This is a genomic window from Paracoccus sp. NIOT.M2S5SZ12 (assembly GCF_057748165.1).
The window spans coordinates 219,203-273,552 of record NZ_JBYLFR010000001.1 but is presented as its reverse complement, the minus strand read 5'-3'; the positions used below and the strand labels follow the sequence as shown (position 1 = coordinate 273,552).

Annotated in this window: 53 protein-coding genes and 2 pseudogenes (2 of these 55 running past the window's edge); 22 read left to right on the top strand and 33 right to left on the bottom strand. The window is 70.4% G+C overall.

The features are described from left to right. The 7 genes from AC2SGK_RS01370 to AC2SGK_RS01340 form a co-directional block, all read right to left on the bottom strand. Positions 1 to 558 carry the 5' portion of a tetratricopeptide repeat protein gene (locus AC2SGK_RS01370; protein WP_488321805.1) on the bottom strand. Its footprint begins 84 nt before the window's first position, so the window shows 558 of its 642 coding nt (coding positions 1–558); it begins with the start codon at positions 556 to 558; its stop codon lies off the left edge, out of view. A 133-nt stretch (positions 559 to 691) separates the two neighbouring features. Further along, complete coding sequence (locus AC2SGK_RS01365; RefSeq protein WP_488321804.1) at positions 692 to 1,291, bottom strand: superoxide dismutase; 600 nt, start codon at positions 1,289 to 1,291, stop codon at positions 692 to 694. A gap of 100 nt (positions 1,292 to 1,391) precedes the next feature. Then, positions 1,392 to 1,910, bottom strand: coding sequence for a sarcosine oxidase subunit gamma (locus AC2SGK_RS01360; RefSeq protein WP_488321803.1), 519 nt, complete (start codon positions 1,908 to 1,910; stop codon positions 1,392 to 1,394). After that, complete coding sequence (locus tag AC2SGK_RS01355; protein ID WP_488321802.1) at positions 1,903 to 4,833, bottom strand: sarcosine oxidase subunit alpha family protein; 2,931 nt, start codon at positions 4,831 to 4,833, stop codon at positions 1,903 to 1,905. Before AC2SGK_RS01355 ends, AC2SGK_RS01360 begins: the two co-directional genes overlap by 8 nt. Then, positions 4,830 to 5,180 carry a sarcosine oxidase subunit delta gene (locus tag AC2SGK_RS01350; protein WP_488321801.1) on the bottom strand — a complete coding sequence of 117 codons (351 nt, stop codon included), beginning with the start codon at positions 5,178 to 5,180 and terminating at the stop codon, positions 4,830 to 4,832. The genes AC2SGK_RS01355 and AC2SGK_RS01350 overlap by 4 nt, the downstream gene beginning before the upstream one ends. A 174-nt stretch (positions 5,181 to 5,354) precedes the next feature. Next, positions 5,355 to 5,621, bottom strand: coding sequence for a hypothetical protein (locus AC2SGK_RS01345; protein ID WP_488321800.1), 267 nt, complete (start codon positions 5,619 to 5,621; stop codon positions 5,355 to 5,357). Between the two features lie 90 nt (positions 5,622 to 5,711). After that, complete coding sequence (locus AC2SGK_RS01340) at positions 5,712 to 6,977, bottom strand: sarcosine oxidase subunit beta family protein (RefSeq protein ID WP_488321799.1); 1,266 nt, start codon at positions 6,975 to 6,977, stop codon at positions 5,712 to 5,714. A 169-nt stretch (positions 6,978 to 7,146) separates the two neighbouring features. On the opposite strand from AC2SGK_RS01340, the gene ccmI reads away from it, so the two are divergent. The 3 genes from ccmI to AC2SGK_RS01325 all read left to right on the top strand — a co-directional run bounded on the left by ccmI (position 7,147) and on the right by AC2SGK_RS01325 (position 9,155). After that, entirely contained in the window at positions 7,147 to 8,379 is a 1,233-nt protein-coding gene (gene ccmI, locus AC2SGK_RS01335) for a c-type cytochrome biogenesis protein CcmI (RefSeq protein WP_488321798.1), read from the top strand. After that, positions 8,376 to 8,852 carry a Holliday junction resolvase RuvX gene (gene ruvX / locus AC2SGK_RS01330; RefSeq protein ID WP_488321797.1) on the top strand — a complete coding sequence of 159 codons (477 nt, stop codon included), beginning with the start codon at positions 8,376 to 8,378 and terminating at the stop codon, positions 8,850 to 8,852. The genes ccmI and ruvX overlap by 4 nt, the downstream gene beginning before the upstream one ends. A gap of 111 nt (positions 8,853 to 8,963) precedes the next feature. After that, on the top strand, positions 8,964 to 9,155 hold the full coding sequence (locus AC2SGK_RS01325; RefSeq protein ID WP_488321796.1) for a DUF1289 domain-containing protein: 192 nt from the start codon (positions 8,964 to 8,966) through the stop codon (positions 9,153 to 9,155). On the opposite strand, the gene AC2SGK_RS01320 is transcribed toward AC2SGK_RS01325, so the two are convergent. Beyond that, on the bottom strand, positions 9,119 to 10,048 hold the full coding sequence (locus AC2SGK_RS01320) for a DnaJ C-terminal domain-containing protein (protein WP_488321795.1): 930 nt from the start codon (positions 10,046 to 10,048) through the stop codon (positions 9,119 to 9,121). The two genes, AC2SGK_RS01325 and AC2SGK_RS01320, sit on opposite strands and share 37 nt — an antisense overlap. A gap of 56 nt (positions 10,049 to 10,104) precedes the next feature. Continuing rightward, on the bottom strand, positions 10,105 to 11,163 hold the full coding sequence (locus AC2SGK_RS01315) for an aldo/keto reductase (RefSeq protein WP_488321794.1): 1,059 nt from the start codon (positions 11,161 to 11,163) through the stop codon (positions 10,105 to 10,107). A 368-nt stretch (positions 11,164 to 11,531) separates the two neighbouring features. Here AC2SGK_RS01315 and AC2SGK_RS01310 point away from each other — a divergent pair, with 368 nt between their 5' ends. After that, positions 11,532 to 12,197, top strand: coding sequence for a helix-turn-helix transcriptional regulator (locus AC2SGK_RS01310; protein WP_488321793.1), 666 nt, complete (start codon positions 11,532 to 11,534; stop codon positions 12,195 to 12,197). Positions 12,198 to 12,202: 5 nt separating this feature from the next. Here AC2SGK_RS01310 and AC2SGK_RS01305 read toward each other — a convergent pair whose 3' ends face one another. The 8 genes from AC2SGK_RS01305 to ltnD all read right to left on the bottom strand — a co-directional run bounded on the left by AC2SGK_RS01305 (position 12,203) and on the right by ltnD (position 20,568). Continuing rightward, positions 12,203 to 13,693 (bottom strand): phospholipase D-like domain-containing protein, encoded by a 1,491-nt coding sequence (locus AC2SGK_RS01305; RefSeq protein WP_488321792.1) that lies wholly within the window; start codon positions 13,691 to 13,693, stop codon positions 12,203 to 12,205. Between the two features lie 156 nt (positions 13,694 to 13,849). Further along, positions 13,850 to 15,247: a GntP family permease gene (locus AC2SGK_RS01300; protein ID WP_488321791.1), complete on the bottom strand. Its 1,398-nt coding sequence runs from the start codon at positions 15,245 to 15,247 to the stop codon at positions 13,850 to 13,852. A 50-nt stretch (positions 15,248 to 15,297) separates the two neighbouring features. Continuing rightward, entirely contained in the window at positions 15,298 to 16,227 is a 930-nt protein-coding gene (gene denD, locus AC2SGK_RS01295; protein WP_488321790.1) for a D-erythronate dehydrogenase, read from the bottom strand. Continuing rightward, entirely contained in the window at positions 16,224 to 17,006 is a 783-nt protein-coding gene (locus tag AC2SGK_RS01290) for a DeoR family transcriptional regulator (protein WP_488321789.1), read from the bottom strand. Before AC2SGK_RS01290 ends, denD begins: the two co-directional genes overlap by 4 nt. Then, positions 17,003 to 17,791 (bottom strand): 2-oxo-tetronate isomerase, encoded by a 789-nt coding sequence (gene otnI / locus AC2SGK_RS01285; RefSeq protein ID WP_488321788.1) that lies wholly within the window; start codon positions 17,789 to 17,791, stop codon positions 17,003 to 17,005. Before otnI ends, AC2SGK_RS01290 begins: the two co-directional genes overlap by 4 nt. Before the next feature lies 1 nt (position 17,792). Continuing rightward, entirely contained in the window at positions 17,793 to 18,419 is a 627-nt protein-coding gene (otnC, locus tag AC2SGK_RS01280) for a 3-oxo-tetronate 4-phosphate decarboxylase (RefSeq protein WP_488321787.1), read from the bottom strand. Then, positions 18,416 to 19,663: a 3-oxo-tetronate kinase gene (gene otnK / locus AC2SGK_RS01275; RefSeq protein WP_488321786.1), complete on the bottom strand. Its 1,248-nt coding sequence runs from the start codon at positions 19,661 to 19,663 to the stop codon at positions 18,416 to 18,418. The genes otnC and otnK overlap by 4 nt, the downstream gene beginning before the upstream one ends. Beyond that, on the bottom strand, positions 19,660 to 20,568 hold the full coding sequence (gene ltnD / locus AC2SGK_RS01270) for an L-threonate dehydrogenase (protein WP_488321785.1): 909 nt from the start codon (positions 20,566 to 20,568) through the stop codon (positions 19,660 to 19,662). Before ltnD ends, otnK begins: the two co-directional genes overlap by 4 nt. A gap of 141 nt (positions 20,569 to 20,709) precedes the next feature. On the opposite strand from ltnD, the gene AC2SGK_RS01265 reads away from it, so the two are divergent. From AC2SGK_RS01265 to AC2SGK_RS01225, 9 genes and pseudogenes are all read left to right on the top strand, one after another. Continuing rightward, on the top strand, positions 20,710 to 21,075 hold the full coding sequence (locus tag AC2SGK_RS01265) for a hypothetical protein (RefSeq protein WP_488321784.1): 366 nt from the start codon (positions 20,710 to 20,712) through the stop codon (positions 21,073 to 21,075). 250 nt (positions 21,076 to 21,325) lie between these two features. After that, a complete protein-coding gene (locus AC2SGK_RS01260; protein WP_488321783.1) occupies positions 21,326 to 21,511 on the top strand; it encodes a hypothetical protein in 186 nt (61 codons plus the stop codon). A gap of 133 nt (positions 21,512 to 21,644) precedes the next feature. After that, positions 21,645 to 24,551 carry a monovalent cation/H+ antiporter subunit A gene (locus AC2SGK_RS01255; protein WP_488321782.1) on the top strand — a complete coding sequence of 969 codons (2,907 nt, stop codon included), beginning with the start codon at positions 21,645 to 21,647 and terminating at the stop codon, positions 24,549 to 24,551. Then, positions 24,542 to 24,889: a Na+/H+ antiporter subunit C gene (locus AC2SGK_RS01250; protein ID WP_488321781.1), complete on the top strand. Its 348-nt coding sequence runs from the start codon at positions 24,542 to 24,544 to the stop codon at positions 24,887 to 24,889. The genes AC2SGK_RS01255 and AC2SGK_RS01250 overlap by 10 nt, the downstream gene beginning before the upstream one ends. Further along, on the top strand, positions 24,886 to 26,487 hold the full coding sequence (locus AC2SGK_RS01245) for a monovalent cation/H+ antiporter subunit D (protein WP_488321780.1): 1,602 nt from the start codon (positions 24,886 to 24,888) through the stop codon (positions 26,485 to 26,487). The genes AC2SGK_RS01250 and AC2SGK_RS01245 overlap by 4 nt, the downstream gene beginning before the upstream one ends. Further along, complete coding sequence (locus tag AC2SGK_RS01240) at positions 26,484 to 26,969, top strand: Na+/H+ antiporter subunit E (protein ID WP_488321779.1); 486 nt, start codon at positions 26,484 to 26,486, stop codon at positions 26,967 to 26,969. Before AC2SGK_RS01245 ends, AC2SGK_RS01240 begins: the two co-directional genes overlap by 4 nt. Next, complete coding sequence (locus AC2SGK_RS01235) at positions 26,966 to 27,247, top strand: K+/H+ antiporter subunit F (protein ID WP_488321778.1); 282 nt, start codon at positions 26,966 to 26,968, stop codon at positions 27,245 to 27,247. The genes AC2SGK_RS01240 and AC2SGK_RS01235 overlap by 4 nt, the downstream gene beginning before the upstream one ends. After that, entirely contained in the window at positions 27,244 to 27,627 is a 384-nt protein-coding gene (gene mnhG, locus AC2SGK_RS01230; protein WP_488321777.1) for a monovalent cation/H(+) antiporter subunit G, read from the top strand. The genes AC2SGK_RS01235 and mnhG overlap by 4 nt, the downstream gene beginning before the upstream one ends. Beyond that, positions 27,624 to 28,697 (top strand): annotated as a pseudogene (locus AC2SGK_RS01225) (AI-2E family transporter); the annotation flags it as partial. The gene mnhG and the pseudogene AC2SGK_RS01225, both read left to right, overlap by 4 nt. Before the next feature lie 21 nt (positions 28,698 to 28,718). Here the strand turns inward: AC2SGK_RS01225 and AC2SGK_RS01220 are convergent. From AC2SGK_RS01220 to gltX, 3 genes and pseudogenes are all read right to left on the bottom strand, one after another. After that, a pseudogene (locus AC2SGK_RS01220) lies at positions 28,719 to 30,422 on the bottom strand (SulP family inorganic anion transporter); the annotation flags it as partial. Positions 30,423 to 30,444: 22 nt separating this feature from the next. Further along, positions 30,445 to 31,329 (bottom strand): MBL fold metallo-hydrolase, encoded by an 885-nt coding sequence (locus AC2SGK_RS01215; RefSeq protein WP_488321776.1) that lies wholly within the window; start codon positions 31,327 to 31,329, stop codon positions 30,445 to 30,447. Positions 31,330 to 31,501: 172 nt separating this feature from the next. Next, positions 31,502 to 32,824: a glutamate--tRNA ligase gene (gene gltX, locus AC2SGK_RS01210; protein WP_488321775.1), complete on the bottom strand. Its 1,323-nt coding sequence runs from the start codon at positions 32,822 to 32,824 to the stop codon at positions 31,502 to 31,504. 81 nt (positions 32,825 to 32,905) lie between these two features. On the opposite strand from gltX, the gene AC2SGK_RS01205 reads away from it, so the two are divergent. After that, on the top strand, positions 32,906 to 33,313 hold the full coding sequence (locus AC2SGK_RS01205; protein WP_488321774.1) for a metallopeptidase family protein: 408 nt from the start codon (positions 32,906 to 32,908) through the stop codon (positions 33,311 to 33,313). A gap of 1 nt (position 33,314) precedes the next feature. Continuing rightward, positions 33,315 to 34,268, top strand: a complete 954-nt coding sequence (locus AC2SGK_RS01200) for a 1-phosphofructokinase family hexose kinase (protein WP_488321773.1) — start codon at positions 33,315 to 33,317, stop codon at positions 34,266 to 34,268. A 57-nt stretch (positions 34,269 to 34,325) separates the two neighbouring features. Here the strand turns inward: AC2SGK_RS01200 and AC2SGK_RS01195 are convergent, their stop codons facing one another. Then, a complete protein-coding gene (locus AC2SGK_RS01195) occupies positions 34,326 to 34,652 on the bottom strand; it encodes a DUF6280 family protein (protein WP_042251710.1) in 327 nt (108 codons plus the stop codon). 369 nt (positions 34,653 to 35,021) lie between these two features. Between AC2SGK_RS01195 and efp the strand changes: the two genes are divergently transcribed. Together efp and AC2SGK_RS01185 are read left to right on the top strand one after the other, a co-directional pair. Further along, the gene (efp, locus tag AC2SGK_RS01190) at positions 35,022 to 35,585 is read left to right on the top strand and encodes an elongation factor P (RefSeq protein ID WP_488321772.1); all 564 of its coding nucleotides are present in this window, start codon (positions 35,022 to 35,024) and stop codon (positions 35,583 to 35,585) included. Positions 35,586 to 35,705: 120 nt separating this feature from the next. After that, positions 35,706 to 36,902, top strand: coding sequence for a polysaccharide pyruvyl transferase family protein (locus tag AC2SGK_RS01185; protein WP_488321771.1), 1,197 nt, complete (start codon positions 35,706 to 35,708; stop codon positions 36,900 to 36,902). A gap of 7 nt (positions 36,903 to 36,909) precedes the next feature. Here the strand turns inward: AC2SGK_RS01185 and dinB are convergent, their stop codons facing one another. Genes dinB through AC2SGK_RS01170 form a run of 3 tightly spaced genes read right to left on the bottom strand, consistent with a single transcriptional unit; the run spans position 36,910 to position 40,384 of the window. Next, a complete protein-coding gene (gene dinB / locus AC2SGK_RS01180; RefSeq protein ID WP_488321770.1) occupies positions 36,910 to 38,001 on the bottom strand; it encodes a DNA polymerase IV in 1,092 nt (363 codons plus the stop codon). Further along, on the bottom strand, positions 37,998 to 38,717 hold the full coding sequence (gene ygfZ / locus AC2SGK_RS01175; RefSeq protein ID WP_488321769.1) for a CAF17-like 4Fe-4S cluster assembly/insertion protein YgfZ: 720 nt from the start codon (positions 38,715 to 38,717) through the stop codon (positions 37,998 to 38,000). Before ygfZ ends, dinB begins: the two co-directional genes overlap by 4 nt. Beyond that, positions 38,714 to 40,384, bottom strand: coding sequence for an ABC transporter ATP-binding protein (locus AC2SGK_RS01170; protein WP_488321892.1), 1,671 nt, complete (start codon positions 40,382 to 40,384; stop codon positions 38,714 to 38,716). Before AC2SGK_RS01170 ends, ygfZ begins: the two co-directional genes overlap by 4 nt. Positions 40,385 to 40,710: 326 nt before the next feature. Here AC2SGK_RS01170 and AC2SGK_RS01165 point away from each other — a divergent pair, with 326 nt between their 5' ends. Next, positions 40,711 to 41,880, top strand: a complete 1,170-nt coding sequence (locus AC2SGK_RS01165; protein WP_488321768.1) for a pyridoxal-phosphate-dependent aminotransferase family protein — start codon at positions 40,711 to 40,713, stop codon at positions 41,878 to 41,880. Positions 41,881 to 41,887: 7 nt separating this feature from the next. Here AC2SGK_RS01165 and rsmD read toward each other — a convergent pair whose 3' ends face one another. Continuing rightward, on the bottom strand, positions 41,888 to 42,451 hold the full coding sequence (gene rsmD, locus AC2SGK_RS01160; RefSeq protein WP_488321767.1) for a 16S rRNA (guanine(966)-N(2))-methyltransferase RsmD: 564 nt from the start codon (positions 42,449 to 42,451) through the stop codon (positions 41,888 to 41,890). Between the two features lie 76 nt (positions 42,452 to 42,527). Further along, positions 42,528 to 43,730, bottom strand: a complete 1,203-nt coding sequence (locus AC2SGK_RS01155) for an NAD(P)/FAD-dependent oxidoreductase (RefSeq protein ID WP_488321766.1) — start codon at positions 43,728 to 43,730, stop codon at positions 42,528 to 42,530. A 76-nt stretch (positions 43,731 to 43,806) separates the two neighbouring features. On the opposite strand from AC2SGK_RS01155, the gene AC2SGK_RS01150 reads away from it, so the two are divergent. After that, positions 43,807 to 44,292, top strand: a complete 486-nt coding sequence (locus AC2SGK_RS01150; RefSeq protein ID WP_488321765.1) for a redoxin family protein — start codon at positions 43,807 to 43,809, stop codon at positions 44,290 to 44,292. 75 nt (positions 44,293 to 44,367) lie between these two features. On the opposite strand, the gene AC2SGK_RS01145 is transcribed toward AC2SGK_RS01150, so the two are convergent. The 4 genes from AC2SGK_RS01145 to AC2SGK_RS01130 all read right to left on the bottom strand — a co-directional run bounded on the left by AC2SGK_RS01145 (position 44,368) and on the right by AC2SGK_RS01130 (position 50,317). Next, complete coding sequence (locus tag AC2SGK_RS01145) at positions 44,368 to 45,510, bottom strand: GNAT family N-acetyltransferase (RefSeq protein ID WP_488321764.1); 1,143 nt, start codon at positions 45,508 to 45,510, stop codon at positions 44,368 to 44,370. Positions 45,511 to 45,617: 107 nt separating this feature from the next. Continuing rightward, the gene (locus tag AC2SGK_RS01140; protein WP_488321763.1) at positions 45,618 to 46,367 is read right to left on the bottom strand and encodes a glycerophosphodiester phosphodiesterase family protein; all 750 of its coding nucleotides are present in this window, start codon (positions 46,365 to 46,367) and stop codon (positions 45,618 to 45,620) included. Further along, a complete protein-coding gene (locus AC2SGK_RS01135) occupies positions 46,367 to 46,822 on the bottom strand; it encodes a RidA family protein (protein WP_488321762.1) in 456 nt (151 codons plus the stop codon). Before AC2SGK_RS01135 ends, AC2SGK_RS01140 begins: the two co-directional genes overlap by 1 nt. 45 nt (positions 46,823 to 46,867) lie before the next feature. Then, on the bottom strand, positions 46,868 to 50,317 hold the full coding sequence (locus AC2SGK_RS01130) for a chromosome segregation SMC family protein (protein WP_488321761.1): 3,450 nt from the start codon (positions 50,315 to 50,317) through the stop codon (positions 46,868 to 46,870). Positions 50,318 to 50,480: 163 nt separating this feature from the next. Here AC2SGK_RS01130 and AC2SGK_RS01125 point away from each other — a divergent pair, with 163 nt between their 5' ends. Further along, positions 50,481 to 50,852, top strand: coding sequence for a CidA/LrgA family protein (locus tag AC2SGK_RS01125; protein ID WP_488321760.1), 372 nt, complete (start codon positions 50,481 to 50,483; stop codon positions 50,850 to 50,852). Further along, positions 50,845 to 51,564, top strand: coding sequence for an LrgB family protein (locus tag AC2SGK_RS01120; protein ID WP_488321759.1), 720 nt, complete (start codon positions 50,845 to 50,847; stop codon positions 51,562 to 51,564). Before AC2SGK_RS01125 ends, AC2SGK_RS01120 begins: the two co-directional genes overlap by 8 nt. Before the next feature lie 176 nt (positions 51,565 to 51,740). On the opposite strand, the gene AC2SGK_RS01115 is transcribed toward AC2SGK_RS01120, so the two are convergent. The 3 genes from AC2SGK_RS01115 to AC2SGK_RS01105 all read right to left on the bottom strand — a co-directional run bounded on the left by AC2SGK_RS01115 (position 51,741) and on the right by AC2SGK_RS01105 (position 54,070). Next, positions 51,741 to 52,106, bottom strand: a complete 366-nt coding sequence (locus AC2SGK_RS01115) for a uracil-DNA glycosylase (RefSeq protein ID WP_488321758.1) — start codon at positions 52,104 to 52,106, stop codon at positions 51,741 to 51,743. A 165-nt stretch (positions 52,107 to 52,271) separates the two neighbouring features. Then, a complete protein-coding gene (gene mog, locus AC2SGK_RS01110) occupies positions 52,272 to 52,817 on the bottom strand; it encodes a molybdopterin adenylyltransferase (RefSeq protein WP_488321757.1) in 546 nt (181 codons plus the stop codon). Then, positions 52,814 to 54,070: an argininosuccinate synthase gene (locus AC2SGK_RS01105; RefSeq protein ID WP_488321891.1), complete on the bottom strand. Its 1,257-nt coding sequence runs from the start codon at positions 54,068 to 54,070 to the stop codon at positions 52,814 to 52,816. Before AC2SGK_RS01105 ends, mog begins: the two co-directional genes overlap by 4 nt. 156 nt (positions 54,071 to 54,226) lie before the next feature. On the opposite strand from AC2SGK_RS01105, the gene AC2SGK_RS01100 reads away from it, so the two are divergent. Continuing rightward, positions 54,227 to 54,350, top strand: partial view of a hypothetical protein gene (locus tag AC2SGK_RS01100; protein ID WP_488321756.1) — the beginning only. It continues 527 nt past the right edge of the window; only the first 124 of its 651 coding nucleotides appear in the window; it begins with the start codon at positions 54,227 to 54,229; the stop codon falls past the right edge of the window.

Sequence of the window (54,350 nt, the reverse complement as noted above, 5' to 3'; positions counted from 1 at the left end):
GTCCTGGATCTGGCGGATCAGGGTGATCGCATCCTCGGAGCGGCCGGCCCCGATCAGCGCCACCGCCTTCTGCTCCAGCGCCAGAAGCTCGAAGGGCGCGCCCGCGCGCGACAGGCGCGTCAGGATGTCGTCGCGTTCGGCCGCATCCATCTGCGCGCCCTCCAGCATGACCAGCTTCAGCTGCGCCAGCTCTCCCAGGACGCCTTGGGGCTGGGTGCGGGCGACCTCGCGCAGGGCCTCGGCACGGGCCGCGGGGTCGTCGTCCGTGCCCGCCGCCAGCAGCCCCGCCAGCGCCTGACGCTCTGCCGAGCCCTGCGCATCGACGCCCAGGATCGCCGCGGCGTCGCCCTCGGCCTCGGCCGCCAGCACCGCATCGCCCCAGTCCTGCGCCGCCGCCCGGTCCCGCGCCGCGGCATATTCACGCCACGCGGTATAACCGACCGCCGCGACGATCAGCAGCACCACGATCCAGCCATAGCGGCGCATCACGCCATACAGCCGGTCGCGCCGCAGCTCGTCCGTGACCTCGTCGATGAAGCTGTCGTTCTGGTTGGCCATGCCTGCGCGCCCCGCCCGATCCGTCCTGTGTTTCCGTGGTCTTATACCGGCACGGGCGGAAATGCCAATGCCGGCGCGGCCCATGCAAAAGGCCCGCCCAGAGGGGCGGGCCTTTCCGGTGCCGGGAGGCGCCTCACATGCGCGAGGCGACGTTCTCCCAGTTCACCAGCTTGTCCAGGAAGTTCTCCAGATACTTCGGACGCGCGTTGCGGAAGTCGATGTAGTAGCTGTGCTCCCACACGTCGCAGCCCAGAAGCGCGGTCTGGCCGGTGACCAACGGGTTCACGCCGTTCTCGGTCTTGGTGACCTCCAGCGAGCCGTCGGCGTTCTTGACCAGCCAGACCCAGCCCGAGCCGAACTGGCCGACGCCGGCCTCGGAGAACTTCTTCTTGAAGGCCTCGACCGAGCCGAAGCTGTCGGTGATGGCCTTCTCCAGTTCGGCAGGCATGGCGCCGGGGTTCGGGCCCATCATCTCCCAGAACTGGGCGTGGTTCCAATGCTGGCTGGCATTGTTGAAGATGCCGTTCTGCGCCACGGCGCCCTTCTGATAGGTGCCGGTGACGATGTCCTCCAGCGACTTGCCTTCCCATTCGGTGCCGGCGACCAGCTCGTTCAGCTTGTCCACATAGGCCTTGTGGTGCTTGTCGTGGTGGTATTCCAGCGTCTCGCGGGACATGCCGCCGGCTTCCAGCGCGTCGTGGGAATAGGGAAGATCGGGAAGGGTGAAGGCCATGTCGCGGTCCTTTCGAAAGGGTTGCTCGGTTCGGCGCGGACGGTCGCGCATTCCGCGGACCAACGCAAGGGGCGGACCGGGGTTCCGGTCCGCGCCCGCGTCAGCGCGGGGCCAGATGGCTGCCGGGCAGCGCCGCGTTGGTCAGGATCAGCCCCAGGTAATCGGCGGTGGAGCGGAACCCGATGACGCGGAACCCCCCGTCGATGCGCCAGAGCGCGGCCGCCGTCTGCGCCATGCGGGTGCGGCGCAGATGGCCTTCGGGAAAGCGCGCGGCATCGACCGGGGCCAGCTTGGCCACCACATCGGCCGCCCCCGGCCCGGTCACGTCGAAGACCGCGCGGGCATCCGACATGTCGACCGCCATCCCGTGCGTGCCGGTCAACGCCTGCTCCAGATCGCGCAGCGCGGCGGCGGTCTCCGCGGCGGGCAGGACCAGCAGCAGCTCGTCCGGGGACATCCAGGCCAGGCTGCGGCTGCCGTCGGTCACGATGCCGGTGCGCTCGGGGACGGCCAGGCCCGCGGCCTCGGCCAGCGCGTCGCCGGCCTCCTCCAGATCGGCGCGGACGGCGATCATGCCCAGGTCGGTGACCCGCGTGACGGTTGCAAGTGCCTCAGCCATTCAGGCGGCTCCCTTCCTTGTCGTAGAAGACCGGATCAACGATCCGCGCCTGCATCACCGTGCCGTCGGGCATGGGGAAATCCAGCACCTGCCCCATGCGCGCCGGGCCGTGCCGCACCAGCCCCATGGCGATGGGCCTGCCCAGGGTCGGGGAGTGATAGCTGGACGTCACGCGCCCCTGCGTCCGGCGCTGGCCGTTGGGGTTGGTGCCCTCGTCCACGGCATAGGCGCCGTCGGGCAGGACCTTGCCGGTCAGGCTCTCCAGCCCGACCAACTTCCAGCGGTTGCCGTCGGTCATGTGCAGGCGGCGATGCGCGCGCTTGCCGATATAGTCGGCCTTCTTCTTGGAGATCGCCCAGTCCAGCCCCAGATCCTGCGGGATGATGGTGCCGTCGGTCTCGTCCCCGATCATGATGAAGCCCTTTTCGGCCCGCATCACATGCATGGCTTCGGTGCCATAGGGGGTTAGCCCCAGATCGCGCCCGGCCTCGTGCAGACGCTCCCACAGCTCGAGCCCGCGATTGGCGGGCACGGCGATCTCGTAGCTCAGCTCGCCCGAGAAGCTGATGCGGAAGATGCGCGCCGGGATGCCCGCAATGTCGCCTTCGGCCCATTGCATGAAGGGCAGCGCCTCGGCCGACAGGGCGATGCTGCCCGGCAGGCGTTCCAGCAGGGCGCGGGCCTTGGGGCCGGCCACGGCGATCTGGGCGAACTGTTCGGTCAGGTTGGCGGTGTGGACCTTCCAGTCCCACCATTCGCATTGCAGCCAGTCCTCCATGTGCCCATGGATGCGGTCCGCGCCGCCGGTGGTGGTGTGGCACAGCCAGCTGTCGTCGGACAGGCGCGCCACGACGCCGTCATCCATCAAGAACCCGTTCTCGTTGCACATCAGGCCATAGCGGCATTTCCCGACCGGCAGCGTGGACATCATGTTGGTATAGAGCATGTCCAGGAAGCGCCCAGCATCCGGCCCCTTGACCAGGATCTTGCCCAGGGTCGAGGCGTCTAGCGTGCCGACGCCCGCCCGCACCGCCCGGATCTCGCGGGCGACGGCGGCATGGCGGTCCTCCCCGGCGCGGGGATAGGCATAGGGGCGGCGCCATTGGCCCACCGGCTCCCAGCTGGCGCCGTGGGTCTCGTGCCAGGCATGGATCGGCGTCTTGCGCAGCGGCTGGAAGGCGTCGCCCTTGGCCTCGGCCGCGATGGTGGCCAGGGTCAGCGGCGTGTAGGGCGGCCGGAAGGTCGTGGTGCCGGTCGCCTGGATCGGCTGGTTCAGCGCGCTGGACAGGACCGCCAGACCGTTGATGTTGGAAAGCTTGCCCTGATCGGTCGCCATGCCGAGCGTGGTGTAGCGTTTGGTGTGCTCGACGCTGGCATAGCCCTCGCGGGCGGCCAGTTCGACATCGGTGACCTTCACGTCGTTCTGGAAATCCAGCCACATCTTGGCGCGCAGCCTGTAGGGCGCGCGGGCGGGCATGACCCAGACGGGCATGGTGGCACCCTCGGCGCGTTCCAGATCGCCCGCGCAGGCCAGATCGCCATTGGCGGCCCCGGCCACGGTGACATTGCCCTGCCCGTCCGCACCCAGAGGCGGGCGGTCGGGATCGGGGCGGAACATGGCGGCGGCCTCGTCCCAGGTCAGCTTGCCGCCGCAATGGGACCACAGATGCACGACCGGCGACCAGCCGCCCGACATCGCGACCACGTCGCAGTCGATGGCGCGGGTCGGCCGGCCCTCGGACTGCTGGTCGCAGAGCGTGACCCCCTCGACATGGCGGCCGCCCTTGACCTTTGCGACGGCGCTGCCGGTCAGGACGGTGATGCCCGCGGCCCGGGCGGCCTGCGGCAGCGCGCCGTTGGCCTCGGGGCGCGCGTCGACGATGGCGGGCACCTCCAGCCCCGCGGCATGGGCGGTCAGCGCGGTGCGATAGGCGTCGTCGTTGTTGGTGACCACGACGATGCGCCGGCCCGGCGCCACGCCGTAATCGGCGATGAAGTCGCGCACCGCGCTGGCCAGCATCACGCCGGGCACGTCGTTGCAGGCGAAGGACAGCGGACGCTCGAGCGCGCCGGTCGCGGTGATGACGCGGCCCGCGCGGATGCGCCACAGGCGCTGGCGGGGCAGGCCCTGGTTCGGGTCGTGATCGGCCAGCGATTCCCGCGCGATCAGATAGCCGTGGTCATAGAGGCCGGTGGCCATTGTGTTGCGGCGCAGGGTCACGCCGTCGCGGCCCCGCAGGTCGGACAGAAGCGCGTCGATGGCGGCCTGCCCGCCCTCATGATCGGTCGGCGTGCGCCCGCCCCAATGGCCGTCCTGCTCCAGCACCAGGACCGTGCCGCCCGCCTCAGCCGCCTCGCGCGCGGCGGTCAGGCCCGCGATGCCGCCGCCCACCACGACCGTGTCGGCAAAGCCGTAGGCCTGCTCATACCGGTCCGGATCGGGATCGGTCGGCGCCCGGCCCAGCCCCGCGCTGCGCCGGATGACGGGTTCGAAGAGATGCTTCCAGAAGGGGCGCGGATGGATGAAGGTCTTGTAGTAGAAACCCGCCGGGAAGACCGGCGACAGCCAGTTGTTGATCGCGCCCACATCGGCATCCAGGCTGGGCCAGCAGTTCTGGCTGCGCGTGACCATGCCATGCACCAGCGGCGTGACGGTGGCGCGCTGGTTGGGTTCGAACCGACCGCCCTGGCCCAGGCCCAAGAGCGCGTTCGGCTCCTCCGCGCCGGAGGCCACGGGGCCGCGCGGGCGGTGATACTTGAAGGACCGGCCCATCAGCATCTGGCCATTGGCCAGAAGCGCCGAGGCCAGCGTGTCGCCGGACAGCCCGCGCAGGTGCCGGCCGTCGAAGCGGAAGGACAGCTGATGCGCCCGGTCGATGCGGCGGCCGCCGGAGGGCAGGCGGAAGGGAGGCGTGTGGGTCATTCGGCGTGGCCTTCGGCGGGGGTGGTCCAGTCGGGGGTCCAGTCGGGGCGGGCCTTGCGGATCGCGGCGACGATCTCGGCGGGCGGATGCGGGGTCTGCGCGCGGTAGGTGCCGAAAACCTGCAGCGTCGCGGTGCAGCGCGCGGCCAGGAACCACTTGCCGCAGCCATAGGCATGGCGCCAGCGTTCGAAATGCACGCCCTTGGCGTTCTTGCGGGCAAACAGATAGGCCTCGAAATCGGCATCGCTGCCCTCGGGGCCGACGCGGGTCAGATGGGCCTCTCCGCCGGGATGCAGTTCGGTCTCCTCGGCCGTCACGCCGCAATAGGGGCAGGTCAGGATCAGCATGAGGGCTCCGTTGCGGCTGAGAGGGGGATGGGGTGCACATGCGAAAGGGCACCGCAGCGGCCAAGGCCGGCGGTGCCCGTCATCCGACATCCTGTCGGAGGAAGGCCGGGGGCTGACTGCCCCCGGACCCCCGTTGCGGCGCGCGGCCCGAGGGCGCGCGCGGAATGTGCGGTATCAGTTCGCCGGAGCGGGTGCCGGGGCGGCAGGCTCGGCCGGAGCGTCAGTCGCAGGCGGGCTGTCGGTCTCGACGGTGACGGCAGGGGCGTCAGTCGCCGGCGCGGCATCGGGGGTCTCGACGGTGACATTGGTGGTGTCGCCCGCGACCGGATCGGTCGTGGCCACGCCGGTCTCGCCGCCCGACATGAAGAAGAACAGCAGCGCCACGACGACGACGATGCCGCCGACGATGAAGTAGAGGCCGTTGTTGTTGCGGTCAGCCATGGTGAACCCTTTCGGTCAGTTCTGTCATGCCCGATAAATCCGCAGCACCGTCCCAAGGTTCCGTTCCCGCTCGACATTCCGCGCCCCCAGTCAGTGCGCCACGCCGGCGGCGACGGATTCGTCGATGAACCGCCCCTCGCGGAAGCGGTTCAGCCCGAAATCGGCGGCCAGCGGTCCGGGCGTGCCCTTGGCGACCAGTTCCGCCATGGCCCAGCCCGATCCGGGGATCGCCTTGAACCCGCCGGTGCCCCATCCGCAATTGACCAAGATGCCGCCCACCGGCGTGGCCGACAGGATCGGCGAGCGGTCGCCGGTCATGTCCACGATGCCGCCCCATTGCCGCAGCATCTTGAGGCGCGAGATCATCGGGAAGGTCTCGATCAGGGCGCGCACGGTCTCCTCGACATGCTGCCACGACCCGCGCTGCGTGAAGTTGTTGAACCCGTCGGTGCCGCCGCCGATCACCATCTCGCCCTTGTCGGATTGCGACATGTAGCCGTGGACGGTGTTGGCCATCACCACGACATCCATGCAGGGCTTGATCGGCTCGCTGACCAGCGCCTGGAGCGCGACGCTCTCGATGGGCAGGCGGAAGCCCGCCATGGCGGCCAGCTGGCTGGAATGGCCCGCCACCACGATGGCCAGCTTCTCGCAGCCGATGCGGCCCTTGGAGGTGTTGACCGCGCGGACCTGGCCGCCCTCGGTCTCGACCCCGGTGACCTCGCAGTTCTGGATGATGTGCATGCCCATGTCGGAACAGGCCCGCGCATAGCCCCAGGCCACCGCGTCATGGCGCGCCGTGCCGCCGCGCGCCTGATAGAGCCCGCCCAGCACCGGATAGCGCGGCCCGTCCAGATTGATGATCGGCACCTTGGCCTTCAGCTGCTGGGGGTCCAGCCATTCCGTCTGAACGCCCTGGAGGTTGTTGGCATAGACGGTGCGCTTGTAGCCGCGGATCTCGTGCTCGGTCTGCGCCAGCATGATCAGGCCGCGGGGGCTGAACATGATGTTGTAGTTCAGGTCCTGCGACAGGGTCTCATAGAGGCTGCGCGCCTTCTCGTAGATCGCGGCCGAGGGGTCCTGGAGATAGTTGGACCGGATGATCGTCGTGTTGCGACCCGTGTTGCCGCCGCCCAGCCAGCCCTTCTCGATCACCGCAACGTCGGTGATGCCGAAGTTCCGGCCCAGGTAATAGGCCGTGGCCAGCCCGTGCCCGCCCGCACCGACCACGATCACCTTGTAGCGCGATTTCGGTTCCGGGCTGGCCCAGGCCCGCGTCCAGCCCTTGTGCTGACGCAGCGCCTCGCGGGCGATGGCAAAGACGGAATAGCGGCGGGCGGGGTGGTTCTCGGGCATGGTGCCTCTCGGGATGGGTCGGGTGCACCATGGCGGGGGGCGGGCCGGGCCTCAAGGCGCCTTGCGGCAGATCGCGGCGAAATGCGACATGCGACATTCGTGTGGGCAGGATGCTGCCGCCTTCCGGTTCGCGGCCATCCGCGCTAGGAACGCGGCAATGGAGGTGCCGATGTTCTGGATCCTGGCCGCGGGCATGACCCTGCTGAGCGCGTTTGCCATCCTGTCGCCCCTGCGCCGGGGCCGGGGCGACGCCGTGCCCGCCGCGGCCTTCGACCTGCGCGTCTATCGCGACCAGCTGGCCGAGGTCGATCGCGACCTGGCCCGCGGCGTCATCGCCCCCGACGAGGCCGGGCGCCTGCGCGCCGAGATCGGCCGCAAGGTGCTGGACGCCGACCGCCGCCTGCGCGAGGCCGCGCCCGCCGCATCGCGCGGCGCGGGGATGGGTGCGGCGGCCGTGCTGGTCGCGGCGCTGGCCGGGGGTCTGGCGCTCTACTGGCGCGAGGGGGTGCCCGGCGCGCCCGACATGCCGCTGTCGGCGCGCATCGCCGCCGCCGATGCGGCCTATCGCGACCGCCCCTCCCAGGCCGAGGCCGAGGCCCGCGCCCCCGCGCGTCCCGCCCCGGACCTGTCCGGCGTCGATCCCGAATACCTGTCCATGATCGAGCAGCTGCGCGCCACGGTGGCGCGCAATCCCGACGACCCGGAGGGGCTGGCGCTGCTGGCCACGCATGAGATGCGGCTTGGCAACCTGCCCGCCGCCCGCGAGGCGCAGGCGCGGCTGGTCGAGCTGTCCGGCGACGCGGCCCAGCCCACCGCCCTGATGCAGCTGGCCACGCTGATGATCGAGGCCGCGGGCGGCGTCATCACCGCCGAGGCCGAGGCGCTTCTGGACCGCGCGCTGGCGCGCGACGCGACCCTGCCCCAGGCCCGCTATCTGCGCGGCGTCCTGTTCATCCAGAACGGCCGCCCGGACCTGGCCTTCCCGATCTGGCGGCGCCTGCTGGAGGAGGGTCCCGAGAGCGCGCCCTGGATCCCCTCGATCCGCGAGGCGATCGAGGAGCTGGCCTGGCTGGCGGGCGACGACGAATACCGCGCGCCCCCCGCCCCCGAAGCCTCGCCCCTGCCCGGCCCCGACGCGGAGGCCTTGGCGGCCGCCGGCGCCATGTCCGCCGAGGATCAGCAGCAGATGGCCCGCGACATGGTCGCCCGCCTTCAGGGCCGCCTGGCCGAACGGGGCGGCTCGCCCGAGGAATGGGCGCGGCTGATCGCGGGCCTTGCCGTGCTGGGCGAGGCCGAGCAGGCCCACGCCATCCTGACCGAGGCCCGGCAGCGGTTCGGCCAGATCCCCGAGGCCATCGCCCCCATAGACCGGGCCGCGACCGAGGCGGGGTTGGAGCGATGATCCACGAGGAGATGACCGATTTCGCCGCGGCCCTGCCCCGCTTCGGCGCGCTGGCCGGGCTGGATCTGGGGACCAAGACCATCGGCGTGGCCGTCAGCGACGGGATGCGCGGCGTGGCCTCGCCCCTGACCACGATCCGCCGGACCAAGTTCACGCAGGACGCGCAGGCGCTGCTGGCGCTGATCGCGGAACGGGGGCTGGCCGGGCTGGTCCTCGGCCTGCCGCGCAACATGGACGGGTCCGAAGGCCCGCGCGCCCAGGCCACGCGCGCCTTTGCCCGCAACATGACGCGGCTGACCGACCTGCCCATCGCCTATTGGGACGAACGCCTGTCCACGGTCGCCGCCGAACGCGCGCTGCTGGAGGGCGACACCTCGCGCAGGCGCCGGGCCGAGGTCATCGACCAGGTCGCCGCGGGCTACATCCTGCAGGGCGCGCTGGACCGTCTGCGCCATATCGAAGCCCATGGCTAGGGGCGCGCCCGCCGCGCGCCAGCGCGGCCTACGGCCAAGCGGCAGCGTTCGGGCCGGGCTTCGCACGGCCCGTCCCCCCTCTCCCGCGCTCCGGCCCGCGGGGCCGCGCCCGTGACCGCCATCGAAAGCCCCTGCGTCAGGCTCTGCCGCATCGACGCGGAGAGCGACCTCTGCCTCGGCTGCCACCGCACCCTGGCCGAGATCGCGGCTTGGGGCCGCATGTCGCCGCAGGCCCGCGCCGCCGTCATGGCCGAACTGCCCGCGCGTCAGCCGGCCTCGGACAGGCCCCGGCGCGGGTCATAGGCGTTCTCGCGCCGCCACTCCTCGAAGAAGGCCGCCAGCTTCGCGTCCACCTTGGGCGGCATGGCGATGCGCAGCTCGACATGCTGATCGCCCCCGTTCACGCCCCGCCCCCGCAGCCGCAGCCGCTGGCCCGAGGTCGCGCCCCGCGGAATGGTCAGGTTCACCGGCCCGTCGATGGTCGGCGCGGCGACCTTGCCGCCCAGCACCGCCTCATCCAGGCTGATCGGCAGAACCAGGTGGATGTCGTCGCCCTCGCGGCGGAACTGCGGATGCTCGGCCACCCGCACCTCCAGATAGGCATCGCCCGGCTCGCCGCGGCCCATGCCCGGCTCGCCCTTGCCGCGCAGGCGGATCACCTGCCCCTCGCGCACGCCCTTGGGGATGGTCACCTCCAGCGTGCCGCCCTGGGGCAGGGTCACGCGGCTGCGCCCGCCGCGCGCGGCGGTCAGGAAATCAACCTGCAGCATCAGCCGCAGGTCCTGCCCGCGCATGTCCGCACGCCCGCCGCCAAAGCCGCCAAAGCCCCCGAACCCGCCAAATCCCCCGCGCGGCCCCGCGCGCTGGCCGAACAGGTCGGCGAAGACGTCCGACAGGTCGGGGTCGCCGCCATGGCCCGGCGCCTCGCCGAAGGGATGGCCGCCCGGCCGCCCCTGCCAGCGCGGCGCCTGCTCCTGCCCCTGGGCGTTGATCTCGCCCGCGTCGAAGCGGCGGCGCTGCTCGGAGTCCTTCAGCAGGTCATAGGCCGCCGACGCCTCCGCGAAGCGGCGCGCCGCCGCCGGGTCCGGGTTCAGGTCCGGATGATCGGTCTTGGCGATGCGCCGATAGGCCTTCTTGATCTCGTCCGCGCTGGCGCCGCGCGCGACGCCCAGAGCCGCATATGGATCACCAGCCATGCCGAACCCCCAGCTTTCATCGTGTCGTCAGGAAGATAGAGGCGAAATGCCGCGCATCAATAGGGCAGAGGATGGGCCTTGTGCAGCCGCTCGATGCCGCGACGCAGCTCGTCGGGCAGATCGCGGCCCAGACCGGCGATCAGGTGGCGCAGCTGCTCCAGGCTGGTCGCCCCGATGATCGGCACCACCTTGAAGGGCCGAGTCAGCTGCCAGGCGATGACCATGTGGATCACGTCCCAGCCATGCTCGCGCGCCAGCGCGCCATAGGCCGCGGCCGCCTTGACCCCGCGCCCCGTCTTGCGCCCGCCCAGGTTGCCCTGACCGCCGGTCGCCTTGTCCACCGCCGCGCGGCTGCCCTCGGGCAGGGCGCCGTCGGCGTATTTCCCGGTCAGCAGCCCCGCCGCCAGCGGCGAATAGGACAGAAGCGTCACGTCCTCGTTCACCGCGGCCTCCGCCAGATCGGTGTCGTAGAGACGATAGAGCGGCGAATATTCGTTCTGGATCGCGGCCATGCGCGGCCCGCCGATGCGGTCGGCCACGTCGCACCACCGCGTCAGCCCCCAGGCCGATTCGTTGGACAGGCCCGCCGCGCGGATCTTGCCCGCCGCGACCGCATCCTTGAGGGCGCCCAGCACGTCCTCCATATGGGCCAGCGTCGCGGCCTTGTCCTGCCCCGAAGGATCGAACCCCCAGTTCTGCCGGAACCCGTAGGAGCCGCGCACCGGCCAGTGCAGCTGATAGAGGTCGATCCGGTCGGTCTGCAGCCGGCGCAGCGAGGCGTCGATGCAGGCCCGCACCGTCGCCCCGTCGAAGGGCGCGCCGTCGCGGACCATCTGGCTGGGCCCGGTGATCTTGGTGGCGACCTCGACGCGGTCGCGGTTGCCGTCCCGCGCCAGCCAGCGGCCCAGGATCTCCTCGGACACGCCGATCGTCTCGCGGCGGACGGGGTTCACGGGATACATCTCGGCGCAGTCCATGAAGGTCATCCCGACCTCGACCGCGGCATCCATCTGCGCATGGGCGTCGGCCTCGGCGGTCTGGTTGCCGAAGGTCATCGTGCCCAGACAGATCCGGCTGACCTCGACCGCGCTGCCGCCCAGTTTCACACGTTCCATCCGACCACTCCTGCTTGCGATGTCGCGCGCAGGCTAGCGATCGCGGCGGCGGGCGCAACCCGCGCGCATGCCGCATGGGGCGCGATCTCGGCAGCTACGGCAAAAAAGGGCGCCACGAGGGCGCCCTTGATCGACTGAAATGCGGGCAAGACGCCCAAACCGAAAATACGCGCAACAGGCGCTTGTTAGCGTTTACACCCGGCAGGCCGTGACGGGTATAGCCCCAGAAGGCTATGTTGCCCCCACGCCACGCCTTCCCGAGACCCCCACCTTGCCCGCCCCGCCCGCCGCCCCTATCTGGTCCGAACATCTCCGTTCACCCTGAAGAGCCCCGCCATCGCCATGCCCCGCCACCCGATGTCCTGCCCATGTCCCTGAACACGCTGCCCCAGATCGAGGAGACGCTGGCGACGCTGGCGCCGCGCGGCTTCACGATCGGGCTGCACATCCGCTATTCGCGGCCGGTCCGGCGGGTCTCGACCTATCCGTCACGCTGGATCCAGACCTACACCCGCGCCAATCTGGGGGTGGGCGATCCGATGATGATCTGGTGCGTGATGCACGAGGGCACGATCCGCTGGTCCGAGCTGCCCGCACTGCTGCCTGACCCGCTGGACGTGCTGGGGCAGGCCAGAGCCCACGGGCTGCCCTACGGCGCGGCGATCTCGGTCGGACCGGCCGAATCGCGGTCCTACATCGGCGCGGCGCATGCCACGCGCGAGTTTACCGACGCCGAGATCGCACAGATGGCCGCGCTGCTGCACCAGGCCCATGACATCGTGGGTCAGGGGACGGCGCTGCGCCCCATCCTGATCGACGCGCTGGAGGCCATCGCCTGCGGGATGACCTATGACCAGGCCTGCGAGGCCCTGGGCATCTCGCGCACCGCGCTGCGTTATCGGCTGAGGACGGCACGGGCTGCCCTGGGCGCCGAGGATACGCCGCAGGCGATCCGCAAGGCCATCGACGCGGGGCTGCTGAACGGGATCAGCATCTCAGGGCTGGCCAAGGGGTTCCCGGTCGGGCCGGAGTGACGCCCTCAGGCGCGCCTGCGTCGCCAGCGCAACCGGGGCCAGTGCCAGTGCCGGATCAGACCCTTGCGCTTGCCCAAGGGCTCGAAGATCTTGTCGGGGCCTTCGGGGTCCAGGATCTCGTTGTCGGCCAGCCAGGCCTGGAAATCGGTCAGCTCGGGGATCTCGTAGGGGATCAGCGTGCGCCCCTCGCCCTGCGGACCGCGATGCGCCTCGATGGCCGCGATCAGGCCGCCATGCGCCGCGATGGCCTCGGACACCGCTTCGCGGGAGAGGGCCAGATGCTCGGCCAGCATGTCGTCGCGCAGTGCGGTGATGCGCGCGCGCGTGACATCGGCGCCGGGGCGGTCGGCGGCCAGCATCACGTCGCATTCCGTGTCCAGCCGCATCGAGCGGTTGTTGAAGTTCGACGATCCGACCCGAAGATACAGGTCGTCCACGATCATCACCTTGGCATGGACATAGATCTCGGCCCCCTTGGCGGTGACCGGGTGATAGATGCGCAGCCGACCGCGGTGATCCAGCCGCCGCAGCGCCTCGACCAGCTGCGCGCGGGCGGTGTCCATCGCCAGAGGTTCCAGCCAACCCTGCGCGCCGACCGGGTTGATGATGACGATCTCGGGCGGGTCCTCCTCGACCAGGCGGCGGGCGATGGCCTGCGCGATCCGGCGCGAGGCGAAATACTGGCTCTCGGCATAGATCACCCGCTGCGCGCGGGCGATCAGGTCCAGATACATCTGCTCGATCTCGAAGGCGGGATGCACGTCGGGGATCTCGGGGCGGGTCCGCGCGATGGCCAGCGGCACGTCGCGGAAGGTCGGCGCCAGCCCGTCCGGCCAGCAGCGCGAGCTGTCGCTGATCGGGGACAGCTCCTCGCCGCAGGCGATGCGCCACCGGTCGCGCGCCAGATCGCCCAGGGCCCGCGCGGCCGGTCCGTCGAAGGCGGTCGTCGCGTCGTGCCAGGGCTTCAGCGGCTTGCCCGAGGCGCTGACCCGGCGCGGGTCGTCGTCGACATGCTCGCGCGTGTCCCACCGCCCCTCGGTCATGTCGATGCCGCCGCAGAAGGCCAGGCAGTCGTCGATGACCACGATCTTCTGGTGGTGGCTGCTGGCCAGGGGATGCTTGCCGTCCAGGCGCAGCGTGATACGCGGATGCATCTTCCAGCGCAGGATCGTCAGCAGGGTCGATCCGCGGAACAGCGATTTGAGCGCGCCCGTATCCCATCGCAGCAACCGCACGTGTAGCGTGGGCGTGCGCCGCGCCAGCCACATGACGAAATCGCCCAGGGCCGCCGGGCCGCCGTCGGAATTGTCGCCCAGATGGATGCGGGCGTCGAAATCCCACCCGATCATCAGGATCGAATGGCGCGCCTGGAGCATCGCCTGACGGACGGTGCGGAAATAGTCGTCGGCATCGGTGATGACGGCGAAGCGGCCGGACTGCTCGACCCGCCAGCAATTCCACCCCGGGCGTGCCAGCCGATCCGTTGATCCATCCATTCTGTTCCGCCGACCTTTCCAGACTGTCGCTCCGCGGGCGCGCGGCCGGCAGAGGTCTCGCGCAGCATCCGACGCGTGAGCCCGAACGCGCGCGGCGGGTGCCGGTTCCCGCCGCGCGCAGATTTTTTCGGGCGCCGTCGCGCAGCGCCCGTCTGGTCAGCCGAACAGGGCGTTGCAGATCAGCAGCATGACCAGCGACGAGGCCCAGGCCAGCGTGGTCGGGACCGACCACAGCAGCATCTGGTGCTTGGCCTGCTTGACCCCCAGGATGCGGTTGATCACCCAGAAGTAGCTGTCGTTGAAATAGCCGAAGACCATCGACCCGATCGCCGCGGCCTGGGCGGCGAAGACCATGTTCACGTCGCCCATGCCGACCAGGATCGGCGCCGAGATCGACGCGCCGGTGATCATCGCGACCGTGCCCGAGCCTTGGATCAGGCGCACCAGCGAGCTGATGACAAAAGGGATCAGCACGGCGGGGATGGCCAGGCCCGCGACGGCCTGGCCGATCACGTCGCCCGCGCCGCTGTCGCGCAGCACCGAGCCCAAGGCCCCGCCCGCGCCGGTGACCAGCAGGATGATGCCGGCGCTTTCGACGCCCTTCTCCATCTCGGTCAGGACCTCGTCGCGCGGCCGGCCGGGCACCAGCGTGTAGATCGACACCAGAAGGCCGAGCGCCACGGCGATGACCGGGTTGCCGAAGAAGGCCATGGCCTGGACCAGCAGGGTCGCCTCCAGCGCCTCGTTCCCCGAGGCCCGCACCACGGTCGTGGCGATGGTGTTCAGGAAGATCAGCACGATGGGCAGCAGCAGCGGCAGGACCGACAGGCCCAGGGAGGGCAGGACCTTCTGGCGCTCATCGGCGGCGGTCTCAAACTGGCGATAGGCGGCGGCGATGTCCTCGCCGGTATCGGCCTGGATCATCCGCTCCAGCCGGGGGCCCATCGCGCGGGCATAGAAGACGATGACCGCCATGCCGGGAATGGTGAAGACGATGCCCCAGAGGATCATCAGCCCCAGGTCGATGTCGAAGATGCCCGCGACGCCCAGGGGGCCGGGGGTCGGCGGCACGGCATGGTGGGTCAGCATCAGCCCGCCCGCCAGCGCGATGCCAAGCGTCAGCACCGACTTGCCCGAGGACCGCGCCAGCGCCTTGACCAGCGGCGACAGGATCACGAAGGCGCTGTCGCAGAAGATCGGGATCGACACGATATAGCCCGTCAGGACCATCGCCCAATCCTCGCGCTTTTTCCCGACCCAGCGGATCAGCGAATAGGCCATCTGCTCGGCCGCGCCCGAGATCTCCAGGATGCGGCCCATCATCACGCCGAAGCCGATCACCAGGCCGATGGTGGACAGCGTGCGGCCGAACCCGGTGGTGATCGAGTTGATCACGTCGGCGGGCATCATGCCGCCGATCAGGCCCGACACGGATGCCGCAATGACCAGCGCGATGATCGCGTGGACCTTGGTCTTCACAACCAGGAAGATCAACAGGAAGATGGCAAAGCCAAGTCCCGCGATCAGCTGGAACTCCATTCCGGGTTCAGCCATGGGTTAGTCCTCCACTGCGCCCGCCACGGGGCGCCTCCAGTTGAAAAGTCTCAGCGATCCGCCAGGAACTGCGTCAGGATCGCGTCGAAATCGGTATCCGCGCCAAAGCCCAAGGCGCGCGCGCGCGTCACGTCGAAGGCGCCGGGCCAGCTGCAGACGATGTCGATGACGCGCTGGTCGCGGGTCAGGGTCACGCGGGCGCGGGCGTCCGCACCCACCAGCCGCTCCAGGCTGTCCAGCATCTCGGCCGGGGTCGCGGTGATGCCGGGCAGGTCCATGACGCGGTTGATGCCCAGATCGGCCGCCGGGATGCGGCCCGCGCGGACCAGGTTCGCGACCGCCACGCCCGGAGAGCTGATCCACAGCCGCGTGTCCAGCGGCACGGGGCATTCCGACGCCTCCCCCGCCACCGGTTCGCGGATGATGCCGGAGACAAAGCTGGAGGCCGCGGAATTGGGCGCGCCGGGGCGCACGCAGATCGTGGGCAGGCGCACCGTCAGCCCGTCGACGAAGCCCTTGCGGCTGTATTCGCTGACCAGCAGTTCGCCGATGGCCTTGCCGCAGCCATAGGAGGACTGGGGCATCAGCGCCATGGTCGGCGGCACCACCTCGGGCATCGCGCCGCCGAACACGGCCAGCGAGCTGGTGAAGACGAAGCGCGGCGCGCGGTCCAGCCTGCGGCAGGCCTCCAGCAGCAGGCGGGTGGCGTCGACGTTGATGTATAGGCCGGTGTCGAAGTCCTCTTCGGACTGGCCCGAAAGCACCGCAGCCAGGTGATAGACGGTGTCCGCGCCGCCCGACAGCGCGCGGGCCACGGCATCCGCGTCGTCGATGGAGCCGACCAGGCTCTCCACCCGCGCGTCGTCGACCGGGCAGGCCACGCGGTCCAGCGACACGATGCGCTCCGCGCCGTCCTCCAGCAGGGCCGCGATCAGGCGCGCGCCCAGGAACCCGGCGCCGCCGGTCACGATAATGGTCATTGGCTCTCTCCCTTCAGGTCGGGGGCCAGGATCACCTGCAACCCCATCTCGCGCAGCGCGTCCGCCGCGCCTGCGTCGATGCCCGCATCGGTCACGACCGTGTCGAAGACCGAGACGGGCAGGATGTTCATCGCCGCCACCGCGCCGTATTTCGTCGAATCCGACACCAGCACGGCGCGGCGCGCGCGATCGACCGCGACGCGCTTGACCGGGCCCTTGGCCTCGGAGGGCGAACTCAGCCCCGCCACCGTCCAGGACGAGGTCGAGATGAAGGCGATGTCATAGTTGAACCGCGCCAGCGCCTCGGACGCGGCACCGCCCACGCAGGACTGGTTCGCGCGTTCGACCAGTCCGCCGCTGTGATAAAGCGTGCAGTCGGAATGCGTGGAGAGCCAGGCGCAGATGACGAAGTCGTTCGTGACCACCGTCAGCCCCCGCCGCCCGGCGATCTGGCGCGCCAGCTCCAGCATCGTCGTGCCCGCGTCCAGATAGATCACCATGCCGTCGCGGACCAGCTCGGCCGCCGCCTGCCCCATCGCGCGCTTGGCCGCGGTGTTGATCGCGGCCTTCTGCAGATGCGGCAGCTCCTGCGCCAGGCGGCGTGACAGGCGCACGCCGCCGGTGACGGAGGAGACGCGCCCCGCCTCCTCCAGCGCCTGGATGTCGCGGCGCACGGTCATGTGCGACACGCCGAGACGCTCCACCAGATCGGCGATGCTGACGATGTCGCGTTCGGCCAGGCAGGACAGGATGAACTGCTGGCGCTCGGCCGGGATCATGACACCGCGCGCAGATAGGGCGCGGCCCAGCCCAGACCGTCCTCGGTCCGGCCGCGCGGGTTGTATTCGCAGCCCATCGGCCCGTCGAACCCAGTGCGATCGAAGGCCGCGAAGATCTCGGCATAGTTCAGCTCGCCCGTGTCGGGTTCGTGGCGGTCTGGGACGCCCGCGATCTGGACATGGCCATAGGCGCCCTTCAACCGCTCGATCCGGCGGATGATGTCGCCGTCCATGATCTGCGTGTGATAGACGTCGAACTGCAGCAGCACGTTGCGGCGATCCAGGCGTTCGATCAGGGCCAGCGTCTGGTCCTGATGGGCGATGAAGTATCCCGGCACGTCGCGGCTGTTCAGCGGCTCGATGCTGATGAACAGGCCGGCGGTGGCGGCCATGTCGGCGGCCTCGCGCAGGTTTTCGGTCCAGACCGCCTCGCAGGCGGCGCGGTCGGGTTCATCGGCGGTGATCCCGGACATGACGTGGATGCGCGGGCAGCCCAGGCCCGTGGCATAGGTGATCGCCTGCTCGACGCTGGCGCGGAACTCGGCGCGCTTGCCCGGACGCGCGGCAAAGCCCCGCTCGCCCGCCGCCCAATCGCCCGCGGGCGCGTTGATCAGCGACAGGCGCAGCCCGTTGCGGTCCAGCCGGGTCTTCACCACCTCGATGGGATGGTCATAGGGGAACAGGAACTCGACCGTGTCAAAACCCGCGGCACCCGCCCGGTCGAACCGGTCCAGAAAGGGCGCGTCGTTGAACAGCATCGAAAGGTTCGCGGCAATGCGGGTCATGTCAGTATCCTCCGCCCAGTTGGGCGATCTCGGCCTCGGTCAGGTAGTGCAGCTTCTCGCCGCGCAGGATGAACTGCAGCTTGGCGGTCTCCTCCAGCTCCTCGGCGTTGTTCACGGCATCGTCGATGTCGCGGCCCAGCACCACGACCCCGTGGGAGGCCAGCAGGAAGGCCTGCGCGCTGCTGCCCTGCGCGGCGGCGGCCAAGTCCAACCCGATCTGCGGCGATCCGGGGCGGGAATAGGGGATGACCGGCATGTGGCCGATGCGCATGACGTAATAGGGCGTCAAGGGCCGGATCGCATTGTCGCGCGGCAGCCCCTCCAGGCAGGACAGCGCCGTCAGATAGGTCGAATGCAGATGCACGATCGCCCCCGCCTGCGGCCGCACGTCATAGAGCGCGCGGTGAAAGGCGAACTCCTTGGAGGGCTTCGGACCCGGCAGCGGCTCGCCATCCGCGCCGATCACCGACAGCGCATCGGCCGACAGGCGGCCCAAGCTGCTGCCCGTGGGGGTCACGGTGAAGCCGCCATCGGGATTGCGGACCGACACATTGCCCGCGCCGCCCACGGAATAGCCACGCTCGAACAGGCTGCGGCACAGCATCACCATGCGGTCGGCGGCGCTCATGCGGGGACCTCCTGCGCGTCGGTGAAGAAGGTCTCGGCCCCGAAATTGCCGGATTTCAGCGCCAGCGACAAAGGCTTGTCCAGCGCGCGGACCCACGGCACGCCGGGCGCGATCTGCGGCCCGATGGCGAAACCCGTGACCTTCAGCGCCTGCGTGACCGAGCCCGAGGTCTCTCCCCCCGCGACGATGAAGCGGGTGATGCCGCCTTGGGCCAGACGCGCGGCGGCGGCGGCGAAGGTGCGCTCGACCGCCTCGGATGCGGCGGCGCCGTGGGTGCCTTGGATCTCGCGCAGGCGCGCCGGATCGGCGGTCGCGGTGACCATCGGCGCGCGTCCCTGCGGCTGCGCCAGCACCCATTCGGCCAGCGCGGCGCCATAGGCGTCGGCATCGGCCAGGCAGCGGTCCACATCCACGTCCAGCGTCGGCGCCAGCGCGCGATAGGCCGCGACCTGCCGGTTGGTCATCACCGAGCACGACCCCGAGATCACCACCGCCGGCCCCGCCAGCGGCGCGCCCGCGTCCTGGGCCTGGGCATCGGCCCCGCCCGACACCGCCCGCGCGATGCCGTAGCCCAGCCCCGACCCGCCGGTGACCAGCGCCATGTCCGACACGGCCTGCCCCAAGGTCGCCAGATGCGCGTCGCTGATCGCGTCCAGCACCACGTAGCGGACCCCGTCCGCCCGCAGCGCGGCGATGCGGTCGCGCACCGCCTGCGGCCCCTGGTCCACGGTCGCGGCATCGACCAGCCCGCAGCGGCCCTGCGCCTGCCCCTCCATCAGCCGGATCAGGCTGCTGTCGCGCATGGGCGTGATCGGGTGATCACGCATTCCCGAATCCTGCAGGAGGTCCTGGCCCACGAACAGATGGCCCAGATAGACCGACCGCCCGTTCACCGGCAGCGCCGGGCAGATCACCGTGATGTCGGTGCCCAAGGCCGCCATCAGCGCATCGGCCACCGGGCCGATATTGCCCTCGGCCGTCGAATCGAAGGTCGAGCAGTATTTCTGATATATCTGCGCACAGCCCCGCGCGCGCAGCCAGTCCAGCGCGGCCAGACTGTCGGCCACGGCCTCCGCCGCCGGGTTCGAGCGGCTTTTGAGCGAGATCACCACCGCATCGGCATCGACCTGCGCATCGGCGTCCGGCACGCCGATCATCTGCGTGGTGGTCAGCCCGCCCGCGACCAGGAACCCGGCGATGTCGGTCGCGCCGGTGAAATCATCCGCGATGACGCCGATCTTCATGCCTTGCCCTCCGGCAGGGTGATGCCCGAGAAGGTCTTGATCACCGCGCTGTCATCCTCGCGCCCGTGGCCCATGTTCGAGGCCTGCTGGAACATCGCGAAGGCGGTCGAGGCCAGGGGCAGCGGAAAGCCCAGGGCGCGCCCGGTTTCCGTCACCAGCCCCAGATCCTTGACGAAGATGTCCACGGCCGAGGTGGGCGTGTAGTCGCCATCGACCACATGCTTCATCCGGTTCTCGAACATCCAGGAATTGCCGGCGGCGTTGGTCACCACGTCATACATCATGTCCAGCGGGATGCCCGCACGGGCGGCCAGGGCCATCGCCTCGGCGCCCACCGCGATATGCACGCCCGCCAGCAGCTGGTGGATGACCTTGACCGTGGCGCCCTGCCCGATGTCGGGCCCGATGCGATAGGTCTTGGCGGCCACCGCCTCCAGCACCGGGGCCAGCGCGTCGAAGGCCGCGTCCGGCCCCGAGGCCATCACCGTCATCGCCCCCTGCGCGGCCTTGGCCGCCCCGCCCGAGACCGGCGCGTCCAGCATCAGCACGCCCCGCGCCGCCAGATCGGCGCCCAGGGCGCGCGCATCCTCGGCCGATTGCGTGCAGCTGACCATGATCGCCCCGCCCGGACGGATGCGCCCGGCCACGCCGCCCTCACCCAGGATGACCTGGCGGGCCTGCGCGCCGTTCACGACCAGCACGATCACCGCGTCGAAATCGCCCGGCAGGCCGGCCATGCTGTCGGCCACCGCTTCGGCGCCCTCATTGGCAAAGGCCGCGCGGCGGGCGGGGTCCAAGTCGATCCCGCTGGTCGCCAGGCCCGCACGCAGGCAGGACTGCGCCGCCCCCATGCCCATCGAACCCAGTCCCACGACACAGACCCGGTAATCGGACGCGATCGGCATTGGCAGCTCCTTACTTGAGTTTGCACAAATATTCACAAATATGACCAGATTGCAACAATATTGGTCACGGCAGCGTCAGGGGGCCGCATCGGGCCGCATCGCCCCTTGTCCTCGGTCGGCCCAACCGTCAGAAATGCGCGCATGGCCAGACCGCTTCTCCAGCTGACGCAGTTCCTGCGCGCCGCGATCCTTGCGGTCGGGCTGCTGCAGGTCGCGGGTTTCGCCTCGGCCCCGCATGCCGGAGGCTGGCTGCCGGGCCACCCGCTCGACACCGCGCAGCTGCAGGACGCGCGCCCCGCCATGGCCGCCATCCTGGTGGCCAAGCTGACGGCCGCCGCGCCGACCGCGCCCGGCGGCGACGCGACCCCGCCGGGGGTGAGCCGCGACGCGACGGCCCTGCCCGCGCCCGTGGCTCTCGCGCATCGTCAGCCCTTCGCGCCGGCCCGCGTCCTGTCGGAACAGGACCGCTCGGACCATCCGCGCGTCCGGGGTCCGCCCGTGCTGTAAGCCCCTCGGCGGCGCGGACGCGGCGCGGGACCCGGGCCCCTTGCGGGGCGCGGACCGCGGCATCGCGCCCTGCGCCGCCCGCTTACACCCCCCTCCCGGAACGCCCGTCGCGACAGCGGCCTCAGGCCACGCGCGGGCCCATGAGAAAGCACGAGCCATGACCTCGAAACGCGTGAAAATCACCGTCATGTCGCTTCTGACCTGCGCCATGCTGGCCGGAGCGATCATCTCCGGACTGCACGGCTGAGCCATGAGCGACACCCCGAACGACCCCGTCCGGCGCTTCGGCTGCCCGGCCTGCGGGCACATGCTGACCTTCAACGAGCGACGTTGCGGCAATTGCGCCGAGGACGCGCCCGTCTATAATAGGACCGGCTTCTGGATTGGCCTTGCCCTGACGGTTTTGGCCGCGGTGGTCTTGGCCATCATCGCCTGAACGTCACAGGTCCTCAGATATCATCCTGTCCGGGGCGGCCAGCCGCCCCGGAGCCTGCCTGTCCCAACCCGAACACCCGTCCGAAGGACCCCGCCCGCCCGTCCCGAAAGCCCCGCGAAAGCCCCCGACACCGATGGATTCCAGCGCCGTTCCGACGCCACAGACCCTCCTGACCCTTCTGGCGCTGCTGCCCTTCGCAGCCGCCGCGATCATCCCCCTTGTGCACCGCACCCTGGCGGCCTGGGCCGCCGGCCTGTCGATGATCCTGTCGCTGGCGGTGCTGGCCGGGCTGTCCGGGGTCGTGCGGGACGGCGGCGTGCTGCGCGCCAGCATGGACTGGGTGCCGTCGGCGGGGCTGTCGGTGACGCTGCGGCTGGACGGTTTCTCGTGGCTGTTCGCGACGCTGGTCGCGGGGATCGGCCTGCTGGTCGTCGTCTATGCCGGGGTCTACATGGCGGGCAAGGCCGGCCTGCCGCGGTTCTTCGCCCTGCTGATGGGGTTCGCCGGGGCGATGCAGGGCGTGCTGATGTCGGGCAACATCCTGATGCTGGTCGCCTTCTGGGAGGCGACCTCGATCCTGTCCTTCCTGCTGATCGGCTTCTGGCACCAGGGCCAGCCCGCGCGCGACGGGGCGCGCACCGCGCTGCTGCTGACGGCGACGGGCGGGCTGTGCCTGCTCTTGGCCATGGTCATGCTGGGCATGGTCGCGGGCAGCTTCGATCTGGACGCCGTGCTGGCGGCCGGGCCGCAGGTGACCGCCCATCCGTGGTACGCGCTGATCCTGGGCCTGTTCCTGATCGGTGCCTTCACGAAATCGGCGCAGTTCCCGTTCCATTTCTGGCTGCCCGGCGCGATGGCCGCGCCCACGCCGGTCTCGGCCTTCCTGCACAGCGCCACCATGGTCAAGGCCGGCGTGTTCCTGCTGGTCCGCTTCACCCCCGTCCTGGGCGGGACCGAGGCGTGGTTCTATGCCGTGACCGGCACCGGCATGGCGACGCTGCTGATCGGGTCGGTGATCGCGCTGTTCCGCCACGACCTCAAGGGGCTGCTGGCCTATTCCACCATCAGCCATCTGGGCCTGATCACCGCGCTGGCGGGCATCGGCAGCCAGGGCGCGATCGTCGCGGCGATCTTCCACATCTGCAACCACGCCATCTTCAAGGCCTCGCTGTTCATGTCCGCGGGCATCATCGACCAGCAGACCGGCACCCGCGACATGCGCAGGCTGGGCGGGCTTTGGCGGGTCATGCCCATCACGGCGACGCTGGCCATCGTGGCCTCGGGCGCGATGGCGGGGGTGCCGCTGCTGAACGGCTTCCTCTCCAAGGAGATGTTCCTGGCCGAGGCCGTCGCCTGGCACAACGGCAGCCTGCTGGACGACAGCCTGCCCTATCTGGCGGTGGTGGCCAGCGCCTTCTCGGTCGCCTATTCGATGCGCTTCATCCTGTCGGTGTTCTTCGGGGCCCTGCCCACGGACCTGCCGCGCGAACCCGCCGAACCCGGCCCGGGGATGCGGGGCCCGGTGGCCGTGCTGGTCGTGCTGTGCCTGATCGTGGGCATCCTGCCCGCGCTGGCCATCGGCCCGGCGATCCAGACGGCGGCGGATGCCGTGCTGGGCACGGACACGCCGCCGGTCCACATCGCGGTCTGGCACGGGGTGAACGCGGCGCTGATGCTGTCGCTGGCGGCCTTCGGCACCGGCGCATTGATCTATCTGTGGCTGGCCGCGCGCCTGCCCCACGGCCCCGAGGGCCCGGCCCTGCTGCATCACCTGCGCGCGCAGCGCATCTATGACCGGCTGCTGCTGAAGCTGGGCTGGGTCATCCCGCGCCGGCTGCTGGGCTGGCTGGCCACGGAACGGCTGCAGCCGCAGATGCGCGTGCTGGTCGCGGCGGCGGTGATCGCGGCGGCGGCGGCCTCCTGGGGCGGCTTCGTGCTGGCCGACAGCCCGCGCACGAACGCCCCGAACCTCAGCTTTGCGCTGATGTGGGCCATCGGCGCGGCCTGCGCGGTGGGCGCCGCGTGGCAGGCCAAGTATCACCGCTTCGCCGCGCTGGTCATGCTGGGCGGCGCGGGCATCGTAACCTGCGTGACCTTCGCCTGGATGTCGGCCCCCGACCTCGCGGTGACGCAGCTGCTGGTCGAGGTGGTGACCACGACGCTGCTGCTTCTGGGCCTGCGCTGGCTGCCGCAGCGGCGCGCGGACCTGGCGGCGGACAACCGCCCCGCCGCGCGGCGGCGCCGGATGCAGGACCTGGTGATCGCCGTCGCGGGCGGCGCGGGCATCGCCGCCACCGCCTATGCGGTGATGACGCGGCCGCTGATCCCGAATGTCGGCGACTGGTTCCTGGCCAACGCCTATTACGAGGGCGGGGGCACCAACGTGGTGAACGTCATCCTGGTCGATTTCCGCGCCTTCGACACCTTCGGAGAGATCGCGGTCCTGGCCATCGTCGCGCTGACGGTCTTTGCGCTGCTGCGCCGCTTCCGCCCCGCGCCCGAGAGCGTGGACCCGCCCGATCAGCAATCCGCCACCAGCCGGCAGATGCTGGACGACACGCTGCTGGTGCCGTCGGTCATCATGACCTGGATGTTCCCGGTGCTGGTGATGATCGCGGCCTATTTCTTCTTCCGCGGGCACGACCTGCCGGGCGGGGGCTTCGCGGCGGGGGTGACCATGGCGATCGCCTTCCTGCTGCAATACCTGGCCACCAACGTGCGGTGGGTCGAGACGCGGCTGACCGTCATGCCGATCCGCTGGATGGGCATCGGGCTCCTGGTCGCGGTGGCGACCGGGGCGGGGTCGTGGATCTTCGGCTATCCCTTCCTGACCGCGCATGCGCGATACGTGGACATCCCCCTGGTCGGAGAGGTCCCGGCCGCCACGGCGATGCTGTTCGACCTGGGCGTCTTTGCCCTGGTCATGGGCGCCACCATCCTGATGCTGATCGCCATCGCGCACCAGTCCCTGCGGGCGGCGCGGATGCGCGCAGCCGATGACGAGGACGACGACGCAAGCGAGGTCCGCCCATGGAGCTGATCCTGTCCCTGGCCATCGGCATACTGTCGGCATCGGGCATCTGGCTGCTGCTGCGGCCGCGCAGCTTCCAGGTCATCATCGGGCTGTGCCTGCTGTCCTATGCGGTGAACCTGTTCATCTTCTCCATGGGGCGGCTGACGCTCGGCGCGCCGGCGATCATGCCCAAGGGCGGCTTCGTCGACCCCTCGCGCTATGCCGATCCGCTGCCGCAGGCGCTGGTGCTGACGGCCATCGTCATCAGCTTCGCCACCACGGCGCTGTTCCTGGTGGTGATGATCGCCGCGCGCGGCTTCACCGGAACCGACCATGTCGACGGCAAGGAAGGAGGCGCGCAATGAACCAGCATCTGCTGATCGCCCCGATCCTCATTCCCTTCGTCGCGGGTGCGGTGATGCTGCTGTCGGACGACCGGCGGCGGGTCGCGCGCTTCTGGCTCAGCCTGGCCTCGGTGCTGGCGCTGCTGGGCATCGCGGTGCGCCTGCTGGTCCAGGCCAAGGGCGACGTGCCGGGCTCCGAGGCGGTCTATCGCCTCGGGGACTGGGCCGCGCCCATGGCCATCATGCTGGTCCTCGACCACCTGTCGGCGATGATGCTGCTGCTGACGGCGGTGCTGGCGCTGGCCTCGCTGATCTATGCCAAGGCGTCGTGGGACCGGCAGGGGCAGCATTTCTTCCCGCTGTTCCAGTTCCTGCTGATGGGGCTGAACGGGGCCTTCCTGACCGGCGACCTGTTCAACCTGTTCGTGTTCTTCGAGGTGATGCTGGCCGCCTCCTACGGGCTGCTGCTGCACGGGTCGGGGCGCGGCCGGGTGCGGTCGGGGCTGCATTACATCGCCATCAACCTGGCGGCGTCGCTGCTGTTCCTGCTGGGCGTCAGCCTGATCTACGGGGTGACGGGCACGCTGAACATGGCGCATCTGGCCTCGATCATCGCCGATGTCGCGCCGACCGACCGGCCGCTCCTGCATCTGAACCTGTCGCTTCTGGGGGTCGCCTTCCTGATCAAGGCGGGCTGCTGGCCGCTGTCCTTCTGGCTGCCGCCGGCCTACACGGCCGCGGCGGCGCCGGTGGGCGCGATCTTCGCGATCATGACCAAGGTCGGGGTCTATGTCATCCTGCGCCTGTCGATGCTGTTCTTCGGCGCGACGGCCGGGGCGTCGGCAGGCTTCGGCGGGACGGTGCTGATCGGGCTGGGGCTGGCCACGACGGCCTTCGCCATCCTGGGCGTGCTGGGGTCCCAGGGCATGGGGCGCATCACCGCCCATTCGATCATCCTCTCCTCGGGGACGGTGCTGGCCGTGGTGGGCTTTGCGGTGACCGGGGGGCATGAATGGATGCTGGCCGGGGCGCTTTACTATCTCGTGGGCTCGACGCTGGCGACGGCGATCCTGTTCATGCTGGTCGAACCCGCCAGCCGCGACGACGGCGGCAGCGCCGCCATCCTGGCCCTGACGGCCGAGATCTATGGCGCCGACGCCGTGCGCAACCTGGACGAGACGCCCGACCGCCTGGTCATCCCGGCGGGCCTGGCGGTGCTGGGCTGCTGCTTCGGGCTGGGCGTGCTGGCGCTGGCGGGCCTGCCGCCGCTGCCGGGCTTCGTGGGCAAGATGGTGATGATCCAGGGCGCGCTGGCCGATGCCAGCCTGTCGCCGGTGCTGACCTGGTCGTTCATCGGGCTGCTGCTGGCCTCGGGGCTGGCCACGCTGATCGCGCTGTCGCGGATCGGCATCCAGACCTTCTGGGCCTCCGAGGGCGACGCGCCCCCGGTCATGGCGCTGGAGATCGCGCCGGTCATCCTGCTGATCGCGATGCTGGGCGCGCTGAGCCTGCATTCCGAGGCGGTGCTGCGCTATACCGACCGGACGGCCGAACGGCTGCTGGACGCGCCGCGCTATGGCCCCAGACCCCTGCCCGCCGCGACCGAGGTGACGCCATGAGCCGGCTTCTTCCCCATCCCGTCCTGTGGCTGGTCCTGTGGGTCATGTGGATGATGCTGACGCGGTTCTCGCTCGGCCATGCGATCCTGGGCGGCACGATCGCCGTGGTCGCGGGCCGCGCCATGGCCGCGCTGCAGCCGCAATCGGTGCCGCTGCGCGGCTGGCGGGTGCTGCCGCGGCTGCTGTGGACGGTGTTTCTCGACGTGATCCGCTCGAACGCGGCAGTGACGCGGCTGATCCTGACCGAAGGCCGCTCGGGACGGTGCGCCGCCTTCCTGGAGATCCCCCTGGCCCTGAAGAGCCAATCGGGCCTGGCCGCGCTGGCCGTCATCCTGACCGCCACGCCCGGCACGGCCTGGGTCGAGTACCGGTCCGAGGACGGGGTCCTGATGCTGCATGTCTTCGACGCGCGCGAGACCGAGCAGTACCGTCACGTCATATCCTCGGTCTATGAACCCATGCTGCAGGAGCTGTTCGAATGAGCCAGATGATCCTGAACGCCGCCCTGATCTATGCGCAGGTGGCCCTGGGCGCCGCGGCCTGCCTTGCGGGGCTGCGCATCGTGCAGGGCCCGCGCGCCCAGGACCGGGTCCTGGCGCTGGACACGCTTTACATCGTCGCGATGCTGCTGTTCCTGGTGACGGGGATGCGGCTCGGCTCGCTGTTCCTGTTCGAGGCGGCGATGGTGGTCGCGATGATGGGCTTCGTCGCCTCGGTCGCGCTGGCCAAGTTCCTGTTCCGTGGCGAGGTGATCGAATGACCGACTTTCCCGTCTGGCTGTCGCTGCTGATCGCGGCCTTCCTGGTCCTGGGCTCCACGCTGGCGCTGATCGGGGCCTGGGGCTTCCTGCGGCTGCGCAGCTTCTACGACCGCCTGCACGCGCCGACGCTGGCGACCAGCTGGGGCACCGGCGGGATCGTGATCGCCTCGATGCTGCTGGCCAGCTGGACCCAGGACCGCATCGTCATGCACGAGATCGTCGTGGGCGCCGCGCTGCTGGCGACGGTGCCGGTCACGCTGATGCTCCTGGGGCGCGCCGCGCTGCACCGCGACCGCGCCGAAGGCTCGACCGAGGTGCCGGCCGCGCGCATCCCCGACGGCGCCACCCCCTCCGACACCACCCTGAAGGAGACGCGATGACCCGTCCGCAACCGGCCCCCCGGACGCATCTGCGCCCCCTGGTTGCCGACATCTCGGCCGCACGCTGGCTGCTTTTGGGCATCCTGGCGGCGTCGCTCTACTTCTTTCATGGCTTCCTGATCCCGGTCCTGGCCGCGACGATCATCGCGGTGGCCAGCTGGGGCATCCGCGACCGGCTGGCCTATCGGATGGGACGCACCGGCGCGGCCAGCCTGATGGTGGTGGCGATCCTGGGCATCCTGATCGTGCCACTGGCCCTGGCGCTCAGCTATGCCGCGGCCGAGATCCGCATCTGGGTCCTCTGGGCGATCGAGGTCAATCAGCAGGGCGCGGCCACCCCCGCCTGGATCGCCACGATCCCGGCCGCGGGCGACTGGCTGGACCGGCAGTGGCTGACCTATATCGGCCGCCCCGGCGCCATCGGAGAGATCGTGCAGGCCGTCAGCGGCTCGAACATCGGCACCGTCTATCGCGGCGTGCTGACGGTCGGCTCGCATGCCTTTCACTTGGCCTTGAACACGCTCTTCACGCTGGTGACGCTGTTCGTCTTCTATCGCGACGGCGAACGCATCGTGGCGCAGCTGGACCGGGTCGGCGGGCGCATCCTGCCGGGGCGTTGGTCGCACATGTCGCGCGTCGTGCCCGCCACGATCAGCGCCACCGTCACCGGCATGACGCTGATCGCCATCGGCGAGGGCGTCATCCTGGGCATCGCCTATTGGCTGGCCGGCGTGCCCTCGCCCGTGGTCTTCGGGGTCATCACCGGCTTCATGGCGCTGATCCCCGGCGGCGCGCCGCTGTCCTTCACGCTGATCTCGGCCTATCTGGTCTTCAGCGGATCGGCCTTCGCGGGGGCGGCGCTGTTCGTCTGGGGCTCGGTCGAGCTGTTCATCGTGGACAAGACCATCCGCCCGGTGCTGGTCGGCGGCCCGGTCAAGCTGCCCTTCCTGACGACGTTCTTCGGGCTGATCGGGGGCGTCAAGACGATGGGCCTCATCGGGCTGTTCATCGGGCCGGTGCTGATGGCGCTGCTGATGGCGATCTGGCGCGAATGGCAGCGCGACGCCGACGACCTGCCCCCCGCGCGGCCCCGACAACGCGACCCAGGCATCGTATTGCGACAGGAACACCCGCCCCGACAGATGCGCCAGAAAGTCGGTGGCCTTCAGGCGGTCCATGACGGGACCCTTGACCTCCGACAGGTGCAGCGCGATGCCCATGCTGTCCAGCCGGTGGGCGATGGCCTCCAGGCTCTCCAGCGCGCTGAGGTCGATCTCGTTCACGGCCGAGCACATCAGCACCACGTGGCGCAGCGCACAGTCGGGCGTCACGCGCTCGGCCAGCAGGTCCTCCAGGAAGCGGGCATTGGCGAAATAGAGGCTCTCGTCGATGCGCAGCGTCAGGATGGCGGGGTCGGTCCGCACGTCATGGCGCAGGATGTTGCGGAAATGCTGGGTGCCGGGGACCAGCCCCATCTCGGCCACATGCGGGCGCGAGGTCTTGTAGAGATGCAGCGCGATGGACAGCGCCACGCCCGAGGACACGCCCGCCTCCACCCCCATCGTCAGCGTGGCCAGGATCGTCGCCGCCACGGCCAGGAAATCGGTGCGCGAATAGGCCCAGGCCCGGCGCAGGATGCCCAGATCGACCAGCGACAGCACCGCCACGATGATCGTCGCGGCCAAGGTGGCAATGGGCAGATGAAAGATCAGCGGCGTCAGCGCCACGGCCGCGACGGCCAGCCCCACGGAGGTGAAGGCCCCCGCCGCCGCCGTCGCGGCACCCGCGTCGAAATTGACCACCGACCGCGCGAAGCCCCCCGTGACCGGCATCCCCCCGGTGAAGGCCGCGCCCAGATTGGCCGCGCCCAGGCCGATCAGCTCCTGGTCGGGGTCGATGCGCTGGCGGCGCTTGGCTGCCAGGGTCTGCGCGACCGAGACCGATTCGACGAAGCCGATGACCGAGATCAGGGCCGCCGGCACGATCAGCGCCCCGACCAGATCCGCGCTCAGCGGCGGCATGGTCAGCGGCGGCAGCCCCTGCGGCACCGCGCCCACGACGCGCACGCCCTGCGTTTCCAGGTCCAGGCCCCAGACCGCCAGCGTGCTGGCCACGACCGCCAGGACCGGTCCGGCCTTGGTCACGATATCCGCGGCCCGCGCGCCCAGGCCCGCACGCCGCAGAAGCGGCTTCAGCCCGCGCCGGACCCAGAACAGGAAGGCGGTGGCGCTCAGCCCGATGGCCAGCGTCACCCCATTCGTCTGCGGCAGGGCGCGGATCAGCGATGACAGCATCTCGGGCAGGGTATGGCCGCCGGCGCCGACGCCCAGGATGTGGCCCGCCTGGCTGGTCGCGATCAGAATGCCCGATGCGGTGATGAAGCCCGCGATGACCGGATGCGACAGGAAGTTGGCCGCGAAACCCAGGCGCAACAGCCCCATCAGGACCAGGATCGCCCCCGACAGGAAGGCCAGCGTCAGCGCGGCCGCCGCGTAACCCATGCTGCCCTGTTCGGCGACGGTGCCGATGGCGGCGGCCGTCATCAGCGACACCACCGCCACCGGCCCCACGGCCAGCGCCCGGCTGGTCCCGAAGACCGCATAGAGCATGATCGGCACGATGGAGGCATAGAGCCCCGCCTGCGCCGGCAGCCCCGCCAGAAGCGCATAGGCCAGCGACTGCGGGATCAGCATGATCGTCACGATCACCGCCGCCAGCAGATCGTCCGACAGCGCCGCCCGGTCATAGCGGCGGCCCCAGTCCAGGATCGGGAAATAGTCGCGCAGGGTCTTCATCGCCGACGGTCGCCCTGCCCGGTCACAGCCCGTTCACCGGAACCTTGAGCATCGGGCGCCCTTCCCCGTCCACGGGCATCTCTCCGGCGCGCATGTTCACCTGAAGCGACGGCAGGATCAGCCGCGGCACGGGCAGCGTCGCATCGCGTTCAGTGCGAAAGCGGATGAAGTCATCGCGGCTGCGGCCGCCGCCGACATGGATGTTGTGCGCCCGCTCCTCGGCGACGGTGGTCTCCCACCGGATCTCGCGGCCGTTCGGGCCGTAATCGTGGCACATGAACAGCCGCATGCGGTCCGGCAGGGCCAGCACGCGCTGGATGCTGTCATAGAGCACCCCGGCATCGCCCCCCGGAAAATCGGCCCGCGCCGAGCCGCCGTCCGGCATGAACAGCGTGTCGCCCACGAAGGCCGCATCGCCCATGACATGGGTCATGCAGGCGGGCGTGTGCCCCGGCGTGGCCATCGCCAGGACCGGCATGGTCCCCACGTGATAGACGTCGCCATCCGCGAACAGCGCGTCGAACTGGCTGCCGTCGCGCTGGAACGCGGTGCCTTCGTTGAAGATCCGGCCGAAGGTGTCCTGCACCTCGCGGATGCGCGCGCCGATGCCGATGCGCCCGCCCAGGGTGTCCTGGAGATAGGGCGCGGCGGACAGGTGGTCGGCATGGACATGGGTCTCGATGATCCAGTCCAGGCGCAGCCCGTGCGCGCGGATATGGGCGATGATGCGGTCGGCGCCCTCATGGGTGATGCGTCCCGCCGCATAGTCCAGGTCCATCACCGAATCGACCACCGCGCAGGCGTCCGACGCCGGGTCGCGGACGACATAGCTGATCGTGTTCGTCGCATCGTCCAGAAACGCCGCGACTTCGGGGTGGATGGCCATGTCGATGGGGTGTCCGGTCATGCTGATCCTCCCTCCCGGCGGTCCTGTCGCACCGGGCCTGCATGCGCGAGCCTAGCAGGCCCTGCCGCGCGATGCAGCGGGCATCTGCCCCCGACCCCATGCGACCGCCTTCGATTGTCGCGCGGGCGGGGGGTGCGGGGGGCGGCCAGCCCCCCGCCGTCGCGGGACGCAATCAGGCGCGCGCCTTGACCACGCGCAGCAGCGGCATCACGTCCGACATGTCCGGCCCGTGCGCCTGGCCGGTCACGGCCTTGCGCAGCGGCATGAACAGGCCCTTGCCCTTGCGGCCGGTCGCCTCCTTGACGGCCGCGGTCCACTCGCCCCAGGTCGCGTCGGTGAACGGCCCCTCGGGCAGCAGGGTCATGGCCCGGGCCACGAAATCGGCATCTTCGGGGTCGATCTGCGGCTCGGCGCCCTCGCTGAAGATGCGCCACCAGTCGGCCAGGTCGTCCAGCCGGGTGATGTTCTGGGACGCCACGCGCCAGAACCGCTCGGCCTGGTCGTCAGGCACGCCCAGGGCCGCGATGCGCCCGGCCACCGCCGCGAAGGGCAGCGCCTGGTTGCGCTCGCGCGTCAGCGGCCACAGGTCCTCGGCATCGAACTTGGTGGGCGAGGCGCCGAACTGCCCCAGATCGAAGCTCTCGGCCAGCTCGTCCAGCGAGGCCAGCCCCACCGGCACCCCCGACCCCAACCGCGCCATCAGGCTGATCAGCGCCTCGGGCGCCACGCCGCCCTCGCGCAGATCCTTCAGCGACAGCGCGCCGATCCGCTTGGACAGCTCCTCGCCCTTGGCGCCGGTCAGCAGCGAATGGTGCGCAAAGGCCGGGGGCATGCCGCCGATGGCCTGGATGATCTGGATCTGGGTCGCGGTGTTGGTCACGTGGTCCGAGCCGCGCACGATATGGGTCACGCCCATGTCGGTATCGTCCACGCTGCTGGCGAAGGTGTACAGCACCTGCCCATCCGCGCGGATCAGCACCGGGTCGCTGACCGATGCCGCGTCGATCGAGATGTCGCCCAGGATGCCGTCGGTCCATTCGATCCGGTTCTGGTCCAGCAGAAAGCGCCAGTATCCCTCGCGCCCCTCGGCCCGCAGGCGGTCCTTGTCCGCGTCCGACAGCGACAGGCCGGTGCGGTCATAGACCGGCGGGCGGCCCATGTTCAGCAGCTTCTTGCGCTTCAGGTCCAGCTCGACCGGGGTCTCGAACACCTCGTAGAGGCGCCCCGAGGCGCGCAGCGCATCCGCCTCGGCGCGATAGCGGTCCAGCCGCAGCGACTGACGCTCGACCCGGTCCCAATGCAGGCCCAGCCAGTCCAGGTCGCGCTGGATGCCGTCGACATATTCCTGCTTGCTGCGCTCCTGGTCGGTGTCGTCCAGGCGCAGGATGAAGGTGCCGCCGGACTTGCGGGCGATCAGATAGTTGAACAGCGCGGTGCGCAGGTTGCCGACATGGATATGGCCGGTGGGCGAGGGCGCGAAGCGGGTGATGGTCATGGCTCGTCTCCTGTTGCTGTTGCTCTTTCACAGCCGGGCATTTTTGTCCATATCGGGGGCATGGACGCAGGAGACGCCGCAATGACAGACTGGGATGCCGTGACCGCCCCCGACGCCGCCCGGATCGAGGCCATGGCCCGCAGCGCGCTGACCGGCCTGCCCCCCGAGTTCCGCGAGGCGGCCGCCCAAGTCGCCCTGCAGGTGGCCGAATTCGCCCCCGAGGACGTGCTGGACGAGCTGCAGATCGACGACCCGTTCGAGCTGACCGGCCTCTATGACGGCATACCCCTGACCGAGAAGTCCATCGCCGACCAGCCCGGCGGCCCGGACATCATCTGGCTGTTCCGCCGCCCGATCCTGGACGAATGGGCCGCGCGCGGGGATGTCACCCTGGGCGATCTGGTCGTCCATATCGTCACGCATGAGATGGCCCACCACTTCGGCTGGTCCGACGAGGACATTGCCACCATCGACCAATGGTGGGAGTGACATGAGCGGTCAGGCCCCGATCCTGACCGTCACGCTGAACCCGGCGCTGGACCTGGCGACCGCCGCCGATGCGGTCGTGCCCGACCTCAAGCTGCGCTGCGACAAGCCACGCGCCGATCCGGGCGGCGGCGGCATCAATGTCAGCCGCGCGATCAAGATCATCGGCGGCCAGTCCACGGCCATGGTCGCCCTGGGCGGGGCCACGGGCACGCGGCTGGCCGATCTACTGAAGGCCGCGGGCCTCAGCCTGCTGCGCCTGACCGCGCCGGGCGAGACGCGCCAGTCCCTGGCCGTCACCGATCGCGCCAGCGGCACGCAGTACCGCTTCGTCATGCCGGGGCCGGAATGGCACATGACGCAGCTGCCCGGCACCATAGCCGCCATCGCCGAGGCCGCGCTGGCCGGGGGCTGGGTGGTCATGTCCGGCTCGAACCCGCCCGGCATCGCGCCGGGATTCGAGCAGATGCTGACCGTGCGCCTGAAGGACGGGCGCGCGCGCCTGCTGGTCGATGCCTCGGGCGAGGCGCTGCGCGCGCTGGCCGGATCGTCGATCCCGGTGGACGTGCTGCGCATGGACAGCCTGGAGGCCGAGGCCCTGGCCGGCCGCCCCCTGCCCCTGCGCAGCGACAGCGCGGCCTTTGCGGCCGGTCTGGTGCGCGACGGGGCGGCGCGGTCGGTGATCGTGGCGCGCGGCGCGGACGGATCGATCGTGGCCGGACCCGACGGGGCCTGGCACGCGGCCGCAGCCCCCGTCCGGGTGGTCAGCGCGGTGGGCGCGGGCGACAGCTTCGTCGCGGGCTTCGTGCTGGCCATGGCGCGCGGCTGGCCGGTGCAGGAGGCGCTGGCCCTGGGCACCGCGGCCGCGTCGGCGGCGGTGACGACCCCCGCGACCGACCTGTGCGATGCCGAAGATGTGAGGCACTTCTATTCGCAGCGCGTCATCACGCGACTGTGAGAATGCCGAAGGCCGCCCATCGGGCGGCCCGGCGATCCAGAAATCCGGCAGGGTTCCTCAGGCGGCTTCGGCTTCCTCGGCCTCGGCGGCCATGCGGCGCTCGCTCTCCTCGCGCGACAGCGCGACCGAGGTGCGCACGCCCTTGGACACGAATTCCATCAGCCCCTTCACCACGCGCTCGTTCGGGTCGATGCCGGCGCAGGACAGCACCTCGCGGCCGTCGCGCGAACGGGCCCAGCGGGCGATCTGCTCGGGGCCGTTGCCGTACTTCTTGTCATCCGCAATGGCATCATCAAGGGCCGCCAGAACAACCGCCGCAAACAGCTTGCGGGCGCGCTGGCCCTGTTCGAAATTGAAGGCCGAGCCGTCAACAAAATCGCGCATCTTGTGTCGTCCATCTCTTGGGGTTTCATGGGGAAATGAAACCCTTGCGGGGAAAACTTGACGTTCCCCTGTTTCTTCGATCCGTTTCTCCGACGGTGCCGCTTGGCTTAGACCTTCGCGACGCCGATTCGATATCCCCTCAACTGCATGTCAGCCATGTCCATACTGCATGACACGCATTCCGCGGGAAAAATCGTCCCCTCCCGGTGCGCATGACGCCGCGTGAACGCCCATCCCGGCTTGACAACGCCGCCAAACCGATCTGGTTGCCTGTCCAGACCTGTCTCGATATAGGAGGCGCAACAGATCGTTCAACGGCCCCTGCCGCGACGCTCCGACATTTCCGCAACCCCCGTGAGTCATCATCCCATGCCCAAGATCAACGGCAACGAAATCCGCCCCGGCAACATCCTGGAACATGACGGGGGTCTGTGGGCCGCCGTCAAGGTCAGCCACGTCAAGCCCGGCAAGGGCGGCGCCTTCGCCCAGGTGGAACTGAAGAACCTGCGCGACGGCCGCAAGCTGAACGAGCGCTTCCGCTCGGAGGACAAGGTCGAGCGCGTGCGCCTGGACCAGAAGGACCAGCAGTTCCTCTACGAAACCGACGGCAAGCTGGTCTTCATGGACAGCGAGACCTTCGAGCAGACCGAGCTAGACGCCGACCTGCTGGGCGACCGCCGCCCCTTCCTGCAGGACGGCATGACCGCCACCATCGAATATTACGGCGAGGAGGCCCTGTCGGTCTCGATCCCGCAGAAGGTCACCTGCACCGTCGCCGAGACCGAGCCGGTCGTGAAGGGCCAGACCGCCGCCAACAGCTACAAGCCGGCGATCCTGGACAACGGCGTGCGCATCATGATCCCGCCCTTCGTGGGCGAGGGCGAGGCGATCATCGTCAATACCGAGATGTTCGAATACAGCGAACGCGCCTGATCCCGCACGGCTGCGGGCCAGCCGGTTGCGAGCCCGCCCCGCGACGTGATAGCGGTGACATCGACGCCCGTCCGGGATCATCCCCCGGACGGGCCTTTTGATTTTCGGAAGGCAGCGACGATGAGAATACTGTTTCATGGCCCCGGCTCCACCTTCGTGCGCCCGGCGACCCGACTGCCCTCGCTCGGCGGGGTCCAGTACGGCATCGTCGACACGCTGGCGGGCATCAAGCCCAGCCATGACCTGACCGGCAACCGCGGCAACCTGATCCATGGCGAGGCCCCGTCCCGCATCCTCGCCTGCGACCCGGCCCGTTCGGCCAACACCAACATCGCCGCCCTGCAGAAGATGCTGGGAGAGCGTTACGCCACCCTCGTCGGCGACAATTTCGACCTTCTGGTGCTGTCGCTGGCCAACATGATCCGCCCGCGTCTGGACATGACGCGCCTGCTGAACGCCCTGAAACCGCTGGTGGGGCGCATCCCCATCGTCGTCCTGGGCATGGGCAAGCAGGGCCGCGCGCCCCTGGCCGACCTGCACCCGTCGGTCCGCGACCTGCTGTCGCTGTTCAACAACGACGCGCTGGTCATGGGCGTGCGCGGCCTGGAGACGCGCGACTGGCTGCACCAGAACGGCTTCGGCAACGCGGTTGCCCTGGGCTGCCCCAGCCTCTACTGCTATCCGCAGTCGATCCTGGAGATCGACACGGCCGAGCTGCGCGCCAAGGGCCAGCAGGCCGAGGTGCTGACCGCGGGCTATGTCACCACCCGCGACGGGCACAACCAGGCCCGCGGCGCGGCGCTGGTGCGCGCCATGAAGGGTCTGTCGGCCTCCTACGTCTTCCAGGACGAGTTCTTCGCCTATGGCGATCTGGCCAACCGGCCCTTCGGCTACAACGAGGCCACCTGCATGGCCGATGCCGCGTCCCTGAACGCGATGCTGAGCGCCGAGAACGGGCTGCCGGTCTCGTTCCGCCGCTATTACTACTTCAACGATTCGGCGGCCTGGCGTCAGGCGGCCCATGCCCATGACGTCTATGTGGGCGACCGTTTCCACGGCGGCGTGGCCTCGCTGCATGCCGGGCGGCCGACGGTGATGCTGGCCCATGACAACCGCGTCGAGGAGCTGGCCGACTTCTTCGGCGTGCCGCGCATGACCACGGGCGAATTCGCGCGCAAGGGCCTGGCCGGCACCCTGGCCGAGGACCTGTCCGACGAGCGCCTGGCGCGGATGAAGGACACCTATCGCACGCGCCACGCCGAATTCGTGGCGGCTCTGGCGCGCCATCAGATCGGAGTCGTGACGCGCCTGCCGTGACCGGCGCTCAGCCCCGCCCGTCGTCGAACAGCGACAGCTGGGCGGGGCCATCGTCGGGGGTCTCGAAGCCCGACAGGGTCACGCCCAGCAGCCGCGCGCCGCGAGGGTCCGGCAACACGCCGCGCGCCAGATCGCGGGCGATGGCCAGCAGTTCGTCCTGCGTCGCGACCGCATGGCCCAGGCTGCGGGCGCGGGTGATCTGCTGAAAGTCGCTGAACTTGACCTTCAGCGTCACCGTGCGACCGCGCAGCTCGTGGCGCGCGACGGCCGCCCAGACCTTGGCGGCCAAGGGCTCCAGTGCCTCCAGCGCCGCCTCCAGCGCCATGATGTCGGCGGAATAGGTGTTCTCGGCCCCCACCGACTTGCGGATGCGGTCGGGGCTGACCCGACGGTGGTCGATGCCCCGCGCGATGTTCCAGTAATAGCGCCCCGACTTGCCGAACCGCCGCAGCAGGAAGTCCAGGTCCTGCGCGCGCAGGTCCGCGCCGATGGCGATGCCCATGGCCTGCATCTTGGCCGCCGTGGCGGGCCCCACGCCGTGGAATTTGCCCACCGGCAGGGACAGCACGAAATCCGGCCCCTGTTCGGGGGTGATCACGCAGAGCCCGTCGGGCTTGTTCTGGTCGGATGCCAGCTTGGCCAGGAACTTGTTGTAGCTGACGCCCGCGCTGGCGGTCAGGGCGGTGGCCGCGCGGATGCGGGCGCGGATCTCGGCGGCGATCTTGGTCGCGGTGCGGCCCTGCAGGTGGTCGGTCACGTCCAGATAGGCCTCGTCCAGGGACAGCGGCTCGACCAGGGGCGTGTAGTCCAGGAAGATGTCGCGGATCTGCCCGCTCACCTGCTTGTAGACATCAAACCGGTGGCGCACGAAGATCAGGTCCGGGCACAGCCGCGCCGCCGTGACCGACGGCATGGCCGAGCGCACCCCGAAGCGGCGCGCCTCATAGCTGGCGGCGGCCACGACGCCGCGCGCGGCCGATCCGCCCACGGCCACCGGCTTGCCGCGCAGTTCGGGGAAATCGCGCTGCTCGACCGAGGCGAAGAAGGCATCCATGTCGATATGGATGATCTTGCGCAGCCCCGGCGCGGGGTCGCTCACAGCGGGAACAGCCGCGCCTCGCCGGCCTGCATGTCGGGGGCCACGCGGTCGTGGCGCACATGGGCGATGGCCTGCCCGCCGGACTGGGTGAAGACCGCGCCGACCTCGCGCCCATCCGCGGTGATGGGCGTGCCGATGGGCGCCGCGCCCTCGATGCGCAGAGTGGTCAGGCCCTTGCGCAATTCGGTCTTGTGCTTCATCCGCGCGGTGACCTCCTGGCCCACATAGCAGCCCTTGCGGAAATCGACGCCGTGCAGGCGTTCGAACCCGGCCTCGAGGATGTAGGTCTCGTTCGGGATCAGCTCGACCAGCGTCTCGGGGATGCAATGGGCGACCCGGATCGCGTCCCAATCGCTGCCGTCATCGCCCGCCGTCCCGTAATGCCGCCAGCCCAAGGCCGGGTGACGCGGGTCGGCCACCGCGCCCTCGGGTGCATCGCCGGTGCCGCGCGCCACGGGCATCTCCACCGCCTCCAGCGCGACCTTGCTGCGCAGCCTGTACATCGACAGGCGGCGCATCAGGTCGTCCGCCAGCCGCGCATCCACGTCGATCAGCAGCGCCTCGCCCTCGGGCACGACCAGGAAATCGGCCAGATACTTGCCCTGCGGCGTCAGCAGCGCGGTCCAGCAGGGCGCGCGGCGGATGTCGTTGGTGACCAGACCTTGCAGGAACGCGATGCGGTCCTCGCCGGGCAGTCGGATGATCTGGCGGCTCATTCTTCCCCTCCGAACTGCAGCGCGACCAGGCGGGCATAGGCGCCGCCCTTGGCCATCAACTGGTCATGGCTGCCCTCCTCGACAACCCTGCCCGCCTCCATCACCACGATCTTGTCGGCATTGCGGATGGTGGACAGGCGATGCGCGATGACCAGCGTGGTGCGCCCCGCCGACAGCCGGTCCAGCGCATCCTGGACCAGGCGCTCGCTGGCCGTGTCCAGCGCGCTGGTCGCCTCGTCCAGAAGCAGCACCGGCGCGTCGCGCAGAAGCGCGCGGGCGATGGCCACGCGCTGGCGCTGGCCGCCCGACAGGGCCGATCCGCGCGGGCCGACGCGGCTGTCCAGGGTGCGGCCGTCATCCAGGAAGTTGCTGACATTGGCGGCCGTCAGCGCCGCCTGAAGATCCTCCTCCGACGCGTCGGGGCGGCCCATCAGGATGTTGTCGCGCAGGCTCTCGTCGAACAGGGCCGATTCCTGCGCCACGGTCGAGAACTGGTCGCGCAGCACGCCGAGGTCATAGTCGCTGACCGGCGCGCCGCCCAAAGTGACCTGGCCCCGGTCCGGATCGACCATGCGCGTCAGCAGGTTGAAGACGGTGGACTTGCCCGCGCCCGACGGACCGACCAGCGCGGTGGTCTGCCCGGCCTCGGCGGTGAAGGTCAGCCCGTGCAGCACGACCTGCCCGTCATAGGACAGCCAGACATCCTCCAGCGCGATGCGCGTCGTATCGGGCGGGGTGACGCGCGGGCCGGACACGACCGAGGGGCGCGCGTCCAGCACCTGATAGATGCGCTCCAGGCTGGCGGCGGCGGTCTGCCAGACCCCGGCGATGCCGCCGAGGCGGCGCATCGGCTGGAAGGCCAGGGCCAGCGCGGTGAAGAAGGCCATGAAGTCGCCGACGCTGCGTTCGCCCTCCATGACCTCGTTGCCGCCCAGGGCCAGCACCGCGATGAAGCCGATGCCGGTGACGACGTCGGTCAGCGCCGGGATGACGCTGGAGGTGGCGGCGACCTTGGTCTCGGCCTTGCGGATGTTGCCGACGATGCGGGCAAAGCGCGCGGTCTGGTCGGCCTCGGCCCGGTTCAGGCGGATCGAGGCGATGCCGTGCAGCACCTCGTCCAGTCGGGTGGCGCGCAAGCTGGCATTGGCGCGGTTCTGGCGCACCTTGCGGCGGATGTATTTCTGCACGATCGCGGCGGGCATGATCAGGATCGGCGCGCCCACCAGCGCGCCCAGGGTCCAGACCGGGTCGATGGTCAGCGCCACCCCGAACAGCATCGCCAGGCTGATCGCGTCGCGCGTGGCCCCCGTGATCAGCGTGGCCCAGACCCCCTGGACCGCGATGGTGTCGCCCTGGATGCGCTCAATCATCGCGCCGGGGGCGTTGTCGCGGAAGAAGCGGCTGTCCAGCGTCAGGATATGCGCCAGAAGCTGCGTCTGCATCGCGGTCGAGACTGACAGCGAGATCGTCGTCAGCAGGGCCCGGCTGGTGACCAGCGTCACCGCGCGCAGCAGGAAGATGCCGAAGATCGCGGCCCCCACCCACCAGATCGCCCCCGGCTGCTTGCCGATGAACACCAGGTCGAACAGTGGCTTCAGCATCCAGCTGATCAGCGCCAGCGTGGAGCCCTCGACGGTCATCAGCAGGAAGGCCAGCCCCATGCGCATCCGGTGCGGGCGCAGATAGTCGTCCCACAGGCGGCGCAGCAGGCCCGGCACCCGGTCGCCCTGGGGCGCCGGCGCGGCGGCGGGGCCGCGGGCGGAGGTGGCGGCAATCAGGCGGGAGGGGCTGTCCTGTCGGGGGTCCACGGCTGTTCTCTGGCCTTTCTGCGGCGGGACCGGACGGGTCCGGCCCCCGATGGGGTTGGCACAGCCATACCCCAGCCCGCCGGGTCCCCACAAGGCGAAGCCCCTGCGACCCCCGGGCCAAGCCCCGTTGACGCGGCGGCGCCGTGGCCCTACCGATCTTGCACGTTGTGAAGGAAAGCCCCGCGATGCCCCCTGCCCCCGGCCCCGACCTGATCGCCATTCCCGGCCCCTCCCCGGTGCCCGCCCGCGTCCTGGCGGCGGCGCATCGCGCCTCTCCGGACATCTATGCCGACGAGCTGGCGCAGCTGAACCTGCAGGTCATGGACCAGCTGAAGCGGCTGGCCGGCACGCGGGCGCATCTGGCGCCCTATATCGGCAACGGCCATGCCGGGTGGGAGGCCGCCAGCGCCAACATGTTCGCACCCGGCGATCTGGCGCTGGTGCTGACGCATGGCCATTTCGGCCGGTCCTGGGCCGAGATGACCGAGGGTCTGGGCGTCACGGTCGAACGGCTGGATTTCGGCGCCGCCGCCCCGGACCCGGCGCGGCTGGCCGAACGGCTGGCCCGCGACCCCGAAGGCCGCATCCGTGCGGTGATGGTCTGCCAGACGGACACCGCCACGGCCACGCTGGCCGACATCCCGGCGCTGCGCGCGGCGATGGGCGATCACCCGGCGCTCTTGGTGGTGGATGCCATCGCGTCCTTGGGCTGCGCGCCGATGAAGATGGACGAATGGGGCGTCGACGTGCTGATCGCGGCCAGCCAGAAGGGGCTGATAACGCTGCCCGGCACGGTCTTCGTCTGGTTCTCGGACAAGGCGGCGGCGCGGGGGCGGACGGCGCTGACATCGCCGTGGTGGGACTGGCATCTGCGGGCGCAGTCGGACGCGCTGTGGCGCTGGTGGGGCGGCACGCCGCCGGTCCAGCAGATCTATGCCCTGGCCGAGGCGCTGACGATGATCCTGGACGAGGAGGGGCTGGAGGCCGTCTGGCACCGTCACGCCCGTCTGGCGCAGGCGACCTGGGCCGCCGTCGATGCCTGGGGCACGGCGGGCGCGGTCCGGCTGTCGGTGGCCGAGGCCGCGGCGCGCGCGCCCGCGGTCACCGCGGTCACCCTGCCCGGCGCGGATGCGCTGCGGGCCTGGACGGTGCGCGAATGCGGCGTGACGCTCGGGGTGGGTCTGGGTGCGCCCGATCCGACGGGGGCGCTGCGCATCGCGCATATGGGCCATTGCAATGCGGGCGTCCTGCTGGGCACGCTTGGCGCCATCGAGGCGGGCCTGACCGCGCTGGACATCCCGCATGGCCGCGGCGCGCTGGAGGCCGCGGCGGCCAGCATCGCCCGGTCGGCCTGAGCGGAGATCAGGCCTCCAGCCGCGCCAGCGTGACCACGGTGTCGCCGTAGCGGCGCCGGTCCAGCAGCGTCAGGGCGGGGGGCAGCGCGGGCGGCTGGCTCTCCTCCCACATGACGGTCGCACCGGGCGCCAGCCAGCCGCCCGCCAGCGCCGCCGCCATGGCCCTTTCGCCGAGGCCGCGACCATAGGGCGGATCGAGGAAGACCACCTGAAAGGGCGCGCCCTCCGGCGGCGGCAGGCGCGTCGCGTCGCGGCGCAGCACCGAGACGCGGTCGCTCGTGCGGGTCCTGTCGATGTTGCGGCGGATCAGGTCCAGCGCCTTGGCCCCGTCATCGACCAGCACCGCCTCCGCCGCGCCGCGCGACAGCGCCTCGAGGCCCAAGGCGCCGGTGCCTGCGAACAGGTCCAGCACCCGCGCGCCGGCCAGCGGATTGCCCTGACGTCCGTTGACCAGCAGGTTGAAGATCGCCTCGCGCACCCGGTCGGTGGTGGGGCGCAACTGGGCCGCGGGATCGCCCGCGCCCAGTTCGGCCAGCTTCAGGCCGCGCAGCGTGCCGCCGACGATCCTCATGATTGCGTCCCGCGGTGGCCGCGGGGGGCATCCTGCCCCCCGCACCCCCCTGGGCCGCCCGCGTGCCCGGGCCGGGTCATGCCAGAAGCGCCCGCAGGTCCGGGGCCGCGACGACCGCCTGCGGATCGCAGCTCTGCCCCGCGTCGATCAGCCGCTTGCCGACCATGTAGGCGCGCGCGTCGTTCAGCGCGTCGACCGCGATCAGCCTCCCCGCACGGAAGTACCAGACCGAGGCCGCGTGATCGCCCTGACCCGCCCGCGTGACGACCTGGTCGTGACCCGCATTCAGGCCCGCGATCTGGAGTTTCGCGTCGAACTGATCCGACCAGAACCACGGCCGGGGCGCATAGTCGCGACCGGCGCCCAGCATGTTGTCGGCCACGCATTCGGCCATGTCGATCGCGCCGCCTACGCTTTCCAGCCGCAACCTGCCGCCCTGCCAGGGCGTGCTGGCGCAGTCGCCCGCGGCCCAGATCGCCGGGTCCGAGGTCCGTCCGTGGCCGTCGGTGGCGATGCCGTCGTCCAGGACCAGACCCGCGGTCTGCGCGAGGTCGGTCCGCGGCAGCACGCCGATGCCCATGACCACCACATCCGCCGGGATGTGGCGCCCGTCGGTCAGCGCCACTCCGTCGGCGCGCGCCGTGCCGGTGATGCGGCTGATCGCCGTGCCCTCCAGGATGGCGACGCCATGCGCGCGGTGCAGGTCGCGCACCAGGTCGGCGGTCTCGGCCGCCGCCACGCGGCCCAGGATGCGCGGCGCCGCCTCGATCAGCGTGACCTCCAGCCCCAGCCTGCGCGCGACCGCCGCGGCCTCCAGCCCGATATAGCCGCCGCCGATCACCACCAGCCGCCGCCCCTCGCGCAGCTCGGGCACCAGCGCGTCGACGTCGGCCAGGCCGCGCACCACATGCGTTCCGGGCAGGTCGCCGCCCATCGCGGCGGGCAGGCGGCGCGGCGCGGCCCCCGTGGTCAGCGCCAGCGCGTCATAGGGATGCGCGCCCCGGTCGGTGTGCAGCACGCGGGCATCCGCGTCGATCGACAGGGCGGTCTCCGACAGGTGCAGCGCGATCCCCTGGTCGCGCCACCATTCGGGCGCGCGCAGCGTCAGGCGGTCCAGCCCCATCTGGCCCAGCAGATAGGCCTTGGACAAAGGCGGGCGCTGATAGGGGGCTGCCGGTTCGTCGCCGATCACGGTCAGCGCGCCCTCATGCCCCTTGGCGCGCAGCCGCGCGGCCATCGAGGCCGCCGCCTGCCCCCCTCCCACGATCACGATGCGCATCCCGCGTCCCCTGCTGGCCTGTCCGTCCGGCGCACCCTATAGTCGCCGCGAATCCGTTGCAATTCAGGAGCGTTCCATGACCATCACCGCCGGAGACAAGCTGCCTCAGGGCCAATTGCTGCGCGTGGGCGAGGCCGGCCCCGAGGCCGTCGACACCGCCGGCCTGATGCAGGGCAAGGTCGCGCTGTTCGGCCTGCCCGGCGCCTTCACCGGCACCTGCACGAATGCGCATATGCCCAGCTTCGTGCGCAATGCCGACGCCTTCCGCGCCAAGGGCGTGTCGCGCATCGTCTGCATCACCGTGAACGATCCCTTCGTGGCCAAGGCCTGGGCCGAGCAGACCGGCGCGACCGAGGCCGGCATCGAGGTCCTGGCCGATGCCGACGGCAGCGTGACCAAGGCCCTGGGCCTCGACTTCACCGCACCCCCGGTCGGCTTCTTCGGGCGCTGCAAGCGCTTTGCCGCGCTGGTCGAGGACGGGGTGGTCGCGACGATCGACGTCGAGGACAGCCGCGGCACCTGTTCGGTCAGCGCCGGAGAGGCGCTGCTGGAAAAGGTCTGACGCCGGACGGCCCGCGCGACACCGGGGGGTCCGGGGGGCTGGCCCCCCGGCCCTTCGCGGGACGCAATGGCGCGCTCACGGCGACGGGTCGCCCTTCCGGAACGGGGTGAAATCGGCCAGCGCCTCGATCTCGGCCCCCATCGCGTCGCGCTCCTGATCCAGGTAGGTCTCCAGCGCGCGCAGAAAGCCCGGATCGCGCACCCAGTGCAGCGAATGGATCGGCACCGGCTCGTATCCGCGGGCCAGCTTGTGATCGCCCTGCGCCCCCGCCTCGACCCGCGCCAGCCCCTGCGCGATCGCATGATCGATGGCCTGGTGATAGCACAGCTCGAAATGCAGGAAGGCGTGCTCGGCGACGCAGCCCCAGTAGCGGCCATAGATCGCGTCCGGCCCGAGGAAGTTCAGCGCCCCCGCGATGGGCCGGCCGTCAACCTCTGCCAGAACCAGCAGGATGTCGTCGCGCATGGTATCCTGGATGCGGTCGAAGAAGGCCCGCGTCAGATAGGGCTGCCCCCATTTGCGGGCGCCGGTGTCCTGATAGAACTCCCAGAACGCGTCCCAGTGATGCGGCTTCAGGTCGTCGCCGGTCAGCTGCCGGATCGTGCCGCCAAAGGCCTGCGCCCGGGCGCGTTCCTTCCGCAGGTCCTTGCGCTTGCGCGAGGACAGCGCACCCAGGAAATCCTCATAGCTGTCATAGCCGCGGTTCAGCCAGTGGTACTGCTGCGTCACGCGCGGCAGGAACGCCGCCGCCTCGCCCAGATCGGCCTCGTGTCCGGTGCAGAAGGTGACATGCGCCCCCGACATGTCCAGCCGCCCGGCCACCTGCATCAGCCCCGCCAGAAGGCCCGCGCGGGCCTCGTCGTCGCGCGCCAGCAGGCGCGCGCCGGTGGCGGGGGTGAAGGGCACCGCGCATTGCAGCTTGGGGTAATAGCGCCCGCCCGCCCGCGCATAGGCCTGCGCCCAGGCATGATCGAAGATGTATTCGCCCTGGCTGTGCGACTTGGCGTAAAGCGGCGCCGCCGCGACGGTCTGCCCGTCGCGCTCCAGCGTCAGGTGCAGCGGCTGCCAGCCGGTGCCGGTGCCCACGGATCGCGACTGCTCCAGCGCGAAGAGGAAGCGGTGCGTGGTGAACGGGTTGCCGTCGCCCAGACCGTCCCAGACCGTCGGGTCGATGGCGGCGATCGAAGGGTGGGTGGTCAGGGTCATGATGTCGGTCATGCCCGGCAAGATAGGCATGGCCGCGGGCATTGTCAGTCCCCGCCGATGTCGCACGGGGCGGCATCGGCGGATTTGGATATTTGAGTGAAGAAGAAGGGCCTGGCGGATCAGAGGGCCGCGCGATAGCCTTCGAAGGTGATGTTCGTGGCGACGCGGCGGGCGGCCTCCTCCTCGGCGGCGCTGCGGATGGTCCAGGTCAGCACCGGAACGCCCTGCGCGCGCAGCGCATCGACGCGCGGATTGTCCAGATCGCCCTTGTCATGCGAAATGAAGCAGGCCCCCACCGCGTCGAAGTCGCGGATCTGGGCCAGTTCGTCGCGCCGGGCGGGCGGCACCTGCGGCCAGTCGGCTAGCGGAAAGTCGCAGGTGGTCAGGCCCACCGGCACATCCGGCGCCGCGGCGCGGAAGGCCGCGATCATGTGCGGGTTGAAGGACATGACCGCCACCGGCCCGTCATAGCCCGACAGCGCCTCGGCCACGCGGGCGGGCAGCGTGCCGACATCGGAGCCGCAGGCGCCGTCCTGGTCCTTGATCTCGATCAGCAGCGGCACGCGGCCCGCGATCAGCTCCAGGAACTGCGCCAGGGTCGGGACCGGCTCATCCGTGCCCATCAGGCGAAGGCCGGCCAGCGTCTGCGCATCGGTCGCGCCGATCACGCCCTCGGCCCCGGTCAGCCGCTTCAGCCGATAGTCGTGAAAGACCAGCGGCACCCCGTCCGGCCCCGGCTGGATGTCGCATTCGATGCCGTAGCCCGCCTCGATCGCGGCGCGGGCGGCGGCCAGGCTGTTCTCGGGGACCCCTGCGCCATGCAGGCCGCGATGGGTGATGGGCACCGTCAGGAAGCGGTCGTCCAGCATCAGCGGACCTCGAACACGGCTTCGATCTCGACCGCGACGCCGAAGGGCAGCGAGGGCGCGGACACCGCAGCGCGGGAATGGCGCCCGGCCTCGCCGAAGACCTCGACCATCAGGTCGGAGCAGCCGTTGATGACCTTGGGCTGATCGGTGAAATCGGGGGTGGAGTTCACGAAGCCGGTCAGCTTGACCACCCGCGTCACGCGGTCCAGATCGCCGATGGCGGATTTCAGCTGCGCAATCAGCGCCAGCCCGCAGCGGCGTGCGGCGGCGACACCCTCCTCCAGGCCGGTCGTGTCGCCCAGCTTGCCGGTGATCAGGCCGTTCTCGTCCGCGCTGATCTGGCCCGAGATGAAGACCAGGTTGCCGGTCTGCACGAAGGGGACGTAATTAGCCGCCGGCATGGGCGCTGCGGGAAGGGTGATGCCCTTGTCGGCCAGGGTCTGCTCGATGCTCATGGGGTCCTCGCTTGGGTTGCGGCCCGGACCCTAGCGCGGGTCGCGTCAGGCGACCAGAGCCTCGGCGCGCTGCAGGTCCACGCTGACCAGCTGGCTGACGCCCTGCTCGACCATGGTGACGCCGAACAGCCGGTCCATCCGCGCCATGGTCACCGCATGGTGGGTGATGATCAGGAAGCGCGTCTCGGTCCGGCGGGTCATCTCGTCCAAGAGGTCGCAGAAGCGGCTGACATTGGCATCGTCCAGCGGCGCGTCGACCTCATCCAGCACGCAGATCGGCGCGGGATTGGCCAGAAACACCGCAAAGATCAGCGCCATCGCGGTCAGCGTCTGCTCGCCGCCCGACAACAGGCTCAGCGTCGACAGGCGCTTGCCCGGCGGCTGGCACATGATCTCCAGGCCCGCCTCCAGCGGGTCGTCCGATTCGACCATCACCAGGCGCGCCTCGCCGCCGCCGAACAGCGTCGTGAACAGGGTCGCGAAATTGGCGTTCACCGTCTCGAAGGCCGCCAGCAGGCGCTCGCGCCCCTCGCGGTTCAGGCTGCCGATGCCGGCGCGCAGCTTGCGGATCGCCTCCTCCAGGTCGGTCTTCTCGGCGGCTAGCCCGTCGCGCTCGGCCTCCAGCGTCCGCTTGTCCTCGTCGGCGCGCAGGTTGACCGCGCCCAGGGCCTCGCGCGCGCCGCGCAGGCGGGCGATCTCCTGCTCCAGCCGGTCGACGGGCGCGGTCAGGTCGATCTCGCCCAGGGCGGCGCGCAGCTGGTCGGGGCTCTGCTCGGTCTCCTCACGGATGCGGGCGCGGGCCAGGGCCTCGGCCTCGCGGGCGGCCTCCTGGCGGGCCTCGCGCGCGGCGCGGGCCTCGCGGGCCTCGCCTGCCTGCCGCTCGGTCTCGCGCTCGGCCAGGGCGGCGGCGCGGGCGGCCTCCTCGGCGGAGGTCAGCGCGGCACGGGCCGCCGTCAGCCGCGTCTCCAGCTGCACCCCGCGCGCGACCAGCGCCTCCTCCTGCTCGGCCAGGATGGCGGGCTGGTCCTGCGCCTCGGCCAGCTCGTCGGCGGTGGCCTCGCGCCGCGCGGACAGTTCGGCCGCGCGCGTGCCAGCCTGCTCCAACCGCAGCTGCCAGCCCGATTCCTCCTTGGCGATCTCCTGCAGGCGCTTGGTGCGGGCCTGCCCCTCGCGGCGCAATTCGTCCAGCGCGGCGCGGCGGGTCATCGTGGCGATGCGCGCGCCCTCGACGCCGGTTCGGGCATGCTCCACGGTTGCCGCGGCGTCCGCGCGGTCGGGCAGCGCGGCCAGTTGCGCCTCTGCCTCGGTGAGGCGGCTCTGGGCGTCGGCGGCATCGGCGCAGTGGCGCGCCAGCTCCGCCCGCGCCCCGTCGGCGCGGCTGGAGGCCATGGCCAGATCGGATTCCGCCCGCGTCGCGGCGCGCGCGGCCTCCGACAGCAGGCGCTCTGCCTCGCGGCGCGCGTCGCGGGCCGACTTCTCGACCTCGGCGGCCTGGGCCAGATCGGCGCGGGCCGCCTCATGGGTCTCGCGGGCCTCCTCGGCGCGGGCCTCCGCGCGTTCGGCCTGCTCGGACACATGGGCCAGCTCATTGACCTTCTGCAGATGCAGCGCGGCCGAGGACAGCGCCTGCCCCGCCATCACGCGCAAGCCGTCCCACCGGAACAGGTCGCCCTCCGGCGTCACCAGCCGCTGCCCCGCCGACAGCATCGACTGCAGCGCGGCCCCCTGCCCCGCATCCAGCACCAGCCCCGTCTGCGACAGCCGCCGCGCCAGCAGGTCCGGGCCGCGCACATGCGGGGCCAGCGGCACGGCGCCGTCGGGCAGAGGCTGCGGATCGTCCCAGCCCGGCAGGTCGCGCCACCCCGACCCGTCGCCGCCCACGCCCGCGCGGAGATCGTCGCCCAAGGCCGCCCCGAACGCGGCCTCGTGCCCCCGCGCGACGGCCACCTGATCCAGCAGCGTGGCGCCCCCGGAGCGCCCGCGATCGACCAGCCGCTGCAGGGCGGTGCGTTCGGCGGCCAGGGCCGCGGCCTCGCCCTCGGCGGCGGCGCGGGCCTGGCGGGCGGCGGCCTCGCGGGTTTCCAGCGCGGCGCGCGCGGCCTCGGCCTCGGCCAGCGCATCCTCGGCGGCCTCGGTGCGGTCGCGGGCCTGATCCTGCGCGGCATCCGCCCGGTCCAGCGCGGCGGCCGCGGCCTCTCCGGCGGCATCGGCGGCGGCCAGCGCCTCGGCGGCCTCGGCGGCGGCCCGGTCGGCGCGGTCGAACATGGCGCGCAGGTCATGGGCCAGACGCTCGGCCGATTGATGGCGGGCGGCCAGGCGGGCGGATTCGTCGGTCAGCTCGGCCAGCCGGGCCTCGACCTCGTGCAGCGTCTCGGCGGCGGCCTCGGCCTGGGCGGTGGCCATCTCGACCCGCGCGTCATGCCCCTCGCCGCCCGCGCGCAGCTGCTCGGCCTCCCAGGTCAGGCGGCGCACGACCTCCTCGGCATCGCGGTTCAGCGCCTGCTCGCGCTCGATGTCGCGGTCCAGCTGCGCCAGCCGCCCCGACAGCGCGGTGATGGCCTGGGTCGCGCGACGCCCGGCCTCGGCCAAGGCCTCGCTCTCCACGGCCAGCCGCTGGACCAGGGCGGCGGCGATCTGCTCCTCCTCGCGCAGCGGCGGCAGGGCGGCCTCGGTCTCGGTCCGCCGCAGGGACGCGGCCTCGGCGGCGGCACCGGCCTGAGCGGCGGCCCGCACCGCCTCGGCCAGGGCCTGCGCCGCGGCCAGGCGCGCGGCCTCGGCATCCGACCAGCGGCGGTACAGCAGCAACCCCTCGGTTAGGCGCAGCGCCGCGCCGATCTCGCGGTACTTCGCCGCCGCGCGCGCCTGCCGGGCCAGGGTCGCGGCCTGGGCGGACAGCTGGTCCAGCGTGTCGTCCACCCGCGTCAGGTTCGCCTCGGCGCCGTTCAGCTTCAGCTCCGCCTCGTGGCGGCGCGCGTAAAGCCCCGAGATCCCGGCCGCCTCCTCGAGGATGCGGCGGCGGTTGCGGGGCTTGGCGTTGATCAGCTCGCTGATCTGGCCCTGACGCACCAGCGCCGGGCTGTGCGCCCCGGTCGAGGCATCCGCGAACAGCATCTGCACGTCGCGCGCCCGCACATCCTTGCCGGCGATCTTGTAGGCGCTGCCCGCGTCGCGGGTGATGCGGCGGGTGATGTCGAACTGATCGTCGTCGTTAAAGCCCGCGGGCGCACGGCGGTCGCGGTTGTCGACGCTCAGCGAGACCTCGGCATGGGCGCGGGCGCTGCGCCGCGCGGTGCCGGCAAAGATCACGTCCTCCATCCCGTCGCCGCGCATGGCGGTGGGACGGTTCTCGCCCATGACCCAGCGCAGGGCCTCCAGCAGGTTGGACTTGCCGCAGCCGTTCGGACCGACCACGCCCGTCAGCCCCTCGCGGATGACCAGATCGGTCGGGTCCACGAAGCTCTTGAAGCCGTTCAGTCGCAGGCGGTCAAAGCGCAAGGGTCGCGTCCGTCAGATTCGGGTCAGGCGACAATTGTCCCCGCAGCGGCCCCCCAAGTCAACCGACCGCCCCAGATGTCGCCCCTGCCGAGGCACCGGCCCACAAGATGCACGGCTCTGGCGCGGGCGTCGGGGCCGCGCTAGGCTGCGGGCCATGATCCGCATGCTTGCCATCATCCTGGCCTTCCAGCTGGGCGGAGAGGTCGCCTCCCGCGCGCTGGCGCTGCCCTTGCCCGGCCCGGTCACGGGGCTGGTCGCGCTGGTTCTGGCCTGCATGATCCGCCCGGCCCTGGCCGAGGCGATCCGCCCGGCGGCGACCGGGCTTCTGGCGCATCTGTCGCTGTTCTTCGTGCCTGCGGGCGTGGGCATCGTCGCGCATTGGGACCTGCTGCGCGATCAGGGCCTGGGTCTGGCCGTGGCGCTGATGGGCTCCACGCTGCTGGCCATCGCGGCGGGGGCGCTGGCCTTCACCGCCGTGGCCCGCCTGACCGGGTCGGAGGAGCGGGGCGCGCTGAAGGATCAGGGGCGTGAGTGATCCGGCGCTGATCTGGTCCTATCTGGCGCAGGGGCCGCTTCTGTGGCTGACCGCGACGCTGATGGCCTATCTGGCCGGGGACGCGCTTTCGCGGGCCCTGGGGCGGGCCAGCTGGGCCAACCCGGTGCTGATCGCGGTGATCCTGCTGGCGGCGTTGCTGGGGCTGACCGGCACCGATTACGCGACCTATTTCGCGGGCGCGCAATTCGTCCATTTCATGCTGGGCCCGGCCACCGTGGCGCTGGCCCTGCCGCTGTACGACAACCTGCCCCGCGTGCGGCGCGCGGCCTGGCCGATGCTGGCGGGGCTGCTGGCCGGATCGGGGGTGGCGGTCGTCTCTGCCCTCGTGATCGCGCGGAGCTTCGGGATCGAGGGGTCGGTGCTGGCCTCACTCGCGCCGAAATCGACGACCGCGCCGGTGGCCATCGGCATCGCCGAGCAGCTGGGCGGCCAGCCCACCCTGACCGCCGCGCTGGTCCTGCTGACGGGGATCTTCGGGGCGATCGTGGTGACGCCCCTGCTGAACGCGCTGAAGATCCGCGACTGGCGGGCGCGGGGCTTTGCGGTGGGGGTCGCGGCGCATGGGATCGGCACGGCGCGGGCGTTTCAGGTGAACGCGACGGCGGGTGCGTTCTCGGGCATCGGGATGGGGCTGAACGCCGTGCTGACGGCGGTCATCGCGCCCTTGGCGTTGCGGCTTTTCGGGGGTTAGACCTCTGAAGCGAATCCGTTGGATGTCAATTCAACAGGGCATAAGCCTCAGCCCAAGTGCCTGGGATGGCATCCCACAGCTGAGGCTTCGTCGCCCGGACTTTGGGTGAGGGATGCGCAGAGGTGTAGAATCTCATATTCGCCTCTTCGACGATGGAGCGCGCAGCCACGGCTGTCTTACCGACAGCAACGACCGCTTTCAAGCGAGGGAGCAACGTCAGAAGATCTGACAGCCGCTGCAATCCCGCGTCTTTTTTCGGCGACGGTCAGTTTCGTTGTCCCGTTCCACCAAGGAACAAGGTTCCACAACAGGGTGCGTTCGCGCGGAATTCCCGCATCGCGCATGATTGTAAAAATTGCTTCGGCAGTAGGATCGTCATTGTCGCGCGAGATGAAACCGGACCCGCCTTGACTTGAATCCGTCATCGGGCCGGGCTTTTCGAGCAGGAACAGGATTTCAGCTTCATTGGCTCCGTCCAACGGATCAAAGTCCGGAACGTGACCACGACCCTCGCGTCGCAGTGCCTCCACAAAATCTGCCAATGCCTCCATCCTGGGACCAGACAACGATTGTCGCCGCTGTTCGACATTCCCCGGTATTCCCAATGATCGTGGCTGTATCGGCGCGAGCTCTTCGGGGGAGCAAATGATCAGCCTATCATCGACATCATAGACAAACTTGCTTTTTGCAAGTTTCAGCGCCCTGTTTTACACTTCGGTGGGCAGATTGGGCCGGAAGGCCGCAATGCGGGCGGGATCGGTCTCGATCCGCGCCGCGCCGATCAGGTCCAGGCAGTAGGGCACGGCGGCGAAGACCGCGTCCAGGCAGGTCGCGATGGCCGCGGGCTTGCCTGGGATGGTGATGATCAACGTCTTGCCGCGGATGGCGGCGGTCTGGCGCGACAGGATGGCGGTCGGCACCTCGCGGAGCGAGGCGCGGCGCATCTCCTCTCCGAAGCCGGGCAGTTCCTTGTCCATCACGTCGGCCACGGCCTCGGGCGTCAGGTCGCGCGGCGCGGGGCCGGTGCCGCCGGTGACCAGGATCAGGTCCGCGCCCCCGTCGGCCAGGTCGCGCAGCGTGGCGGCCACGCTGTCGCGGCCGTCGGGGATGATGTGGCGGTCGATGGTCATGGGCGAGGTCACGACACCCCGCAGCCAGGCCTCGGCACCGGGGCCGCCCTTGTCCTCGTACTCGCCCCGCGACGCGCGGTCGCTGACGGTCACGATGGCGATGCGGGCGGCCCCGGCGGTCATTTCGCCACGCGGGCGTTGCGGTTCGCGATCAGCTTCAGGCGCAGCGCGTTCAGGCGGATGAAGCCCGCCGCGTCCTTCTGGTCATAGGCGCCGGCATCGTCCTCGAAGGTCACATGCGCCTCACTGTACAGCGAGTGATCCGACCAGCGGCCCACGCAGGTCGCCAGCCCCTTGTAGAGCTTCAGCCGCACCGTGCCGGTCACATGCTCCTGCGATTTGTCGATCAGGGCCTGCAGCATCTCGCGCTCGGGGGAGAACCAGAAGCCGTTATAGATCAGCTCCGCATAGCGCGGCATGATCGAATCCTTCAGGTGGCCCGCGCCGCTGTCGAGCGTGATCTGCTCGATCCCGCGATGGGCTTCCAGCAGGACCGTGCCGCCCGGCGTCTCGTAGATGCCGCGCGACTTCATGCCGACGAAGCGGTTCTCGACGAAATCCAGACGGCCGATGCCGTGACGGCCGCCCAGCTCGTTCAGCTTGGTCAGGATCGTGGCGGGCGACATGGCCTCGCCGTTGATCGCCACCGCGTCGCCCTTCTCGAAGGTCACCTCGATGAATTCCGGCTGATCGGGCGCGTCCTCGGGGTTCACGGTGCGCTGATAGACATAGTCGGGCGCGGCCTCGGCGGGGTTCTCCAGCGCCTTGCCCTCGCTCGAGGTGTGCAGCAGGTTCGCGTCGACGCTGAAGGGCGCCTCGCCGCGCTTGTCCTTGGCGATGGGGATCTGGTTCTTCTCGGCGAACTCGATCAGCTTGGTGCGGCTGGTCAGGTCCCATTCCCGCCAGGGCGCGATCACCTTGATCGACGGGTCCAGCGCATAGGCGCTGAGCTCGAACCGGACCTGGTCGTTGCCCTTGCCGGTCGCGCCATGCGCAACCGCATCCGCGCCCGATTCCTGCGCGATCCGCACCAGATGCTGAGAGATCAGCGGCCGCGCGATCGACGTGCCCAGCAGATACAGCCCCTCATAGAGCGCATTGGCCCGGAACATCGGGAAGACGAAATCGCGCACGAATTCCTCGCGCACGTCGACGATGTGGATGTTCTCGGGCGCGATGCCCAGCATCTCGGCCTTCTGGCGCGCGGGTTCCAGCTCCTCGCCCTGGCCCAGATCGGCGGTGAAGGTCACCACCTCGCAGCCATACTCGGTCTGCAGCCATTTCAGGATGATCGAGGTATCAAGCCCCCCCGAATAGGCGAGGACGACTTTTTTCGGCGCGTCGGACATGCGGTTAACCCTTCGTCGAAGTTTCAGCGGGAATACGGCGATTTGCGCGTTGTCACAAGGGTTCGGGGGCGATTAGCATGGGCCGGGATTTCAGACGGGTGATTTGATGCTGGCCTTGCGACTGCTCCGCCATGCGATCCTGCAGCTGACCGGCACCTGGGCGCGGCGCTGACGCTGTCGGTCATGCCGCTGCTGCTGGCCGCCCTCGGCATCGGCATCGGGCTGGCCGCGCGCCAGGCCTTCATGGGCGGCAATCCGCCCGGGATCGCCGTCGCGGCGGTGATGCTCGCGATCGTCGCGATCTTCG

What these genes read in the sequence shown, in the direction of transcription:
- AC2SGK_RS01355 (WP_488321802.1), bottom strand. Translation starts at nt 4,833, where the DNA reads ATGACCCACACGCCTCCCTTCCGCCTGCCCTCCGGCGGCCGCCGCATC.
- AC2SGK_RS01260 (WP_488321783.1), top strand. Translation starts at nt 21,326, where the DNA reads ATGAGCGACACCCCGAACGACCCCGTCCGGCGCTTCGGCTGCCCGGCC.
- AC2SGK_RS01135 (WP_488321762.1), bottom strand. Translation starts at nt 46,822, where the DNA reads ATGAGCATCGAGCAGACCCTGGCCGACAAGGGCATCACCCTTCCCGCA.
- AC2SGK_RS01215 (WP_488321776.1), bottom strand. Translation starts at nt 31,329, where the DNA reads ATGACCGGACACCCCATCGACATGGCCATCCACCCCGAAGTCGCGGCG.
- AC2SGK_RS01315 (WP_488321794.1), bottom strand. Translation starts at nt 11,163, where the DNA reads ATGGAACGTGTGAAACTGGGCGGCAGCGCGGTCGAGGTCAGCCGGATC.
- otnI (WP_488321788.1), bottom strand. Translation starts at nt 17,791, where the DNA reads ATGACCCGCATTGCCGCGAACCTTTCGATGCTGTTCAACGACGCGCCC.
- denD (WP_488321790.1), bottom strand. Translation starts at nt 16,227, where the DNA reads ATGACCATTATCGTGACCGGCGGCGCCGGGTTCCTGGGCGCGCGCCTG.
- AC2SGK_RS01265 (WP_488321784.1), top strand. Translation starts at nt 20,710, where the DNA reads ATGGCCAGACCGCTTCTCCAGCTGACGCAGTTCCTGCGCGCCGCGATC.
- AC2SGK_RS01185 (WP_488321771.1), top strand. Translation starts at nt 35,706, where the DNA reads ATGAGAATACTGTTTCATGGCCCCGGCTCCACCTTCGTGCGCCCGGCG.
- efp (WP_488321772.1), top strand. Translation starts at nt 35,022, where the DNA reads ATGCCCAAGATCAACGGCAACGAAATCCGCCCCGGCAACATCCTGGAA.
- AC2SGK_RS01155 (WP_488321766.1), bottom strand. Translation starts at nt 43,730, where the DNA reads ATGCGCATCGTGATCGTGGGAGGGGGGCAGGCGGCGGCCTCGATGGCC.
- mog (WP_488321757.1), bottom strand. Translation starts at nt 52,817, where the DNA reads ATGACCGCCGGGGCCGCCCGCATCGCCATCGTGACCGTCAGCGACCGC.
- AC2SGK_RS01340 (WP_488321799.1), bottom strand. Translation starts at nt 6,977, where the DNA reads ATGCCCGAGAACCACCCCGCCCGCCGCTATTCCGTCTTTGCCATCGCC.
- AC2SGK_RS01170 (WP_488321892.1), bottom strand. Translation starts at nt 40,384, where the DNA reads ATGCGCATGGGGCTGGCCTTCCTGCTGATGACCGTCGAGGGCTCCACG.
- otnK (WP_488321786.1), bottom strand. Translation starts at nt 19,663, where the DNA reads ATGAAGATCGGCGTCATCGCGGATGATTTCACCGGCGCGACCGACATC.
- AC2SGK_RS01365 (WP_488321804.1), bottom strand. Translation starts at nt 1,291, where the DNA reads ATGGCCTTCACCCTTCCCGATCTTCCCTATTCCCACGACGCGCTGGAA.
- AC2SGK_RS01250 (WP_488321781.1), top strand. Translation starts at nt 24,542, where the DNA reads ATGGAGCTGATCCTGTCCCTGGCCATCGGCATACTGTCGGCATCGGGC.
- AC2SGK_RS01345 (WP_488321800.1), bottom strand. Translation starts at nt 5,621, where the DNA reads ATGGCTGACCGCAACAACAACGGCCTCTACTTCATCGTCGGCGGCATC.
- AC2SGK_RS01360 (WP_488321803.1), bottom strand. Translation starts at nt 1,910, where the DNA reads ATGGCTGAGGCACTTGCAACCGTCACGCGGGTCACCGACCTGGGCATG.
- AC2SGK_RS01125 (WP_488321760.1), top strand. Translation starts at nt 50,481, where the DNA reads ATGCTTGCCATCATCCTGGCCTTCCAGCTGGGCGGAGAGGTCGCCTCC.
- gltX (WP_488321775.1), bottom strand. Translation starts at nt 32,824, where the DNA reads ATGACCATCACCCGCTTCGCGCCCTCGCCCACCGGCCATATCCATGTC.
- AC2SGK_RS01350 (WP_488321801.1), bottom strand. Translation starts at nt 5,180, where the DNA reads ATGCTGATCCTGACCTGCCCCTATTGCGGCGTGACGGCCGAGGAGACC.
- AC2SGK_RS01300 (WP_488321791.1), bottom strand. Translation starts at nt 15,247, where the DNA reads ATGGCTGAACCCGGAATGGAGTTCCAGCTGATCGCGGGACTTGGCTTT.
- AC2SGK_RS01200 (WP_488321773.1), top strand. Translation starts at nt 33,315, where the DNA reads ATGAGCGGTCAGGCCCCGATCCTGACCGTCACGCTGAACCCGGCGCTG.
- AC2SGK_RS01150 (WP_488321765.1), top strand. Translation starts at nt 43,807, where the DNA reads ATGACCATCACCGCCGGAGACAAGCTGCCTCAGGGCCAATTGCTGCGC.
- ruvX (WP_488321797.1), top strand. Translation starts at nt 8,376, where the DNA reads ATGATCCACGAGGAGATGACCGATTTCGCCGCGGCCCTGCCCCGCTTC.
- AC2SGK_RS01290 (WP_488321789.1), bottom strand. Translation starts at nt 17,006, where the DNA reads ATGATCCCGGCCGAGCGCCAGCAGTTCATCCTGTCCTGCCTGGCCGAA.
- AC2SGK_RS01195 (WP_042251710.1), bottom strand. Translation starts at nt 34,652, where the DNA reads ATGCGCGATTTTGTTGACGGCTCGGCCTTCAATTTCGAACAGGGCCAG.
- AC2SGK_RS01165 (WP_488321768.1), top strand. Translation starts at nt 40,711, where the DNA reads ATGCCCCCTGCCCCCGGCCCCGACCTGATCGCCATTCCCGGCCCCTCC.
- ltnD (WP_488321785.1), bottom strand. Translation starts at nt 20,568, where the DNA reads ATGCCGATCGCGTCCGATTACCGGGTCTGTGTCGTGGGACTGGGTTCG.
- AC2SGK_RS01240 (WP_488321779.1), top strand. Translation starts at nt 26,484, where the DNA reads ATGAGCCGGCTTCTTCCCCATCCCGTCCTGTGGCTGGTCCTGTGGGTC.
- AC2SGK_RS01310 (WP_488321793.1), top strand. Translation starts at nt 11,532, where the DNA reads ATGTCCCTGAACACGCTGCCCCAGATCGAGGAGACGCTGGCGACGCTG.
- AC2SGK_RS01255 (WP_488321782.1), top strand. Translation starts at nt 21,645, where the DNA reads ATGGATTCCAGCGCCGTTCCGACGCCACAGACCCTCCTGACCCTTCTG.
- ygfZ (WP_488321769.1), bottom strand. Translation starts at nt 38,717, where the DNA reads ATGAGCCGCCAGATCATCCGACTGCCCGGCGAGGACCGCATCGCGTTC.
- AC2SGK_RS01205 (WP_488321774.1), top strand. Translation starts at nt 32,906, where the DNA reads ATGACAGACTGGGATGCCGTGACCGCCCCCGACGCCGCCCGGATCGAG.
- AC2SGK_RS01235 (WP_488321778.1), top strand. Translation starts at nt 26,966, where the DNA reads ATGAGCCAGATGATCCTGAACGCCGCCCTGATCTATGCGCAGGTGGCC.
- otnC (WP_488321787.1), bottom strand. Translation starts at nt 18,419, where the DNA reads ATGAGCGCCGCCGACCGCATGGTGATGCTGTGCCGCAGCCTGTTCGAG.
- AC2SGK_RS01145 (WP_488321764.1), bottom strand. Translation starts at nt 45,510, where the DNA reads ATGACCGACATCATGACCCTGACCACCCACCCTTCGATCGCCGCCATC.
- AC2SGK_RS01140 (WP_488321763.1), bottom strand. Translation starts at nt 46,367, where the DNA reads ATGCTGGACGACCGCTTCCTGACGGTGCCCATCACCCATCGCGGCCTG.
- rsmD (WP_488321767.1), bottom strand. Translation starts at nt 42,451, where the DNA reads ATGAGGATCGTCGGCGGCACGCTGCGCGGCCTGAAGCTGGCCGAACTG.
- AC2SGK_RS01245 (WP_488321780.1), top strand. Translation starts at nt 24,886, where the DNA reads ATGAACCAGCATCTGCTGATCGCCCCGATCCTCATTCCCTTCGTCGCG.
- ccmI (WP_488321798.1), top strand. Translation starts at nt 7,147, where the DNA reads ATGTTCTGGATCCTGGCCGCGGGCATGACCCTGCTGAGCGCGTTTGCC.
- AC2SGK_RS01320 (WP_488321795.1), bottom strand. Translation starts at nt 10,048, where the DNA reads ATGGCTGGTGATCCATATGCGGCTCTGGGCGTCGCGCGCGGCGCCAGC.
- mnhG (WP_488321777.1), top strand. Translation starts at nt 27,244, where the DNA reads ATGACCGACTTTCCCGTCTGGCTGTCGCTGCTGATCGCGGCCTTCCTG.
- AC2SGK_RS01305 (WP_488321792.1), bottom strand. Translation starts at nt 13,693, where the DNA reads ATGGATGGATCAACGGATCGGCTGGCACGCCCGGGGTGGAATTGCTGG.